The sequence below is a fragment of the Pseudomonas paraglycinae genome (assembly GCF_021601625.1).
GTDB classification, from domain to species: Bacteria; Pseudomonadota; Gammaproteobacteria; order Pseudomonadales; family Pseudomonadaceae; genus Aquipseudomonas; species Aquipseudomonas paraglycinae.
The window spans coordinates 344,308-401,306 of record NZ_BQHR01000004.1 but is presented as its reverse complement, the minus strand read 5'-3'; the positions used below and the strand labels follow the sequence as shown (position 1 = coordinate 401,306).

At 59.4% G+C, this 56,999-nt stretch carries 52 protein-coding genes and 1 tRNA gene (2 of these 53 only partly in view); 32 read left to right on the top strand and 21 right to left on the bottom strand.

Annotation, left to right across the window (positions count from 1 at the left end; genetic code table 11):
- Positions 1-706: the 3' portion of an MFS transporter gene (locus L6D82_RS08535; RefSeq protein WP_236188716.1), read on the top strand. Its footprint begins 503 nt before the window's first position; only the last 706 of its 1,209 coding nucleotides appear in the window; its start codon lies beyond the left edge, outside the window; it ends in the stop codon at positions 704-706.
- A gap of 188 nt (positions 707-894) precedes the next feature.
- Here the strand turns inward: L6D82_RS08535 and L6D82_RS08530 are convergent, their stop codons facing one another.
- The 4 genes from L6D82_RS08530 to L6D82_RS08515 all read right to left on the bottom strand — a co-directional run bounded on the left by L6D82_RS08530 (position 895) and on the right by L6D82_RS08515 (position 4,841).
- Complete coding sequence (locus L6D82_RS08530; protein ID WP_236188752.1) at positions 895-1,893, bottom strand: NADP-dependent oxidoreductase; 999 nt, start codon at positions 1,891-1,893, stop codon at positions 895-897.
- A 67-nt stretch (positions 1,894-1,960) separates the two neighbouring features.
- Positions 1,961-2,830 (bottom strand): alpha/beta fold hydrolase, encoded by an 870-nt coding sequence (locus L6D82_RS08525; protein ID WP_236188715.1) that lies wholly within the window; start codon positions 2,828-2,830, stop codon positions 1,961-1,963.
- An 82-nt stretch (positions 2,831-2,912) separates the two neighbouring features.
- Positions 2,913-3,701 carry an SDR family NAD(P)-dependent oxidoreductase gene (locus L6D82_RS08520; RefSeq protein ID WP_236188714.1) on the bottom strand — a complete coding sequence of 263 codons (789 nt, stop codon included), beginning with the start codon at positions 3,699-3,701 and terminating at the stop codon, positions 2,913-2,915.
- A 39-nt stretch (positions 3,702-3,740) separates the two neighbouring features.
- Complete coding sequence (locus L6D82_RS08515) at positions 3,741-4,841, bottom strand: alkene reductase (protein ID WP_236188713.1); 1,101 nt, start codon at positions 4,839-4,841, stop codon at positions 3,741-3,743.
- Between the two features lie 149 nt (positions 4,842-4,990).
- Here L6D82_RS08515 and L6D82_RS08510 point away from each other — a divergent pair, with 149 nt between their 5' ends.
- Both L6D82_RS08510 and L6D82_RS08505 read left to right on the top strand, forming a co-directional pair.
- Positions 4,991-5,587: a TetR/AcrR family transcriptional regulator gene (locus L6D82_RS08510; RefSeq protein ID WP_173940207.1), complete on the top strand. Its 597-nt coding sequence runs from the start codon at positions 4,991-4,993 to the stop codon at positions 5,585-5,587.
- Between the two features lie 123 nt (positions 5,588-5,710).
- Positions 5,711-6,331: a TetR/AcrR family transcriptional regulator gene (locus tag L6D82_RS08505; RefSeq protein ID WP_134023354.1), complete on the top strand. Its 621-nt coding sequence runs from the start codon at positions 5,711-5,713 to the stop codon at positions 6,329-6,331.
- 25 nt (positions 6,332-6,356) lie between these two features.
- On the opposite strand, the gene L6D82_RS08500 is transcribed toward L6D82_RS08505, so the two are convergent.
- Positions 6,357-7,817 (bottom strand): efflux transporter outer membrane subunit, encoded by a 1,461-nt coding sequence (locus tag L6D82_RS08500; RefSeq protein WP_236188712.1) that lies wholly within the window; start codon positions 7,815-7,817, stop codon positions 6,357-6,359.
- A 190-nt stretch (positions 7,818-8,007) separates the two neighbouring features.
- Between L6D82_RS08500 and L6D82_RS08495 the strand changes: the two genes are divergently transcribed.
- Entirely contained in the window at positions 8,008-9,117 is a 1,110-nt protein-coding gene (locus L6D82_RS08495; RefSeq protein WP_236188710.1) for an efflux RND transporter periplasmic adaptor subunit, read from the top strand.
- Positions 9,114-12,203: an efflux RND transporter permease subunit gene (locus tag L6D82_RS08490; RefSeq protein ID WP_236188708.1), complete on the top strand. Its 3,090-nt coding sequence runs from the start codon at positions 9,114-9,116 to the stop codon at positions 12,201-12,203. Before L6D82_RS08495 ends, L6D82_RS08490 begins: the two co-directional genes overlap by 4 nt.
- A 91-nt stretch (positions 12,204-12,294) precedes the next feature.
- On the opposite strand, the gene L6D82_RS08485 is transcribed toward L6D82_RS08490, so the two are convergent.
- Both L6D82_RS08485 and L6D82_RS08480 read right to left on the bottom strand, forming a co-directional pair.
- Entirely contained in the window at positions 12,295-12,984 is a 690-nt protein-coding gene (locus L6D82_RS08485) for a lipopolysaccharide kinase InaA family protein (RefSeq protein WP_236188703.1), read from the bottom strand.
- Positions 12,985-13,876: 892 nt separating this feature from the next.
- The gene (locus tag L6D82_RS08480) at positions 13,877-15,634 is read right to left on the bottom strand and encodes a sensor domain-containing diguanylate cyclase (protein ID WP_173940206.1); all 1,758 of its coding nucleotides are present in this window, start codon (positions 15,632-15,634) and stop codon (positions 13,877-13,879) included.
- A gap of 798 nt (positions 15,635-16,432) precedes the next feature.
- On the opposite strand from L6D82_RS08480, the gene L6D82_RS08470 reads away from it, so the two are divergent.
- From L6D82_RS08470 to L6D82_RS08455, 4 genes are all read left to right on the top strand, one after another.
- The gene (locus L6D82_RS08470; RefSeq protein ID WP_102687725.1) at positions 16,433-16,975 is read left to right on the top strand and encodes a redoxin domain-containing protein; all 543 of its coding nucleotides are present in this window, start codon (positions 16,433-16,435) and stop codon (positions 16,973-16,975) included.
- Positions 16,976-16,986: 11 nt separating this feature from the next.
- Complete coding sequence (locus L6D82_RS08465) at positions 16,987-17,526, top strand: DsbA family protein (RefSeq protein WP_070086726.1); 540 nt, start codon at positions 16,987-16,989, stop codon at positions 17,524-17,526.
- A 98-nt stretch (positions 17,527-17,624) separates the two neighbouring features.
- Positions 17,625-18,725 (top strand): low temperature requirement protein A, encoded by a 1,101-nt coding sequence (locus tag L6D82_RS08460; protein ID WP_236188702.1) that lies wholly within the window; start codon positions 17,625-17,627, stop codon positions 18,723-18,725.
- 226 nt (positions 18,726-18,951) lie between these two features.
- Positions 18,952-19,251: a putative quinol monooxygenase gene (locus tag L6D82_RS08455; protein WP_102687723.1), complete on the top strand. Its 300-nt coding sequence runs from the start codon at positions 18,952-18,954 to the stop codon at positions 19,249-19,251.
- Between the two features lie 228 nt (positions 19,252-19,479).
- Here the strand turns inward: L6D82_RS08455 and L6D82_RS08450 are convergent, their stop codons facing one another.
- On the bottom strand, positions 19,480-20,463 hold the full coding sequence (locus L6D82_RS08450) for an LLM class oxidoreductase (protein ID WP_236188701.1): 984 nt from the start codon (positions 20,461-20,463) through the stop codon (positions 19,480-19,482).
- Between the two features lie 631 nt (positions 20,464-21,094).
- Between L6D82_RS08450 and L6D82_RS08445 the strand changes: the two genes are divergently transcribed.
- Entirely contained in the window at positions 21,095-22,288 is a 1,194-nt protein-coding gene (locus L6D82_RS08445) for a GAF domain-containing sensor histidine kinase (RefSeq protein ID WP_236188700.1), read from the top strand.
- A gap of 349 nt (positions 22,289-22,637) precedes the next feature.
- Here L6D82_RS08445 and L6D82_RS08440 read toward each other — a convergent pair whose 3' ends face one another.
- The 3 genes from L6D82_RS08440 to L6D82_RS08430 all read right to left on the bottom strand — a co-directional run bounded on the left by L6D82_RS08440 (position 22,638) and on the right by L6D82_RS08430 (position 26,048).
- Complete coding sequence (locus tag L6D82_RS08440) at positions 22,638-23,297, bottom strand: hypothetical protein (protein WP_236188699.1); 660 nt, start codon at positions 23,295-23,297, stop codon at positions 22,638-22,640.
- A gap of 409 nt (positions 23,298-23,706) precedes the next feature.
- Positions 23,707-24,846, bottom strand: a complete 1,140-nt coding sequence (locus tag L6D82_RS08435; protein WP_236188698.1) for a PDDEXK-like family protein — start codon at positions 24,844-24,846, stop codon at positions 23,707-23,709.
- Between the two features lie 299 nt (positions 24,847-25,145).
- Positions 25,146-26,048, bottom strand: coding sequence for a LysR family transcriptional regulator (locus tag L6D82_RS08430; protein ID WP_165369558.1), 903 nt, complete (start codon positions 26,046-26,048; stop codon positions 25,146-25,148).
- 123 nt (positions 26,049-26,171) lie between these two features.
- Between L6D82_RS08430 and L6D82_RS08425 the strand changes: the two genes are divergently transcribed.
- Positions 26,172-27,602, top strand: coding sequence for an aldehyde dehydrogenase family protein (locus L6D82_RS08425; protein WP_102687719.1), 1,431 nt, complete (start codon positions 26,172-26,174; stop codon positions 27,600-27,602).
- 265 nt (positions 27,603-27,867) lie between these two features.
- Here the strand turns inward: L6D82_RS08425 and L6D82_RS08420 are convergent.
- A tRNA-Ser gene (locus tag L6D82_RS08420) sits at positions 27,868-27,955 on the bottom strand.
- Positions 27,956-28,077: 122 nt separating this feature from the next.
- Between L6D82_RS08420 and L6D82_RS08415 the strand changes: the two genes are divergently transcribed.
- Positions 28,078-28,749, top strand: a complete 672-nt coding sequence (locus tag L6D82_RS08415; RefSeq protein WP_236188697.1) for a Bax inhibitor-1/YccA family protein — start codon at positions 28,078-28,080, stop codon at positions 28,747-28,749.
- A 71-nt stretch (positions 28,750-28,820) separates the two neighbouring features.
- Here L6D82_RS08415 and L6D82_RS08410 read toward each other — a convergent pair whose 3' ends face one another.
- Positions 28,821-29,147 (bottom strand): YceK/YidQ family lipoprotein, encoded by a 327-nt coding sequence (locus tag L6D82_RS08410; protein ID WP_102687648.1) that lies wholly within the window; start codon positions 29,145-29,147, stop codon positions 28,821-28,823.
- Positions 29,148-29,187: 40 nt separating this feature from the next.
- Positions 29,188-29,625 carry an Lrp/AsnC family transcriptional regulator gene (locus tag L6D82_RS08405; RefSeq protein WP_007955121.1) on the bottom strand — a complete coding sequence of 146 codons (438 nt, stop codon included), beginning with the start codon at positions 29,623-29,625 and terminating at the stop codon, positions 29,188-29,190.
- A gap of 138 nt (positions 29,626-29,763) precedes the next feature.
- Here L6D82_RS08405 and L6D82_RS08400 point away from each other — a divergent pair, with 138 nt between their 5' ends.
- On the top strand, positions 29,764-30,657 hold the full coding sequence (locus L6D82_RS08400; RefSeq protein ID WP_102718346.1) for a DMT family transporter: 894 nt from the start codon (positions 29,764-29,766) through the stop codon (positions 30,655-30,657).
- Positions 30,658-30,660: 3 nt separating this feature from the next.
- Here the strand turns inward: L6D82_RS08400 and L6D82_RS08395 are convergent, their stop codons facing one another.
- Both L6D82_RS08395 and L6D82_RS08390 read right to left on the bottom strand, forming a co-directional pair.
- Positions 30,661-31,701 carry an FUSC family protein gene (locus L6D82_RS08395; protein ID WP_173892785.1) on the bottom strand — a complete coding sequence of 347 codons (1,041 nt, stop codon included), beginning with the start codon at positions 31,699-31,701 and terminating at the stop codon, positions 30,661-30,663.
- A 46-nt stretch (positions 31,702-31,747) separates the two neighbouring features.
- On the bottom strand, positions 31,748-33,373 hold the full coding sequence (locus L6D82_RS08390; RefSeq protein ID WP_074690886.1) for an NADP-dependent glyceraldehyde-3-phosphate dehydrogenase: 1,626 nt from the start codon (positions 33,371-33,373) through the stop codon (positions 31,748-31,750).
- Between the two features lie 353 nt (positions 33,374-33,726).
- Here L6D82_RS08390 and L6D82_RS08385 point away from each other — a divergent pair, with 353 nt between their 5' ends.
- The 13 genes from L6D82_RS08385 (at position 33,727) to L6D82_RS08325 (ending at position 47,052) form a co-directional block, all read left to right on the top strand.
- Positions 33,727-34,080, top strand: coding sequence for a c-type cytochrome (locus tag L6D82_RS08385; RefSeq protein WP_102687644.1), 354 nt, complete (start codon positions 33,727-33,729; stop codon positions 34,078-34,080).
- Positions 34,081-34,156: 76 nt separating this feature from the next.
- Positions 34,157-35,485, top strand: coding sequence for a D-arabinono-1,4-lactone oxidase (locus L6D82_RS08380; protein ID WP_176240504.1), 1,329 nt, complete (start codon positions 34,157-34,159; stop codon positions 35,483-35,485).
- Positions 35,485-36,768, top strand: a complete 1,284-nt coding sequence (locus L6D82_RS08375; RefSeq protein WP_236188696.1) for a DSD1 family PLP-dependent enzyme — start codon at positions 35,485-35,487, stop codon at positions 36,766-36,768. Before L6D82_RS08380 ends, L6D82_RS08375 begins: the two co-directional genes overlap by 1 nt.
- 206 nt (positions 36,769-36,974) lie before the next feature.
- The gene (locus L6D82_RS08370; protein WP_085747274.1) at positions 36,975-37,601 is read left to right on the top strand and encodes a transposase; all 627 of its coding nucleotides are present in this window, start codon (positions 36,975-36,977) and stop codon (positions 37,599-37,601) included.
- A 55-nt stretch (positions 37,602-37,656) separates the two neighbouring features.
- The gene (locus L6D82_RS08365; RefSeq protein ID WP_102687641.1) at positions 37,657-39,252 is read left to right on the top strand and encodes a ShlB/FhaC/HecB family hemolysin secretion/activation protein; all 1,596 of its coding nucleotides are present in this window, start codon (positions 37,657-37,659) and stop codon (positions 39,250-39,252) included.
- A gap of 14 nt (positions 39,253-39,266) precedes the next feature.
- Positions 39,267-41,066, top strand: a complete 1,800-nt coding sequence (locus tag L6D82_RS08360) for a DUF2341 domain-containing protein (protein WP_102687640.1) — start codon at positions 39,267-39,269, stop codon at positions 41,064-41,066.
- Positions 41,067-41,077: 11 nt separating this feature from the next.
- Entirely contained in the window at positions 41,078-41,503 is a 426-nt protein-coding gene (locus L6D82_RS08355) for an ExbD/TolR family protein (protein ID WP_007955109.1), read from the top strand.
- Between the two features lie 3 nt (positions 41,504-41,506).
- A complete protein-coding gene (locus tag L6D82_RS08350) occupies positions 41,507-42,211 on the top strand; it encodes an energy transducer TonB family protein (protein ID WP_102687639.1) in 705 nt (234 codons plus the stop codon).
- A gap of 39 nt (positions 42,212-42,250) precedes the next feature.
- A complete protein-coding gene (locus tag L6D82_RS08345; RefSeq protein ID WP_102687638.1) occupies positions 42,251-43,948 on the top strand; it encodes a putative porin in 1,698 nt (565 codons plus the stop codon).
- Between the two features lie 16 nt (positions 43,949-43,964).
- Positions 43,965-44,594 (top strand): DNA repair protein, encoded by a 630-nt coding sequence (locus L6D82_RS08340; protein ID WP_236188694.1) that lies wholly within the window; start codon positions 43,965-43,967, stop codon positions 44,592-44,594.
- 29 nt (positions 44,595-44,623) lie between these two features.
- Positions 44,624-45,091 (top strand): YbjN domain-containing protein, encoded by a 468-nt coding sequence (locus L6D82_RS08335; protein WP_102718353.1) that lies wholly within the window; start codon positions 44,624-44,626, stop codon positions 45,089-45,091.
- An 11-nt stretch (positions 45,092-45,102) separates the two neighbouring features.
- Positions 45,103-46,035: a peptidylprolyl isomerase gene (locus L6D82_RS08330; RefSeq protein ID WP_373870900.1), complete on the top strand. Its 933-nt coding sequence runs from the start codon at positions 45,103-45,105 to the stop codon at positions 46,033-46,035.
- A gap of 39 nt (positions 46,036-46,074) precedes the next feature.
- Positions 46,075-47,052: a LysR family transcriptional regulator gene (locus L6D82_RS08325; protein ID WP_236188692.1), complete on the top strand. Its 978-nt coding sequence runs from the start codon at positions 46,075-46,077 to the stop codon at positions 47,050-47,052.
- A gap of 134 nt (positions 47,053-47,186) precedes the next feature.
- On the opposite strand, the gene L6D82_RS08320 is transcribed toward L6D82_RS08325, so the two are convergent.
- Positions 47,187-47,558 (bottom strand): DUF6124 family protein, encoded by a 372-nt coding sequence (locus tag L6D82_RS08320; RefSeq protein ID WP_039772362.1) that lies wholly within the window; start codon positions 47,556-47,558, stop codon positions 47,187-47,189.
- 410 nt (positions 47,559-47,968) lie between these two features.
- Here L6D82_RS08320 and L6D82_RS08315 point away from each other — a divergent pair, with 410 nt between their 5' ends.
- On the top strand, positions 47,969-48,478 hold the full coding sequence (locus L6D82_RS08315) for a GNAT family N-acetyltransferase (protein WP_102718943.1): 510 nt from the start codon (positions 47,969-47,971) through the stop codon (positions 48,476-48,478).
- A gap of 115 nt (positions 48,479-48,593) precedes the next feature.
- Positions 48,594-49,085 (top strand): hypothetical protein, encoded by a 492-nt coding sequence (locus tag L6D82_RS08310; RefSeq protein ID WP_236188690.1) that lies wholly within the window; start codon positions 48,594-48,596, stop codon positions 49,083-49,085.
- Positions 49,086-49,217: 132 nt separating this feature from the next.
- Here L6D82_RS08310 and L6D82_RS08305 read toward each other — a convergent pair whose 3' ends face one another.
- Positions 49,218-49,439: a cbb3-type cytochrome c oxidase subunit 3 gene (locus tag L6D82_RS08305; RefSeq protein ID WP_236188688.1), complete on the bottom strand. Its 222-nt coding sequence runs from the start codon at positions 49,437-49,439 to the stop codon at positions 49,218-49,220.
- 15 nt (positions 49,440-49,454) lie between these two features.
- Positions 49,455-50,882, bottom strand: a complete 1,428-nt coding sequence (ccoN, locus tag L6D82_RS08300; protein ID WP_236188686.1) for a cytochrome-c oxidase, cbb3-type subunit I — start codon at positions 50,880-50,882, stop codon at positions 49,455-49,457.
- A 255-nt stretch (positions 50,883-51,137) separates the two neighbouring features.
- Here ccoN and L6D82_RS08295 point away from each other — a divergent pair, with 255 nt between their 5' ends.
- The 4 genes from L6D82_RS08295 to L6D82_RS08280 all read left to right on the top strand — a co-directional run bounded on the left by L6D82_RS08295 (position 51,138) and on the right by L6D82_RS08280 (position 55,219).
- Positions 51,138-52,811: a nitrite/sulfite reductase gene (locus L6D82_RS08295; RefSeq protein WP_236188684.1), complete on the top strand. Its 1,674-nt coding sequence runs from the start codon at positions 51,138-51,140 to the stop codon at positions 52,809-52,811.
- Positions 52,808-53,287: a DUF934 domain-containing protein gene (locus tag L6D82_RS08290; protein ID WP_085745841.1), complete on the top strand. Its 480-nt coding sequence runs from the start codon at positions 52,808-52,810 to the stop codon at positions 53,285-53,287. The genes L6D82_RS08295 and L6D82_RS08290 overlap by 4 nt, the downstream gene beginning before the upstream one ends.
- Positions 53,288-53,416: 129 nt before the next feature.
- Positions 53,417-54,391, top strand: a complete 975-nt coding sequence (locus L6D82_RS08285) for a hypothetical protein (RefSeq protein ID WP_064381826.1) — start codon at positions 53,417-53,419, stop codon at positions 54,389-54,391.
- 156 nt (positions 54,392-54,547) lie between these two features.
- The gene (locus L6D82_RS08280) at positions 54,548-55,219 is read left to right on the top strand and encodes a DUF3313 domain-containing protein (RefSeq protein ID WP_011333935.1); all 672 of its coding nucleotides are present in this window, start codon (positions 54,548-54,550) and stop codon (positions 55,217-55,219) included.
- Positions 55,220-55,268: 49 nt separating this feature from the next.
- On the opposite strand, the gene L6D82_RS08275 is transcribed toward L6D82_RS08280, so the two are convergent.
- A complete protein-coding gene (locus tag L6D82_RS08275; RefSeq protein WP_236188682.1) occupies positions 55,269-56,264 on the bottom strand; it encodes a DUF3829 domain-containing protein in 996 nt (331 codons plus the stop codon).
- Positions 56,261-56,999, bottom strand: partial view of a J domain-containing protein gene (locus L6D82_RS08270; protein ID WP_236188680.1) — the 3' end only. Its footprint extends 908 nt past the window's final position; only the last 739 of its 1,647 coding nucleotides appear in the window; its start codon lies off the right edge, out of view; its stop codon occupies positions 56,261-56,263. Before L6D82_RS08270 ends, L6D82_RS08275 begins: the two co-directional genes overlap by 4 nt.

Here is a 56,999-nt window from a genome sequence, read left to right as displayed (position 1 = left end):
CTGGCGCGGTGCATTCTTCTGTGTGGTTCCGGTCGCGGTGCTTGCCGCCGTGTGGCTGCTGATCAGCCTGCCGTCCTTCAAGGCCGAACGCCAGGCAGGTAGCGGCAACGTTCTGCGTCTGATGAAGCAATTGCCAGTAGCTTTGGGCATGGTCGCCGTCAGCGTCTTTTTCATGGGCCAGTTCATGCTGTTCACCTACCTGCGACCATTTCTTGAGGGCGTGACGGGCGTCAGTGTCTCAACCTTGTCGTTCATGCTGCTGGGGCTTGGAGTGGCAGGTTTTATCGGCACCTTTCTGATCGAACGGTTTGTGGGGCGCGGCCTCTACCGCACGTTGACCGCCATTCCGCTGATCATGGCGGTGATCGCGCTGGCGTTGGTCAGCTTCGGCAAATCGCCGGTGCTGACCGCCGTGCTGCTCGGACTCTGGGGGCTGGTTGCCACGGCCGCGCCGGTCGGCTGGTGGACGTGGCTGGCGCAGACGCTCCCGGATGATGCGGAAGCCGGAGGCGGCTTGCTGGTAGCCATCGTCCAACTGGCGATCGCCGGCGGCGCAATCATTGGCGGTCTGGCCTTTGATTTGAGCGGTTACAAAGCCACCTTCGAGCTTAGCGCCGCTGTCCTGGTCGCCGCTTCCGTGCTGGCCTGGCTGGCCGGACGCAATGCCACGCAAATTCATCTTGTCGAGTCGAGCGCGACAGCCTGACGAGATCACCTGCAACCTTCCTTATGGCTCAAGCATCAAACTGCGCCAAACGATAACGGGCGGTTGAACCTGCACATCATCCGGTTGAAGCGCTTGCTGCTCCTCTGGCGAAATCACTTCGGCTGAGGGCCGCTCCAGCAGTAAAGGGTGTGCAGTGTCTACGTTCGATTCAGGAACAGGCGGCGTGGTCATTTGAGCGCAACAACGACCTTGCCCTTGGCGCGTCCCCGCTCAACGTACTTCAATGCCTCGGCCGTTGATTCAAAGGGGAAGGAGCGATCAACCACAGGTTTGATGATTCCGTCCTCAACGAGCGCGGTGATGTGTTGCAGTTGAGCGCCATTGGCCCGCATGAACACGAACGCGTAGCTGACATCCTGCTTGCGCGCTTTGCGACGAATGCCAAGGCTCAGCAGGTGCATGACTTGCTGCAATGGCCAGGACAATCCTTGCTCCCTCGCGAACTGCACAGTGGGTGGGCCTGAGATGGAAATGAGTTGACCACCGGGTTTCAGGACCGCGAGTGATTTCTCCAGCACGTCGGCGCCAAGGCTGTTCAGCACCACGTCGTAGTCACGCAGCACATTTTCGAAGTTCTGCTGTTTATAGTCGATGACTAGATCGGCCCCCAGCGCCTTGACCCATTCGACATTGGCGGTACTGGTGGTTGTGGCGACAAACGCACCGAGGTGTTTGGCAAGCTGAATGGCAATGCTGCCGACGCCGCCGGAGCCCGCGTGAATCAGCACTTTCTGGCCCTTTTGCAGCCGGGCGGTTTCAACCAGTACTTGCCAGGCGGTCAGTGCAACCAAGGGCAGGGATGCGGCTTGCGCCATGTCGGTATTGGCGGGTTTCAGGGCAACCGCGTTTTCGTTCACGGCGATCAATTGGGCGAACGTCCCGATCCGCGCTTCGGGCGGGCGAGCGTATACCTCGTCTCCCGGTTTGAAGCGTGTCACCTGCGGGCCGACTTCAACCACGACACCCGCCAGGTCATTGCCCAATATCAACGGAAAGGCGTAGGGCAGGATCAGCTTGAACTCGCCTTTGCTGATCTTCGAATCCAGCACGTTGACACTGCTCGCATGGACCTCGATCAAGATGTCGTGGGCACCGACTGCAGGGGCGGGTGCTTCGCCAATGCGTCCGGGGTTCTTGCCATAGCCATCAATCAGAAATGCTTTCATCGTGGTGCGGCTCTTGCTGGTTGTACGGAGGGGAGTCGGTGGGTTGCGGTGTTGCTGCGTGACGTGATCAAGCATCGAGAAACGCCTGCGCCTTGGCCACAAAGTCGGCGTGATGCTGGAAAATCCCGCCGTGCCCGGCATCCTCATAAATCACCAACTGTGCGTCGGGGATAAGCCTGGCCAGTTCAAACGAGTTAACGCTGGGCACCATGATGTCGTTGTCGCCGTTGACGACCAGCGTCGGTGTGTGCAAGCGCCCAAGCGCTTGCCGCGGTTGTTTGCCCCACGCCGTGATGGCTTTCAATTGCCGCAGGAAGGCGCGGGGTGTCGGGCCCTTGTCGCGATTGTTCTTGCGTGCCTTGAGGCGTCGTAAATACTGCGAGGCAGACCGTCGCCCATTGGCCGACGAGGTGAAGAAAAGGTAGAACTTGGGATCGCGCAGGGTCAGCAAGCCTTTGAGGATCAATGGCCATGACACTGTGCCGACCTCGTCGATGCCGGTGCCGCCCGCCGGTCCAGTACCGGTCAGAATCAACCGGCGTACCAAGTCAGGCGCCTTGAGGGCAATGTCCTGAGCGACGAAACCCCCGAGGGAAAATCCGAGCACATCCACGGTTTTCAGCCCCAGCGCCCTGATCAGCTGGATGGCATCGTCGGCCATTTCACCCACCGTCAGTGGCGCGGTTCCACCCGAGTTGCCGATGCCGCGATAGTCGGTGGTGATGACGCGTCTGGTTTGCGCCAAGCCATCGATGATCGCGGGGTCGAAGTTGTCCAGCACCGCGCCCCAATGATTGAACAGCACGAGGGGCACGCCGGTTGCGGGCCCGGTGTCGCGGTAGGCGAAGGGAATGCCGTTGACCGTGATCGACTGGTTCGCCGCGTCGATGAATGACGTCGGCGAACCCGAGCGGGAATTTGTCTGCATTGAACTCATTGTCACTCCGGCAAGCCGGCAGGATGCGATGCAATGCCATGTGCCTGCATCGAACCCGGCGCGAATGCTCGCTAGCAAAAAATCACTGTGGCGTCTGGTAGCGTTGGGCAACCGCAGACTGGCGGATTTGCCCCAGCAGGCCCTGGCGTGCGCCCTGCAGGTCATCCCAGCGCTCGGCTTCGTGCAGCGGCGGGATGGTCACAGGTTCGCGACGATCGAAACCGACCAGTGCGGCATCCACCAGATCACCCACTTCCATGATTTCGCTCAGGGTATTGATGTCGACGCCGGAGCGGTCCCAGATTTCCGTGCGGGTGGCGGCGGGCAACACGGCCTGCACGTAGACGCCCTGAGGCGAGAGTTCCAGGCTCAGGCCCTGAGACAGGAACAGCACGAAGGCCTTGGTCGCACCGTAGACGCTCATGCCGAACTCCGGCGCCAGGCCCACCACCGAACCGATGTTGATGATTGCGCCGTCGCCGGCCTTGGCCAGGCGTGGGGCGATGGCGCTGGCGAGCCGCACCAGCGCCGTGGTGTTGAGGGCCACCAGTTGCGCGACGCTGTCGGTGCTTTGGTCGACGAAGTGGCCGGACAGCGCGGCGCCGGCGTTATTGACGAGAATGCCGATGCGGGCGTCGTCGCGCAGGCGGCTTTCAACGGTGGTCAGATCGGCGAGTTGGGTCAGGTCCGCCGGGATAACATCGACGGCGACGTCGTGCCCGCTGCGCAAGCGCGCTGCCAGTGCGTCCAGGCGATCCTGATCGCGGGCGACCAGTACCAGATCGTGACCACGTTTGGCGAAGCGTTCGGCATAGACGGCGCCAATGCCGGTGGAGGCGCCAGTGATGAGAACAGTAGGGCGAGTGCTCATGGGGTATCTCTCTTTCAGGAGGTGAGAAACGGAACGCGCTCAGCTTGCGCTGACGCTCGATTCAGCCAGCGTCGGGTAGTCGATGTAGCCCGCCGCGCCGCCGCCGTAGAGGGTGGCGGGATTGAACGCGGACAGCGGCGCGCCCTGCTTGAGGCGCTCCACCAGATCCGGGTTGCCAATGAACGGGCGACCGAAGGCGATCAGGTCGGCCTGGTCTTCGGCGAGCCGCGCGTTCGCCAGGTCGAGGTCATAGCCGTTGTTGGCGATATAGGTGTTTTTGAAGCGCTGGCGCAGGGCGCCGAAATCGAAGGGGGCTACGTCACGCGGGCCGCCGGTCGCGCCTTCGACCACGTGCAGGTAAACCACGCCGAGGGCGTCGAGTTGCTCGACGACGTAATTGAATTGCGCCTGCGGATCGCTGCTGGCCACGCCGTTGGCCGGCGACACGGGAGACAGACGCACACCGGTGCGATCCGCGCCGATCTCGTTGATGACAGCCGCCGTCACTTCGAGCAGCAGACGCGCACGATTTTCTATCGAGCCGCCGTAAGCGTCGGTTCGCCGATTGGCGTTGTCCTTGAGGAATTGATCCAGCAAATAGCCGTTTGCACCGTGAATTTCCACGCCATCGAACCCGGCGGCGACTGCGTTGGCCGCAGCCTGGCGGAAATCGGAGACGATCCCCGGCAGTTCGCTGGTTTCCAGGGCGCGGGGTTCGGAGACGTCTTCAAAGCGGTTGTTGACGAACACTTTGGTCGCGGCACGCAGCGCAGAAGGGGCCACCGGTGCGGCGCCGTTTTCTTGCAGGTCAACGTGTGAGACGCGGCCGACATGCCACAGCTGCAGGAAGATTTTTCCGCCCTTGGCGTGGACGGCATCAGTGACTGTGCGCCAACCGTCAATCTGTGCCTGGGTGTAGATCCCGGGGGTGTCCTGATAACCCTGGCCCTGTCGGGAAATCTGCGTCGCTTCGCTGATCAGCAAACCGGCGCTGGCGCGTTGGCTGTAATAGGCGGCCGCGAATTCGCTGGGGACAAAGCCCTGGCCTGCGCGGTTGCGTGTCAGCGGTGCGAGAACAACGCGGTTCGACAACGTGAGACTGCCTAGCGTGTAAGGGGTGAACAGAGTCTGTTTGGTCATCTGATGAATCTTCCGTGCCCGTTGATGGAGATCGGTGGGGTGTGAAATTAGGATGATGATCGAAATCTAAACTGTCAACGGTTTTGATTATGGCCGACATCTATGTATCATCGGACGCAGGAATTACCGCTAAACGCGAGGTATTGCACGTGAGAGTGACCAAGGCCCAGGCGCAGGCCAATCGAGAACACATCGTTGAGACGGCCTCAGAGCTGTTCCGTGAGCGTGGCTTTGACGGCGTCGGTGTGGCGGATCTCATGGCGGCTGCCGGTTTCACCCATGGAGGCTTCTACAAGCACTTCGGCTCGAAGGCTGACCTGATGGCCGAAGCCTCGGCCTGCAGTCTTGGCAAATCGTTGACCGGCGCCCAGGCGCTCGACGTGCCCGGTTTCATCAACGTCTACGTGAATCGAGAACATCGCGACGGACGCGGCAGCGGTTGCACGATGGCCGCACTGTGTGGCGACGCGGCGCGTCAGTCGGACGATGTGAAAGCCACGTTTGCCGAAGGCATTGAACGCACCCTGCAAACTCTGGGGGAAAAATATCCGACAGGGCCGGATGCCGCGGAGGGTGAGGGAAGAAGGAAAATGATCGACTTGCTGTCGCGTGCGGTCGGCGCAATTGTCTTGTCACGCGCCTGTCCGGATGATTCCGCCTTGGCGGATGAAATCCTTGAGGTATGCCGCGCCGAAATGTTTGCTTCATTGCCGGTGTTGCCGGTCGATGAAGTGGAAACGCCGTAGAAGGGCCGATCCACCCTGTTCGATGACTTGAACGTCAGCCCGTTTCAGACAGCCGTTTTTCGTGAATATGTAGTCTATTGGTCACGATTTGTAAGACCTCGACAGGGTGAGTAAGCTACGCCCATGAATCAGCCATCCATATCTTCGCCCGGCCCACGTGGCCCAGTCGATCACGAGATTCGTGATCAGATTGTCGCGGCAGCCAATGAACACTTCAGCCAAAACGGCTATGGCAAAACCACGGTGTCCGATCTGGCCAGGGCCATCGGTTTTTCCAAGGCGTACATCTATAAGTTCTTTGATTCCAAGCAGGCGATCGGCGAAGCGATCTGCTCGAATTGTCTGGGGCAAATGGTTGCAGCGGTCGAACAGGCTGTTAACGCAGAGGGGATTTCGCCGACCGAGCGTTTCCGCCGGCTGGTGAAGACCGTGATTGCCACGGGTGTGGACCTGTTCTTCAATGATCGCAAGCTCTACGACATCGCGGCATTCTCGGCAGCGGAGCGTTGGCCATGTGCTCAGGTGTATGAGGAGCAGATCAAGCGCTTTATCTTCGACATCGTGCGTGAAGGGCGAGAGCTCGGAGAGTTCGAGCGCAAGACCCCGCTGGACGAGACCGTCGAAGCGATTCATCTGGCCCTGCGTCCCTTCGTCAATCCGTTGTTGCTGCAGCACAATCTGGATTTTATCGAGGTAGCGCCCACGCTGACCTCCAACCTCATTCTGCGCAGCCTGATGCCCTGACCTGAAAGCGATCTGGTGGTGCTGCTCAGCGTGCCGCTACAGGTTGTGATTCAGTGGGTTGCCAGCCCCCGCCCAGCGACTTGAACACCGCTACCGCCGCACGGGCCGATTCGGTCCGCGCTTGCGCTCTGGCGTCGGAGGCCTGCAACAGTGTTTCGTCGGCGTGCAGGACATCGATCAGGCTGGCGGTGCCTTTTTCATAGGCGGTGAACGAGGACTGGCGAGCTTGAGTCAGCGCGGCTTCGCCGCCGGTAAGGGTGGTGGTCTGAGTTTGCCGATTCACCAGTGAAGACAGCGCGTTCTCTACATCTTCGGTGGCGCGCAGTACCGACTGGCGATAGGCGGCCAATGCTTCAGATTCCTGGCCTTTGGCCTGATCGATCCGGGCGTTGATGCGTCCGAAGTCGAATAGCCTCCAGCGCAGACCCAGGACAGCGCTCGATTGGCTCGCGCCGCTGGTGAAAAGATTGCCGCCGGAGACGGCAGTCGCGCTGCCGAGCAAGGCGCTGAGGGAAAATTTCGGGTAGTACTCGGCAATCGCTTCACCGATACGCGCGTTGGAGGCCGCGAGACGGCGTTCGGCGACGATCAGGTCCGGTCTGCGCCGCAGCAGATCTGCAGGTGTGCCCAGCGCAGTCAGCGACGGTACATCGGGAATCTCGCCCTCACGTGCCAGTTGCGTGCGGTGAGTGCCGGGAGGCGTGCCGAGCAGCACGTCCATCGCATTCATGGCTGCCTCCAGACCGCTTTGCAGTACCGGAACGGTCGCCTGGACTTGCGACAACTCACCCTCGGCCTGGCGCACCTGATACTCCGCGGCCAGCCCTTTGCCGTAAAGCAACTGAACCTTCTCCAGCAATGCGCGCCGGGTGTCGACTTGCCGGGTGGCGATGTCCAGCCGCGCCTGTAATCCGCGCAGGGTGATGTAGATATCGGCTGTTTGCGCAGCGATTGCCAGCCTCGTCGCCGTGAAACCGGCTGCTGAGGCCTGATACTCAGCCAGTGCCGCCTCACGCCCGCGGCGCAGTCCGCCAAAGACATCGACTTCCCAGCCCGCCTCGAGATTGGCCTCGTAGGCATTGCCGTAACGGTCGTAGCCGGGTGTTGAATTCAAGACTTGGCCCAGTGGTGTCTCGACGGACTGATAAGCGCGTGCCGCCTGTGCGCTGATATTCGCCGAGGGCAGCAGTGCTGCATTTGCGGCGCCCAGTCCGGCCTTGGCCTGGGTGACGCGCGCTGATGCCTGTGCCAGGTCCAGATTCTGCTGCAAGGCCTGGTCGATGAGGTTGCTCAGTAGCGGATCGTTAAAGCTTTCCCACCAGGCGGCAAGGCTGTCCGGTGTCGATCCTGATCGCGGTTCGACAGCAGACTTCCCGAGGTAATGATCTGAAAGCGGGGCATCTGGACGATGGTAATCCGGACCCACCGCACAACCTGCCATGAGGCTGGCGGTAACCAAAAGAGCAATTGGGCGCAGGGGAGGCATCGGCGTTCCTTAACGAGATTTTCGTGACCATATTACGCAATGGTCACAACGTGTCAATTAAGGCTTGAAAAGGCAATCACGGTATAAATGATAAAACTGGAGCGTCGAATACCTCATTTAATGTGACTGTTGACGATATTGGTCACAAAGATGAGAATATGATGATCATCCTATTTCAGTAAGTGAACCTATGCGCCGGCTTCGAATTTCCCCTATTGCCGCATGCCTGTTGCCACTCGCCCTGGCGGCGTGCGGTGATTCCTCATCCGCTGCAGACCCGCGCACACAGGCGCCTCTGGTCAGGTTCACCGCCGTTCAGGCTGCGGCTGACGGTTCTCGCACCTTCACGGGAGTGGTGACGGCGCGCATTCAGGGCGATCTGGGGTTTCGCGTTTCGGGCAAGGTGCTCGAGCGTCTGGTTGACACGGGGCAGAGCGTCAAACGCGGTCAGCCGCTGATGCGGCTCGACCCCATCGACCTGGGGTTGCAGGCACGCGCGCAGCAGGAGTCGGTCATCGCCGCACGGGCCCGGGCCAGGCAGACAGCCGATGACGAAGCCCGCTATCGCACTCTGGTCAGCGCCGGCGCCATTTCCGCATCGGCCTACGATCAGATCAAAGCCGCCGCAGATACCGCCAAGGCGCAACTCAGCGCCGCTGAAGCGCAGGCGGACGTTGCCCGCAACGCTTCCGGTTATGCGGTGCTGGTCGCCGATGCCGACGGCGTTGTGGTGGAAACACTCGCCGAACCCGGACAAGTCATCAGCCCTGGACAACCGGTGGTTCGGCTGGCGCGGGCAGGGCAGCGCGAGGCCATCGTGCACTTGCCCGAGACGTTGCGCCCCGCAGCAGGATCCACCGCGCAAGCCACGCTCTATGGCGACGCCTCGGGTGCTGTTACCGCGAAACTGAGGTTGCTTTCGGATTCGGCGGACCGCACGACGCGTACGTTCGAGGCGCGCTATGTACTGGAAGGCGCGTTGGCCAATGCGCCGATAGGTTCGACAGTCACCCTCAGAATCGCCGAGGGTTCGACACCCGCCGCATCGTTGCAAGTGCCCATCGTTGCGCTTTACGACGCGGGTCAAGGTCCTGGCGTGTGGGGCATCGCCGGGACACCGCCAACCGTGACCTGGCGACCGGTTCAGGTGCTGGGGTTGAGCGACGATTCGGCCCGAGTCGCTGGCGATCTCCGGGTTGGCGAACAGATTGTGGCGCTGGGCGCTCACCTGTTGCGCGAAGGTGAAGCAGTAAGAATGCCCGTGCCTGATGCGGCGACCGTTGCCGGGAGTCGTCCATGAGCGAAGGACGATTCAACCTTTCTGCCATCGCCGTTCGCGAGCGTTCGATCACGGTCTTTCTGATTTTCCTGATCGCCGTTGCCGGCACCCTGGCATTCTTCCAGCTGGGGCGTGCCGAAGATCCTCCGTTTACGGTCAAGCAGTTGACCGTCATCACGGCGTGGCCGGGGGCGACCGCACAGGAGATGCAGGATCAGGTCGCGGAGCCACTGGAAAAACGCCTGCAAGAACTCAAATGGTACGACCGCTCGGAAACCTATACGCGGCCAGGGCTCGCTTTCACGATGGTCTCGTTGCTCGATAGCACGCCGCCCTCGCAAGTGCAGGAAGAGTTCTATCAGGCGCGTAAAAAACTCGACGATGAAGCGATCAAGTTGCCAGCGGGCGTCATCGGGCCGATGGTCAACGACGAGTATTCGGACGTGACCTTTGCGCTGTTCGCCCTGAAAGCCAAGGGCGAGCCGCAGCGTCTGCTGGTCCGCGATGCGGAGTCCATGCGCCAGCGCCTGTTGCATGTGCCGGGGGTGAAGAAGGTCAACATCATCGGCGAACAAGCCGAACGGATATTTGTTTCTTTCTCGCATGACCGGTTGGCGACCTTGGGCTTGTCACCGCAGGATATCTTCGCCGCGCTGAACAGTCAGAACGCACTGACCCCGGCCGGATCAATCGACACCAGCGGGCCACAGGTTTTTCTGCGCCTCGATGGTGCGTTCGACAAGCTGCAGAAAATCCGTGACACCCCTGTGGTGGTGCAGGGGCGGACACTCAAGCTGTCTGATGTGGCGACGGTCGAACGCGGTTACGAAGACCCGGCTACCTTTCTGGTGCGTAATAACGGCGAAGAGGCGCTGTTGCTCGGTGTGGTGATGCGCGAGGGCTGGAACGGCCTTGATCTGGGCAAGGCGCTGGATGCCGAGACCGTCAGGATCAACGAGGAAATGCCCTTGGGTATGACCCTCTCGAAAGTCACCGACCAGGCAGTGAATATCGACTCCGCCGTCGGCGAGTTCATGGTCAAGTTCTTTGTCGCGCTGCTGGTGGTCATGCTCGTCTGCTTTCTGAGCATGGGCTGGCGCGTTGGCGTGGTGGTCGCCGCTGCGGTGCCGTTGACCCTGGCGATCGTGTTTGTGGTGATGGCGGCCACCGGCAAAAACTTTGACCGTATTACCCTGGGGTCGTTGATTCTGGCGCTCGGGCTGCTGGTCGATGACGCGATCATTGCCATTGAAATGATGGTGGTGAAAATGGAGGAGGGCTACGATCGCATCAAGGCCTCTGCCTATGCCTGGAGCCACACGGCGGCGCCGATGCTGTCCGGAACCCTGGTGACGGCGATCGGTTTTTTGCCGAACGGTTTCGCTCAGTCCACGGCCGGCGAATACACCAGCAACATGTTCTGGATCGTGGGCATCGCTCTCATCGCTTCGTGGGTCGTGGCAGTGGCGTTCACCCCTTATCTGGGCGTGAAACTGTTGCCGGATATCAAGGCGGTGGAGGGTGGACATGCGGCGATCTACAACACGCCGCGATACAACCGCTTTCGCCGGGTTCTGACCCGGGTCATTGCCCGCAAATGGCTGGTCGCGGGCATGGTCATTGTGCTGTTCTTTGTGGCCGCTGCGGGTATGGGCCTGGTGAAGAAACAGTTCTTCCCGACCTCTGACCGTCCTGAAGTCATGATCGAAGTGCAAATGCCCTACGGCACCTCCATCGAGCAGACCAGCGCCACGGCCGCCAAGGTCGAAGCCTGGCTGCGCCAGCAAGATGAGGCAAAAATCGTCACGGCCTATATCGGCCAGGGTGCACCGCGTTTCTTCCTGGCGATGGCACCGGAACTGCCCGATCCGTCGTTCGCCAAGATCGTTGTACTGACCGACAGTCAGGAAGCACGGGAAACCCTCAAATTGCGTTTTCGTGACGCGGTGGCTCAAGGGCTCGCCCCGGAAGCGCGCCTCAGGGCATCGCAAATCGTATTTGGTCCTTATTCACCGTTTCCGGTGGCCTACCGGGTGATGGGGCCTGATCCGGCCAAGTTGCGCGTGATCGCCGAGCAGGTGCGGGGTGTGATGCAGGACAGCCCGATGATGAGAACCGTGAACACCGATTGGGGGCCGCTGACTCCGTCGTTGCATTTCAACCTGGATCAAGATCGTCTGCAGGCAGTGGGGCTGACATCGACTGCGGTTGCACAGCAATTGCAGTTCCTGCTCAGCGGAGTACCGATTACGGCGGTGCGTGAGGATATTCGTTCAGTACAGGTCATGGGGCGGGCAGCGGGCGATGTCCGGCTCGATCCACAGCAAATCGAAGGCTTCACCTTGGTCGGTGCGTCGGGGCAGCGGGTCCCGTTGTCGCAGATCGGCGAGGTTGATGTGCGCATGGAGGATCCGATCCTGCGCCGGCGTGATCGCACCCCGACCATCACTGTGCGCGGCGACATTGCCGAAGACTTGCAGCCACCGGATGTTTCCAGTGCGCTGCTGAAGCAACTGCAGCCGATCATCGAGAAACTGCCTTCCGGTTACCGGATCGAGCAGGCGGGCGCGATTGAAGAGTCCGGCAAGGCCGGCAAGGCGATCCTGCCGTTGTTGCCGATCATGATCGCCATGACCCTGGTCATCCTCATTGTGCAGGTCCGTTCGATCTCGGCGATGATCATGGTGTTCCTGACCTCGCCGTTAGGCTTGATTGGCGTGGTGCCGACTCTGCTCATCTTCAATCAGCCGTTTGGCATCAATGCGCTGGTCGGGTTGATTGCACTGTCGGGGATCCTGATGCGCAATACGCTGATTTTGATCGGCCAGATTCATCACAACGCGCAAGAAGGGCTGGATCCGTTTCACGCGGTCGTCGAAGCCACGGTGCAACGTGCGCGACCGGTCCTGTTGACGGCCCTGGCGGCGATCCTGGCGTTTATTCCCCTGACACACTCGGTGTTCTGGGGGACGCTGGCCTATACCCTGATTGGCGGCACGCTCGTCGGCACCATCATGACGCTGGTGTTCCTGCCCGCGATGTACTCGATCTGGTTCAAAATCGGTCCTGACGCCAGGCCGCCGGCTGCAACAGTCAAACCGGAGTAGCCATCAGTGCTGAAAATCGAGGCCTGGGTTCACCTGGCAGATCGATGCAGACATTCATGTGATGTGAGCGCCTACCGCCTTCGTTGGGCTTTCAAGAACGGCCCTGAGTGATTACTGGTCGACCCAGGTGCTTTTCATAATGACGAAGAAAGTGTTGCCACTCCGGTTCGCTCCAATAGGAATGCCGTCTGAGTTGCAAAATGTCGTGCCGAGCTGCCCGCAATGAGCTGATTCGCCCATGGGACTTCTCGAGATCGAGCAGCGCAAGCTCGAACTCGGGATTGCTCGACGAATTGCGAACTTTGATAAAAATGTGCTTTGAGCGCATGCAGCCATGTTGCCAGCGGCCGAGATGCATTCGTGCCATCAATGACGCGAGTATTTCGAGCACATTGTCCAGTTGCTTGGGCGTGTATTGGTTTTTTGCACCTTCGTTGTACCAGGATTCCAAATCCTGGAAACCGTTCAAGTCCTTGGTGACCAAGATGCCGTGCCAGACCCCTTTGATTTTTTGCGCACCGTAGTAAACCGGTTGAGGGGCGTTGACCCCAAGGTGGAGTAACTTTGTGAGCGCGCGGCCTTCGCGCAAGGTAGTGGGGCGCCCCAGAGGATATCTCAGGCTGCGAAACAAATGACCCGTCTGACGCTTAACGTACACAGTCGCACCGTTATGCAAAACTCGCTGCACTCCGCTCGTGCCACTCCTGCGTACGTTGGGTTCTTCTACCCAAGGGCCTGATGTATTCCACCAATAGGAAAAAATTTGGTCGGTTTGGCTCATCGCGCACTCCATTCTTGTGTTGTTATCAGCTGCGCCATCGGCCTTTTTGCTGGCTGGCATCATGCCGTTATTCAAACAGACGTTTCAATATTGGGCTAGTTCCTTTGATGACGCGCTTATCCATTATTGAGCGGGAGCTACGGTCCAAAGGCAGTCGTGAGAGATAAAACGGTTTCGGCCAGGACAGTCGTCCGCAGGAGGCAGCATTCGGCTGATAGCTATCAGTGAGGTGCCATCATCACGGCCAGGGTCATCTTGATTAATTCCCGTATTACATGAAGAGTGTTTTATGTTCGGCAGAACGCTGAAGAAGGGAGTGAAAGTTGCGGTTTGTGGAAAACATCCTGATGTCATCAGAATTTCTGGAACGCCAGAAATGACAAAGCCCTGAATAATCAGGGCTTTGTCGTATCAAATATGGCGGAGGCGATGGGATTCGAACTCATGGACCTGTTACAGTCGACGGTTTTCAAGTCCGAAGATTAATCCATATATTTCAATGCCTTAACTTGTATTCGTTTCCGCTAGGCAGTATTGATTAATGCTCTGGAAGCCTCTGAAATCAAGGGGTGGATACTTATTTGCGGAAACGAAGTTGTCCGGTTATCTGGCGTTCTGGGTAGGCTCATGATCGCCCTGAATTTCATAGCTGCAATCGAGTGGTTGCGCTTGATGGAAAAGCGACTTTCATCTGAATTGGGATTTTCGCAGCCAACCTGGTCAGTCGTGACAGGCAGGACACGTCCAAAAGCAGACGATCGCTGGAACGCTACAGACTAGATGCTTTTCCAATCATGCTGAAATTATGATCATCGTCGCTGTTCAGGCGGCGTTGGAGGCTCATTGCGTCTTGGCATGTCGCTGCTTTGAGGTCTGAATCCCTCCCGACCTTTCAATAACATTCGATGCGGTTGCGCCCGGCACGCTTTGCGCAATAGAGCGCCTTGTCGCTGCGCGACAGGCTGGCCTCAGCGCTGACATCGGCTGAATGGAGGGCGGCGATACCTACGCTGACCGCCAGTGTCAGACGTTCGTCTCCGTGGTCTAGTGGCGCACTGGCCAGCTCATCCTGGACTCGTTGGGCGAAGATTTTGGCCTCGTCGACGGAAGCATTGCTCAACACCACTGCGAACTCTTCGCCGCCCATGCGACCGGCAGCATCGGTTCTGCGCAGCTGTGTGCAGAGAATGGCCGAGAAGTGCTGAAGCGCGAGATCACCTACCGAATGTCCCCAGCGATCATTAATGGCTTTGAAGTGGTCAAGGTCGAACATCAGGATTACCGCGGGATAGCCGGCAGAGCGCTGCACACGCGCCAACTCGCTTTCGAGGTGCTGCATGAAGTGGCGACGATTGGACAGTTGCGTCAAGGAATCCGTGCTGGCGAGCACCTGCAGTTCTGCTTCGATTAGCTTGCGCTCGGTGACATCGGTGATGATGCCGTGCCAGAGCACACTCCCGTCCGCCAGTGCCCTGGGACGCGCAGCACCATGACGCCAAGCGGCGCCCCCACCGGGCAGCAGTACCCGGTATTCTAGGTTCCAGGGATTGAGATCCGTCGCAGACGCTTCCAGGGAGCCGAGGTAGGCAGTCAGATCGTCCGGATGGATGATCATGTGCAGCATGTCGGCATCCTGCATCAGTTGCTCCGGCGTCACTCCATAAATGTCGCGGGCCCCGATGCTGACGAAAGAAAAGCTGTACTGTCCATGCAACTGCCGCAGACTCTGGAAAACCATGCCGGGGATTTCGTTGGTCAGGTCGGTCAGCAGAGCGGCGTTCAGCTGTATCTGTTCCGACAGGGCGTACATTGCAGTGACGTCAGTGGTGGTTCCGACCATGCGCGAGGGTTTGCCGGCACCGTCAAATTCGACCACCTTGCCGCGACTGCAGACCCACTTGTAACTGCCGTCCCGGCAACGTAATCGGTGCTCGACTTCGAAAACCTCGGTGCGCCCGTCGATGGCCTCCTGGTAGACGGCCAGCACGTATGCGAAGTCGGCAGGATGGATGCGGGTGTAGGCCTCGGCAGGGTCGCTGCCGATCTCGTTGTTGGTGTAGCCCAGCAAGGCCTTCCAACTATCGGAATAGTTGACTTTGCCGGTGAGCATGTTTCGGTCCCAAACACCGGTGCCGCTAGTGGCGATGGCCAGCGCCTTACGTCGATCGTTTTCGCTCGGAAGCTCAAACTCCGCTCGATCCGAATCCTTCAGCAGCAGCGCCCCAACTGCCAATTGAGCGAACTCCTGCAACCCTTTTTGTTGCTCGGCATCGAGCTCGCGCGGTTGGTCGTGAAGCAGACAGAGAAGGCCGAGCTGCCCTCCACCTGGCGCCTGCAGTGGGCAGGCGGCGAGAAAGCGCAGCGAGGGAAACGTTTTTGTCAGTGGGTGATTGCGCAGATGCTCGTCGCGGCTGATATCGGGTACAAGCAGAAGTGTATGGGCATTGGCATCGGAGGGAAGCGGCATGCGGAGGTCTGGCAGTGTGTCGCGCACAATCGGGCCGGCGCCAGCGCAAAAGCGCTGTAGATCCTGTGCGCCGGTTGTCAGCAGGACGGCCACGACACCGAACTGCCGCCTGACCATATGGAGCAGGCCGTCGAAGCGCTCGTCTCGGGAATCTTCTGACGACTTGGATCTGCTGGACAACATTCGGACTTCTCCACTCCGGGGTACGAGTTGTGCCTCCCGGCGATTATCGGCTTGGGGTTGGAAAACTTAACAATAATAGCTTTCTGCCGTCATCATTTCGTTAAACCGTGACGAATTGGCTGGCAGCCCCTGCCGTTGTCTCAGTGGAACCGAAAAGGGACGGACTCGAGTCCCTATATTCGCTGGCGATGGCCAACCCTCATCCGGTGAATAAATAGCTCTGGTTTACCTACTCCGTCAGCCCGACTCGGGTCATGACGAGCCAGCTGCTGGTTACAGACTTATGTTTACGATTTGACTGGCTGCTGGAGGTAAGGGGCCGAGTCGTCTGCCTCTGGTCGGTTTCTGCTTGTCGTAACGGGCAGCCGTTGTCGTCCAGAAAGCAGATGTAGATTTGTCTGAAGTGGCGAAATAGCTGCCAAAATCATCGTGTTAAAGCGCCGCCTGAAATGGCAGCAAGATAAGCGCGTAAGTGTTGTTGGCACTTGAGGGTACCGAAAATTCGTTCAGCGACTACGGCAAGCGTCATCAACGACTATAGTCATTGGTGAGCCAGAGCGAATCTGACCATTCCCCTGCCAACCTGGCCTAATCCAATTCCGCGATTACACGGCGGATCTTCTTGTGTTCCTTGATGCGGAACGTGAATGTTTCGCTGCCGAAATCACTCAGGCTCAGGCTGAGATCGAGGCAGCGTTGTCTTTTTTTGAACCCCTTGATGGTGGATGGAGTTATCCCGTCGGGCACGTCGCATCCCACTGAGCACGTCCCAACCACCCATCTATCAAGGTTCAAGCAATGAATACTTTAGAGTTCGATGATGCACAAAAAACCAATGGCGACCTGGTTCAGGGTCCGCTGCCGGCCGGCACTGTCGCGCCCGACTTCACTCTTCACGCAACCCCTGATCAACAGTTGTCGCTGCGTGAGCTAAAGGGAAATCCCGTGATACTGGCGTTTTATCCCGCTGACTGGACTTCGGTGTGTGGTGACCAACTGACCTTGTACAACCAGTTGTTACCCACCTTCAGAGAATACGGTGCGGTGCTATTGGGTATCTCGGTTGACAGCGCCTGGTGTCATCAGGCCTTTGCCAAAGATCGAAATTTCCACTTCAGCCTGCTGGCCGATTTCGAGCCCAAAGGGGCGGTGGCACGACAGTATGGAGCGTACGAGTCCCAGCTCGGAGTTTGTAAGAGGGCACTGTTCGTGATTGACAAGGAGGGGGTGGTTGCCTGGAGCTACGTCTCACCAATGGCAATCAACCCTGGGGCGGACGGCATTCTGGATGCGCTGGATGCTCTGGTGAATTCGCCACAAAGCACGCCAACCAAAAATTAACAGGTGATTACATGGCCACTCTCAAAGTCCCGGTAAGTGCCAACGACCATCGCCAGGGAAGTGCGCATGCCAAGGTCACCTTGGTGGAATTTGGCGACTATGAATGTCCCTATTGCGGTGAAGCTTATTGGATGGTCAAGAATCTGCAGCAGCATTTTCGCGATGATTTGCTGTTCGTGTTCCGTAACTTTCCTCTGACCACTGCTCACCCGCATGCGCTGGGTGCAGCGGTCACCGCGGAGTATGCCGGGAGTCGAGGGTTCTTCTGGGAGGCTCACGACGAATTGTATGAAAATCAGGATCGATTGGGTCTGCCGCTGTATCGCGCCATTGTTCTCAAACACGGCCTTTCCAGGGAGGAATTCGATCTTGCAATGCAAGAGGATACTTACATTCCCAAAATACAAGCCGATTTCAATGGCGGTGTACGCAGCGGCGTGAATGGCACCCCAGCGTTTTACATTGACGGGCTTCGCTATGACGGAGTTCCAGAGTTCATCGGGATGAGTCAGATGATTGAGCTTTTGTTAGTGCGTGGACGAAATCGCTAGAGAGCCAAATCGGCTTGGCATCACCCACATCGGAGCCGAGGAAAAACCAACGTTAGCTTCCTTTTACATTAAAGAGGTGGACACGGAGCCGGCAACTAATGAAATCTTTGAAGTATTATGAAGAAAATCGACACGCCACATGGTTGGAGTTGTTTTTTGACCTGACTTTCGTTGTTACGATAGGCCAGGTTACGCACACTCTCGGACATGTTCATGACGGGCACTTTGAACATAAGCAATTATGGACATTCTTACTGCTTTTTGTACCGTTGTGGTGGATCTGGTCCAGTCACACGATTTACTCCAACAGGTTCGATACAGACAGCAATCTTCACCGTTTGGCAACATTATTCATAATGCTCCTGCTCATTGTGCTGTCGGCACGGATCGGGGAAGACCTGGAAGTGAACTACCCGCTTATTATTGCCTGCTATTTTGGTATACGTGCGATCATCAGTGTCATGTATATTTCCTCCATTAGTAAACTCGATTCTCGCGGCGAACTTTCCTCAAGGCTCGGCTTCGCCCTATTAGTTAGCGCAGTTATTAGCCTTTCATCCGTTATTTTTGACCCGCCCTTGCGTTACCTTGTTGCTTATATTGGGATTGTTCTTGATATTCTGTTTCCTGTATTTTTCTGGACTAAATTAAAACCGTTGCCAGCACACACAGAGCACTTGGTTGAGCGCATAGGCCTACTCACCCTAATCTTATTGGGGGAGTCAATTATTAGCCTTTCCGGAGGCTTATCTAACATTCAATGGGGTTATTACAATGTGATGGCGGCCATCACCGGATTCATCATGATTTGCAGTATCTGGTGGATCTACTTTGATAGTTTTTACTTATTGAACAAACATCAAAGCAGTATGAGTGGGCACGCCTTAATCTACTCGCACCTTTTTCTTTTTATGGGGCTGGCACTTCTGGCAAATTTGATCAGGCATGCGATCCTGAACGACATTGCGATGCGCGATTTCCAGATTATGTCGATCACCGGCATGGTCTTGTTTTTCCTGGGGAAGCAATATGGCTATTTCATAGCTGTGAGTCGAATAAGGAAATACATACTGCAAAACACCTTGATCGTGTTTTTTTTAGGTGGGTTAGTTATATTTCTACCGCGTGTCGAGTACATATTGGTCGGCTTGACAGTCACCATGATTTGTTATGTTCTCCTGAATTTCAGATATCGTTGAGTCTTGATTATCAGGCCACAGCTCGGGAAAAGTGATCAAGCGGCTGGTCTGCGGTTTGCGCGCTGCCTACTACGTCATTCTCAGTGTCCAAGCGACATGCGACGCTACCCTTGGTCTCTTTGGGTTTGTAATCCTGGTGTCGTCGACCATAGTTAATTGCCGGATGCCCCTTTTAGCTATTGCGACCAGATAGCACCAGCCGCATCGTAACAACAGGAGCCACGTCATGGTCAAAGTAGCGTTGTTCGTTCGTCTGGAAGCAAAACCTGGGAAAGAGAAAGAGGTGGAGCGCTTTCTCTTGAGCGGCCTTCCTTTAGTGGAGGAGGAGCCAGCCACTACAGCCTGGTTTGGAATCCGCTTGGGGCCGTCTACCTTTGGCATCTTTGACGCATTCCCGGATGAAGCGGGCCGGCAGGCTCATCTTTCGGGCAAGGTCGCGGCGGCGCTTATGGCAAACGCTGCCGAGCTGTTTGCCGAACCGCCATCAATCGAGAAGGTTGACGTCCTTGCGGCCAAGCTACCCTGAAAGGATACGCGCGCAAATCGTGTCCATGGACGGCGTGGAAGCCGCACAGAATCTGCAAGGCAACGTGCTCATCACGGGTTTAGGCTGGGTAGGGTAGATTGTTTGCCGGGCACCGGTCGCTCATGGCGCGAAGATCTCCATCATTGATATAGAACCGGAGGTCATCCGCGCCGTGACACTTTATGGTTTCGTCAAGTGAGCATTCGTCGGCGTAGCAGTGACCGATGTTCAATGCGCTGCCTGACGCGGCTGCACTCCGAACTGCGCAACGATGTGCGTACCCAATTCCTCGATAACCTCCGCCGCAGGGCGCTTGCCATATTTGAGATTGAGAATGACGTGGTCCACGCCGATTTCCTCAAGCGACTCCAGCAAAAATCGTAGATGGTAACGTCCAAGTCTGAACCCCAAATGGATACGTGTGGGTGGCGTTGACGGATTTTCATCGAGATCGATGTACAGCGACTGAGTAAAGGGCTTGTACACAGAGCCACATTGTTTCGTGACCTCCAGTCGCCAATCTTCCACGACCAGCCGCTGCATGTTCGGAATGCGTGGATAGTTGATCCATCCGTTGCTCTCACGCGCGATCCAATCCAGTGGCTGGCGACTGTTGCCGGTCACGAGCATTGGAATGAATTGGGTGGTAGGTTTCGGAATCAGGTCTGCGCCTTGCATTTCACCAGTGCTCCAGTGGATGGGCTCAAAACTGGTGCTGTGGGCGCGGCGAATCACTTCGTAGTGTTCTCGAAAGATCTCTCCACGCCTTTCGGGATCGACGCCAAACGCCGAAAACTCCACTGGCCGATCTCCCGAAGCAACCCCCAGAATCAAGCGACCAGTGCTCAACTGATCGACGCTGGCTGACGCCTTGGCCGTGTGCAGGGGATGGTGCAGCGGGATGGCGATGGAGGCGGTGCCAAGTGCAATCTCCGAGGTATGGGCGGCCATATAACCCAGGTAAACCCAGGGGTCGAAGACTTGGCCGACATCGCCGAAGCCAGGGTCGCGAAGCGGCACGTCGCGAAACCAGAGCGCGCAGAAGCCCAGCGCCTCGGCTTTTTTAGCCAGTGTGACCTGGTTGAGCATGCTCGGAGTGTCCCCGTCGAACGCCTCCATGGGAAAGAACAATCCAAGGCTCAAATGCCCCTGAGTGAAGGTTCGGCTGAACCCTCGATGCTGCTGGTAAGGAATCGTGCTCGGCCGATACATACGGATTGACCTCATGACAGAACGTGAACAGCGCCCCCGTTTCCAGAGGTGCTGCGGCATCGGTCGCTTTTGAACGGCAGGTTGGGTCTGGCTTTTACCCGTTGCGCCGTACTGCTGGTCGTGTGGACCGGACTCAGGGGGCAGTTGCTGGCCATAGGCGCGGGTTGGTCCGGGTGGGGGTTAAGCGGACGGTCAAAGGAAGTCAGATCTCTCGGCTCTATACCACCAGATGGGCAAGGCGTTCGAGGAATCATTCTATAAGCGTAGGCGGTTTTGCAGCTCTCCGCCATATTCTTGCAATCGAGCCACTGACGGGCGAAAGTCGCATATCGAAGGCAGTTATCGGTCGTTTCCTGCCATTCCAGAACGGCCGCTATTCGACGATTGCTGCCTGTCGCGGAGGGCAGCATTCGGCCAAAAGCTGCCACGGTAACGGGTAGAAAGCGGCAAAAAATAGTCATTGGAGGAATGTCAACACGAAGTCGATGTCCATTTCATCGACCGCCGGAGGCGGCCGTTATGACACTCGCTGGTTTTGGCCCTAGTGACGTGAAGCTTGATGAAATAGCTTATTGGAAACGTTAGATAATTAGGAATATTCTCTGAACGCACTCATTTGAACCGCAGATCTATGACCAGCCAAGAGTTCTCTCAAGACATTAATGCTATCCACCGCATCAAAGCTGTGCCGGTGATATTGAGCATGGTCAAGCACGTCACTGGAATGCGGTTCGCCGCTGTCGCCAGGGTCACTGAAAAAAACTGGGTGGCGTGCGCAGTAGATGACTCCATTGAGTTCGGCTTGAAACCTGGCGACGAGCTGGTGCTTGAGTCAACGATCTGCCATGAAATTCGGCAGCACAGAAAACCGGTCATTTTTGGCCACGCCAGTGAACATCCCGTTTTTTCCCTGCATCACACGCCCAGAACCTATGGATTGGAAAGCTATATTTCTATTCCGATCATAAAGGCAAACGGCGAGTTTTTTGGGACACTGTGTGCCATCGACTCTGTGCCTGCTCATCTCGATGACCCGGCCATTGCCAACACACTTACGCTTTTCGCCCAATTGATAGCGTTGAGCCTCGATGCCCAGAATAATCTCGAGATTGCCCAAGCGGAGTTAGTTAATGCCCAGGAGCACGGAAGGTTGCGCGAGCAATTCGTCGCCGTACTCGGGCATGATCTGCGCACGCCATTGAGCGCCATTCGTATGAGCGCCGATCTGCTGGAAACCAAAACAACGGACAAAAGATCGCTTAGCTTAATTTCAGCCATTCGTACTAGCTCCACACGCATGGGAAACCTGATCGAAAACGTGCTGGATTTTGCCCGGGGTCGAATGGGGAGCGGAATTCCAATCAAACGCCAACTTGTCGATGATCTGGGCAACACACTACGTTTGACTCTGAATGAGGTTCAAATCTCGCACCCTCGAGCTACATTTATTGAGTTGGTAGACATACCGGCCGGTGTCTATTGTGACCCTCTGCGTATCAGCCAGTTGCTTTCCAACTTGTTGGGAAACGCAGTCACCCACGGCTCATTAGCGTCGCCTATCACTGTTAAGGCCGACACTGAAGTGGACGAAATTGTTATATCTGTGACCAACCAAGGCCCCCCGATACCGCCGCACTTGTCGCCCTTGCTGTTTGAACCTTTCACCCGATCAGAGGCTGGACAACGTGGTGAAGGCTTGGGCTTGGGACTCTATATCGCCTCCCAAATTACCACTGCGCACGGAGGCAACCTGAGCGTGGTGTCCACACTCGAATCGGGAACTTGTTTCGTAGCAAGATTTCCCGCTCGTCTCAAATGTGCCTAAACAACGATCTTCATCCTTCAGATCATTGTTGATCGCCTTTAGACAGTGCCATGTCCCTTCGCCTGGATTTTTACTGATAATAAGTACATGAGCCTATCGGCTTTTTAAGACAAAGTCCTTCTTTTAGTCCGAAGGCTTCCTTTAGACGATGTCCGCTTCTGGCCGTTTTCTGCCCGTCGCGAGAGGCAGAAAACGACCCAATGCAGCCCTTCTTTTTCATTGTGTCTGTAACTGTCGGCAGCCGACTGTCGGCTCTCGACAGGCCCGGCGCATCGGGCTTGCATTGAACTACTTGCGCTTCAATTGCTGCTGGGACTGTTTCACTCGAAAGGTCAGGACAGGTCAGGACTTAGGATGCGGCTGAGCGATTCTTTCCCTGCGTACACGGATTAAAAATCTGGCGAATACTCTCGCTGGTTCCTACATAGGTTTTGGTACCTGGTACCGCCACAGCCGAGTAATTCTTGCGATCGGTGACCTGAATAAAATTTCCTTGCGCAGCCGTGAAGCTCTCAGTGTTTGGCGGCACTAGCACGCTCAGGAACTGGGCTTTCTTGTCGAGGGCCAAAGCACCTCCCACGGTAATTGGCGCCAGCATGGCGGCCCAACGTTCACTGAATAGGTAGAAGGTATCGGCTGCGGCTCTGCCACTTTGCAGGTGGGCACACTGCACATCGCTGGCGTTGATGACTTCAGCTTGCTGGTAGATGCCGCCCTTATAGAAGGCCAGCACTAGCTTGTTCTTGGTCAGCACACCCAGGCCTTGCTTGGGTCTGCACACTTGCAAATCACCATAGGAAGATAAGCACCAGTTGGTTTCGGTGATAGTGACGATTTCGTCTGCGCTGAGCTTCAGATCGCGTTCAATATTGGCGCGGGCTTCCGGGGTTTCGTAAGGGATTGCGCATGCGCTCAATAGAGCTGCGAGGGTAAGGGCGAGTAGCGGGGTTCTCATCAAGCGTCCTTTGCTGCTGGAAGGTCCATGTAAATGACGAATATTTTTTTGCAAATCTCTTCCTTCAACACTCTACGAGTCAAGCAATCGCGAGAGCAGGAGAAAATAGCCGTCGTTGAGATTGGGTTCTGAGATAAGAACATCAAAGCGGACGATGTGATCGACAAACTCTGGCCGTTGATGACGGCTGAGCAGATCCTCCACCGGTCTACGCACCGGGAAAATTATACAGATCGCGCTGAGTTTAAAGAGCTGTTGGAAAATCTGCTAAAACTCGTCGTTTGAATTTCTCGACAGCTAGCGCGCGACTGAGATCCATTTTGGGTCAGACGCCGCGTCGTGCGCTGGCGTCCAAAAAGCAGCTATCGTGAGAGTCCGCTTTTGGCCGATTTCTGCCTTCCACGACCGGTTGAAACCGACCCATAGCTGCCTCTGATCAGTGGCAGAAATCGGCCAAATGCGGTCAGGCGAACTGCTGGTAAGCGCGCTGCCACAGTTCGTGAGCGTCATCTATCAGGCTGACGGCAATCGACTCCCTCGTCTCCGGATCTCGGAGGAGGGCCAGGTCCTCATTGGAAGGGGCATGTAGGTTCACATTGAACTTAGAGAACTTCCAGAACAGGTTGCCCGAATTGCGAGTGTTGGGTGCGATCTCTCGACTCAGCGCCAAAAGGCGCTCCCGGTCTTCCGGGAACTGCTCACCGTCACAGTAGTAGCCAACGTAGAGGCGGTGGTTGAGTTCGATGTACACGCCACCATTCATAAACGGGAAGGGGAAAGTGAGGCCAATGTATTTACTGTTTTTGGCCTTCTTGTAATAGGCGGAAACCGCCTCCTTCGTGGCCGAAATTTCGGGCTTGCCAAGTTGCGGATATTGGCTCGCTTGGCAAGCCGTCATGCGCTCCCAAATATCGAACTGTAGATCGGCCAGTACGGACTTGAATGCATGGTTGATGTCGGCGATCACGAAGAGATTCTCGCCCAGCAGGATCTGTTCTTTTAGCTTGCTCATGTAGATTTCACCCTGGTCACTGGATGTCAGCTTTTGGAGTAGTTCGATGTACTGAAAAACGCTTTCCCGCACGCCGGGCTCGCGGGCAACCAGTGGAATACAGTCCTTCAACCAAGCGATGATCTCAGCTTCGTAGCTAAGAAGAACTACAGGCAGAGACTTGCGACTCTGTTCACTGGGTTCGGAACCATCCAGGGTGAGATACGTGGTCCAAATCTCGCCGTAGCCTTCTGCCCGCATTCGCTGGTGGTAGCGCCAGAGCTGTTCGTCCTGATCGCCGGCGTAGATCTTGTTCTCGATGATCACTGCCTGCTTGGATTGGTTGCGGACCAAGATGTCGATGTTCTGGTACTCGACCTCGACAATCGCATTCTCTGAATCGAAGTCCTGGATGCCCAGTCGCTTCAACAGGAGATTCAGTAGAGCTGTTCCCTGATTGTGGGTTGCCTTTGGGTCGAGCAAGAAGGCGAGGAAACGCGAGTGAAGCCGAACCTCGTCACTCGCGCTGCGGAGTACGGAGAAGAGGTTGAAGTCTGCCGGGCGTTGATACCTCGCGCGCAGCAGAGCCACGGTTTGCAAAAAATCGTCCATGAGAGTGGGTCCCTGAATAAGGCTGAGTTGCGGCGCGCAGTATCAGGCAAATCACGCTCTTATGTAATGGCTATTTGATGCTGCTAGCATCATGCAAGTCTTGGTTTAGAGCTGTGTCGATCGTTCGACCTTGCCAATGAAGCGTTTTGCGAAGTCGCATCACACTGGGTAAACCGGAATCGCTGTAAACAGCCCCTGCTTTTGTAGACCCGCGATCACCGCTTTTGGTCGAAAGCGGTCCTTTCTGATGGGTGTTTTTTTGGCCGAAGGGGGGACGATAAAAAGGCGGCGGAATATTATCAAACCACCGTGGGCCGCAACTCTTGCGCCAGTTCAATCAGTGCGCGCAATCGCGCCGGCACAAAGCGATGCCCCGAGTAGTAGAGCCTCAACCCGCCAAACGACGGGCACCATGGCATCAACACCGGCACCAGGACGCCGCTCGCCAGTTCTTCTTGGATGAACCACTCGGAAATGAAACCAATGCCAAGGCCCAACACCACGGCCTGTTTGATGGCCAGCAACTCGTTGGAGGCGAAGCGCACCGGCAGATCCATCTGCAGCTTTTGGCCATCGCGCTCCAATTCCCACTGGTAGAGGCCACCGTGGGCCATGCGCATGCAGATGCTCTGGTGGGTAAGCAGATCTCGCGGATGCTCGGGCACGCCGTGGCGTTCGAGGTACTCGGGCGTTGCTACCACGAGCATCCGGATGTCACCTGACAGTGGCACGGCAATCATGTCTTGCGGCACAGACTCCGCCAGGCGGATCCCGGCGTCGAAGCCACCGGCGATGATGTCGACCATGCTTGATTCGCTGACGATGTCGATGCGCACTTCGGGATAGCGCTGAGCGTACTGCTTCAATAGCGGATCCAACAGCAGGTAGGCCGCGCCATGCGGTGCATTGATGCGCAATGTGCCGCTGGGTTCATCGGGGCCGAGGCTGGCTTCTTCGCCGGCACTTTTGATCTGCGCCAACGCAGGGGCGATACGTGCCACATAGCGTTGCCCAATGTCGGTGAGGGCCACGCTGCGCGTGGAGCGATTGAACAGGCGCACTTTCAGGCGTGCTTCCAGGCCGGCCACCGCGCTGCTCACGGCGGTGGTGGACATGCCCAATTCCTGTGCTGCGCCGCGAAAACTGCTGCGGCGCGCCACGGCCAGAACCACTTCCAGCTCGGTCATTCCTGTTCTGTGCATGGATTGTCCTGAATATGCGGATGCTTCATAAGCCAAAGGGTGGCTTATCGGAATAATGAACCCTTCTTAGACTTCATCACAGAGGCTCGATTCAGGCGAGTCGTTTTTGAGCGAGGAGTCGCCATGCAACTCATTGAACATATCTACATCGACGGCGAGTTCGTCATTCCGCACGGTCAGGAATGGTTCGACCTTCATAACCCGAGCACCGAGGAAGTCATCGGTCAGGTTCGGCTGGGCGATGCATTGGACGCACAGCGTGCGATCGCAGCCGCCAAGGTTGCGTTCCCGGCGTGGGCTCGTACTAGCCGGGGGGAGCGCATTGCGGCACTGCAACGCATGCACCGGGCCATGGCGGCAAGGGAGGAGGAACTGTTGGAAGCCATCCTCGTGGAATACGGCGCGCCTGCGGTTCGCGGGCGCTGGATGGCGACTTATCCGGCCGATGTGATTGCGCAAGCAATCGATGCACTGGAGGCGTTCGATTTCGAGGAACAGGTCGGCGTGGCCAGGGTCATTCTGACGCCCGTGGGCGTGACCGGTCTGATCACGCCCTGGAACAGCAATGCGGGCTTCATCTGCAACAAGCTGGCCACTGCGCTGGCGACAGGCTGCACCGCTGTCATCAAGCCCAGCGAGATGAGCGCGTTGCAGACGCAGGTCGTGGTCAGAGCGTTGCACGATGCGGGGCTGCCACCGGGTGTATTCAATGTCGTCAACGGACGGGGCGATGTGGTTGGCGAGGAGATCGCCCGTCATCCCGACGTTGCCAAGATCTCGTTCACGGGTTCGTCCGCTGTCGGTCAGCATCTGGTAAGAACCGGTGCCGACACCATGAAGCGCGTGACGCTCGAATTGGGCGGCAAGTCCCCCACCGTAGTGCTTGACGATGCTGATTTCCAAGCGGTCATGCCGTTGGTGCTGCAAGCCGGATTTCTCAACAGCGGCCAGGCTTGCATCGCGGGCACTCGCATCCTCGTGCCGCACAGCCGGCTGGCAGAGTTCGAGCGGATTGCGAAGGAGGGTGTCTCACAGATTCAATCGGGCGATCCACGCAGCGCCGACACCGACATCGGTCCGATGGTGAGCCAGAAACAATGGGAGCGGGTGCAGCGCTACATCCGTACCGGCCACGAAGAAGGCGCGAGGTTGCTGGCGGGTGGCGAAGGTCGCCCGGAAGGCTTGCATGCCGGATGGTTCGTGAAGCCCACGATCTTCACTGATGCCACCAACCGGATGCGCATCGCGCGTGAGGAAATTTTCGGCCCCGTGCTGACGATCATCCCCTACGAGGATGATGCCGATGCGATCAGCATTGCCAACGATACGGACTATGGTCTGAGCGCCCTGGTGCTGGGAAAAAGCTCCGAACGTTGTATGAACGTCGCCCGTCAGATCGATTCGGGACGCGTGCTCATCAACACCCTGGCCCACGAACCGCGTGCCCCCTTCGGTGGATTCAAGCATTCAGGCCTTGGGCGCGAAATGGGCAGGTGGGGGATGAGCGCGTATTTGGAGCCAAAGACGTTGATCAGCTATGACCCATTGAAATGACTGGGTCAGGTTCCTGTCTGGGAGCACTGGATGAGGAATGGCAGTTAGCGTCCGCTTCTGGCCGAAAGCAGCCTACTGCTCCACTCAAAATTCGTCTGTCGCATTAAATTTGGCAATTGAAATTGACGGGAGGAGGGCGGTCTGAAAAGTAGGGTTGCGGAAATGGCCGAAAAGATGCGGAAACGATCTATAAAGAGAGGAGCAAAATTCCTGAATGCCAGAAACGACAAAGCCCTGAATAATCAGGGCTTTGTCGTTTCAAATATGGCGGAGGCGATGGGATTCGAACTCATGGACCTGTTACAGTCGACGGTTTTCAAGACCGTTGCCTTAAACCACTCGGCCACACCTCCGTTGCGTTGCGGGCGCCATAATACCTGAATGAAACACACTGTCAAACTCTGTGCATGGCTTGTTACAGAGCGTCTGTTATGATCTTTGCGACTGAACGTTTCAAACCAACAGGAGTGTCGCCATGCGCGAACAGGATTACGCAGTTCACAACAGCGTGCAGGCTGAGCAGCTAGAGGTTAGCCGCGTCCTGCGCAACACTTACGGTCTACTGGCGCTCACCCTCGCATTCAGCGGTGTGATGGCGTTCGTGGCCCAGCAGATGCGGGTCGGCTACCCGAATATTTTCGTGGTGCTGATCGGTTTCTACGGGCTGTTCTTCCTCACCAACAAGCTTCGTGATTCCGCCTGGGGCCTGGTGTCGGCGTTTGCCCTGACCGGTTTCATGGGTTTCCTGCTCGGCCCGATCCTCAACCGTTACCTGGGCATGCAGGGCGGCGCTGAAGTGGTCAGCTCCGCGTTCGCGATGACCGCACTGGTGTTCGGTGGTCTGTCGGCTTACGTGCTGATCACCCGCAAGGACATGAGCTTCCTCGGTGGCTTCATCACCGCCGGTTTCTTCGTCCTGCTGGGCGCGACGCTGGCGAGCATGTTCTTCCAGGTCAGCGGCCTGCAACTGGCTATCAGCGCAGGTTTCGTGCTGTTCTCCTCGGTTTGCATCCTGTTCCAGACCAGCGCCATCATCCACGGCGGCGAGCGCAACTACATCATGGCGACCATCAGCCTGTATGTATCGATCTACAACCTGTTCGTCAGCCTGTTGCAGATCTTCGGCATCATGAGCCGCGACGACTGATCGCTGCACTGCAATAAACAGAAAACCCGCGAAAGCGGGTTTTTTGTTGCCTGCGAAAAAGAGAGCAGCGATCAATTGATCACGATGCTGCCATCGGCCTGTTGCTTGTAGATCGTGTAGGGCAGCAGCAACGTATCGAGCACTCCCGACACGGCCGCGTCCACCAGAAGACCCGGCGTCGCGTTCTTGTAGTTGAACGCATCGACGTCATCCGGCTTTTCGGCGTGCAGCATGCAGAAGTCGTACGTCACGCCGCTGTAGATGCGCGGTACAGCGCCGCAGTAGGATTTGTTCGCTTTCAACTGCTCCGTGGAATGCTTGTCACTGAACGCTACGGTCTGCACCGTCCCGCACCCAGCCAGCATCAACGCTGCCAGCATCGTTGCCTGAATTTTCATGCCGCCAATCCTTCGCCGGAAAAAACTCAATCTACGCCGCTCACGCCATCGGCGGCAATCGACGTTTTACCGGGGTCTTCTTGACGATCGCTGTATTGGTTTCTGCCAACGTATTCAACCGGTCGAGCAAGGTGTCCAGCTGTTCCATCGAGCGCACATGCAGGCGGGCGATAAAGCAGTCTTCGCCGGTGACCTTGTCGCACTCGGTGAACTCGGGAATCGACATGATCTGCCGCTCGACTTCCTGCAATTGCCCCGGCAATGGCCGCACCCGGACAATCGCCTGCAACTGATAACCGAAGCACTTCGGGTCAATCTCCACGGTGTAGCCCTTGAGCACACCGCGTTCTTCCAGGCGGCGCAAACGCTCGGCCACGCTCGGCGAAGACAACCCGCTGATCTGCGCCAGCGCCTTGAGCGAGCGCCGTGAATCCTCCATCAAGGCCCCGATCAGGATCTGGTCGATATCGTCGGTCATACAAAAACTCCCGCATTAGGCGAATGATGCAAACCACCCTCGATAAAAAAGGTAGAAATCGAGTTTAGCCTGCTTTTTGCGCTGGAGAAGCCCCGGGCACGCTTGGCATACTTTTGCCACACATTAAGGAGATTGATGATGGACAAAACAATCCGTCGCGGCTCATTTGAAATGACCGCCGCCATGCTGATATCCGGGACGATTGGCTGGTTCGTGCTGGTGTCCGGGCAACCGGTGCTGGACGTGGTGTTCTGGCGCTGCGTGTTCGGCGCCGGGACTTTGCTGCTGATCTGCGCCGCCTTCGGCTTTCTGCGCCCCGGCATTCTGACCCGCACCACCTTCCTGCTGGCGGTGCTCAGCGGGGTGGCAATCGTCGGCAACTGGGTGCTGCTGTTCGCCTCCTATTCACGGGCTTCGATCGCCATCGGCACGGCGGTGTACAACGTGCAGCCGTTCATGTTGGTGGGGTTGGCAGCGCTATTTCTAGGCGAGAAGATCACCCTGCAGAAGCTGTTCTGGCTGGCGATTTCTTTCATGGGGATGCTGGCCATCGTCAGTGCCCACGGCGGGCAGGGCGAGGGCGGCAGTGACTACTTGATGGGGATCGCGCTGGCGCTGGGGGCGGCGTTTCTGTACGCCATAGCTGCGTTGATCATCAAGCGCCTGACCGGCACGCCGCCGCATCTGATTGCGCTGATCCAGGTCTGCACCGGCGTGCTGTTGCTCGCGCCATTCGCGCATTTTTCAGCAATGCCCGAGGCGCCAAGTGCCTGGGCCAGTCTGGTGACGCTGGGCATCGTCCACACCGGTCTGATGTACGTGCTGCTTTACGGTGCGATCCAGAAACTGCCGACTGCATTGACCGGCGCTCTGTCGTTTATCTACCCGATTGCGGCGATTTTCGTCGACTGGTTTGCCTTCGGTCATCAACTGCAAACCCTGCAATGGATCGGCGTGGCAGCGATCCTGTTGGCCGCTGCCGGCATGCAACAGGGTTGGGGATTGAAGGCGCGGCGCCTGGCCGCGCAGTAAATCTCAGATGTTCCAGCGCGGCGCAGTCTTCGCCAGGCGCTGGCGCATTTCGCCGATGTTGGCCGCCAGTTGCCGGGTCAGCAAACGGTAGCCGTCCAGCGGGCTGTAGACCGGCGTGTCGAGGCTGGCGTCCGGCAATTCCACCGGGCGTCCCAATCGACCGGACGCACCGGTTTTCAACGCTCGGGCCATGCCGATCAATTGCACGCGAATGTGCCGGTGTTCGGCCTTGAGCGCCGCTTGCAGGTGCGTCATGGCGTCGGGGTCGTTGGCGTCCGGGCGGATGTTGCCGAGGATTTCCAGGGTGCTGATGCACATGCGCAGGTTGCGCTGGATGGCGTCCAGTTCGGTCATCGAGACTTTGACTTCCTTGGACACCGACGGCATCAGCGAGCGCAGTTGCACCATCACCGCGTTCAGCCGGTTCATCAACTTCAAGTGTTCGTCGGCGGTCACCGGTTGGCCGCCGATAATCCGTCCGTACACCGTCGCGCAATCGCGCAGCGCGTCGGCCAGGTTGTAGCGCCACGAGTACACCGCGTACAGCGGCAGTGCGAAGGAAAAGGCCAGGGCCAGGGCGATGCCGATCAGGATATCGACCCCGCGCCATAGCCCGTCGGTGATCGGGTTGTCGCCATGCCCGGCGACGATGAACACGGTGATGGCCGAGAGCAGGGCGGTGTAGCCGCCCTTGCCGATGGCATGATACGAGAAGAATCCGCACACCACCGCCATCGCAAAATAGGTCAGCCACGGCATGCCCAGCCACGCCTGTTGCGCCACGATCAACAAACCGACGCCGGCGCCGATCAAGGTGCCGGTGGCGCGTTCGGCGGCTTTCTTGCCGATGTTGCCGTGATGCTGCAAACCGCCGATCACCACCAGCATGGTCACCGACGCCCACTCGCCGTGGGGCAGGTTGATGCCGGTGGTCAGCAGGATCGTCGCCAGCAATCCCAGCGCGACCCGCACCGCGTGAATCGTTCGAGCATGGCGATAACGTCGATACGGGTCTAGCAACGGCCGCAGGATCCGCCGTAACAGCGGCGGCCAGCGGTGGGGGCTGAAAGTGCTCAGCGCTGATTCCTCCTCAGAAGATGTAGTCGGTGGCGATGAAGTTCGAATCGCGCCCGCGAATGATTTCGCTGATCAGATCCTTGTTGGGTTCCTGGAACTTGGTCGCTACCAGCGTGCGGATCGAAAACACCCGCAGCGCATCGTGTACCGACAACGTGCCCTCGGCGGAGTTCTTGCGCCCGTTGAACGGGTAAGTGTCCGGGCCGCGCTGGCACTGGGCGTTGAGGTTGATCCGCCCGACCTGGTTGGCGAAGGTGTCGACCAGTCGGCCGACTGCCACCGGATTGGTGCCGAAGATGCTCAGTTGCTGGCCGAAGTCCGATTCCAGCACGTAATCGATCACGGTATCGAGGTGACGGTACGGCACGATCGGCACCACCGGCCCGAACTGCTCTTCCTGATAAACGCGCATCTGCGGCGTCACCGGGTACAGCACCGCCGGATAGAAGAACGATTCCCGCGACTCGCCACCATTCGGGTTGACCACCTGGGCGCCTTTGCTCTGCGCGTCAGCCACCAGCCCATGCAGATAATCGACCTTGCCCGACTCCGGCAGCGGCGTCAGCGAAACCCCGCTGTCCCACGGCATGCCCGGTTTGAGGCTGGCCAGTTTGGCGTTGAATTTCTCGATGAAGCTGTCCACCACATCTTCATGCACGAACAGAATCTTCAACGCAGTGCAGCGCTGGCCGTTGAACGACAGGGAGCCGGTGACCGCTTCGCTGACCGCGTTATCCAGATCGACTTCCGGCAGGACGATGCCGGGGTTCTTCGCATCCAGCCCCAGCGCGGCGCGCAAGCGGTGTGGTTTCGGGTGCAGCTTCTTCAGGTCGCTGGCGGCCTTGTTGGTGCCGATGAAGGCGAAAATGTCGATCTTGCCGCTGGCCATCAGCGCGCTGACGGTCTCGCGGCCGCTGCCGTAGATCACGTTGATCACGCCGGTCGGGAAGCTGTCGCGGAAGGCTTCAAGCAATGGGCGAATCAGCAGCACACCGAGCTTGGCCGGTTTGAACACCACGGTGTTGCCCATGATCAGCGCCGGAATCAGCGTGGTGAACGTCTCGTTCAGCGGATAGTTGTAAGGGCCCATGCACAGCGCCACGCCGAGCGGGACGCGGCGGATCTGGCCGAGGGTGTCCTGTTCCAGCTCGAAACGGCTGGAGCGGCGGTCGAGTTCTTTCAGCGCATTGATGGTGTCGACGATGTAGTCGCAGGTGCGGTCGAACTCTTTTTCCGAGTCCTTGAGGTTCTTGCCGATTTCCCACATCAGTAGCTTCACCACGGCGTCGCGCTGCTGGCGCATGCGCCCGAGGAAGGCCTCGACGTGCTGGATGCGTTCGGCCACGCGCATGGTCGGCCACAGGCCCTGGCCCCGGTCATAGGCGCGCACGGCGGCGTCGAGGGCGGTGAGGGCGGTGTCGGCGTCCAGCAGCGGTGTGCTGCCGAGGATCACTTGTTCGTCGCCATTATCGCCGTGCAGATAGACCGGGCTGCGTACGGTGGCGAGCGGGCCGTCCCAGCGGCGCAACTCGCCATCGACCAGGTATTCGCGTTGCTCGACCTGACCGTCGAGGCGGTATTTTTCCGGGATGTCGCTGACAGAAGGGAACAGGTTGCCAAGGATGTTTGCTGTGGTCATGTCGCTACCCCGTGTTGATGTCCGCATGCAGATCAAAAAGTCTCAACAGGTTATACGCCTGAATGCGCGGAAATTTAAACCCGCAAATGTCACGCGAATGTCACGCGAAACCGCACAGCAGAGCGGGCATCCACACATGATCGTTCCCACGCTCTGCGTGGAAATGCCTCAAGGGACGCTCCGCGTTCCAAGCGGACGCAGAGCGTCCAGGGCTGCATTCCCACGCGGAGCGTGGGAACGATCGTCTTCAGGTAATGGGCTGGCCCCGTTTGCCCCCCTCAATGTCCCGCAATGCCCTCAACCCGCCGACCCGCCTGCCTTAAGGTGTGACCACAACAATAAGCGAGGCCGTTATGCGGGCAATCCGACTCACATTATTACTGGCGTTGGCCATGACGCTGCCTGGCTGCGGCGAAGACCCCAAACCCCCGGCCAGCACCAACAACACCATTCCCAAAGACCCGGCGCTGGCGCAGATCTACGCCAACAGCTGCCAGCTCTGCCACGCCAACCCCGCCGCGAATGCGCCGCTGACCGGTGACCGCAAGGCCTGGGAACCGCGCATCCAGCAGGGCGCCGACACGCTGCTCGACCACGCAATCAATGGGTATAACGGCATGCCGCCGATGGGTCAGTGCGTCGAGTGCTCGGAAGAACAATTTCTTCAGTTGATCGGCTTCATGGCCGATCAGCCGCTCCCTCAATAAGGATCCTGGCATGCCGATAGATCTGACACGCCGGCAGTTGTTGCAACGGGCAAGCATCGTCGGCGCGTTCAGCGCGCTGGCCTGCAATCCGGCGCTGGGCCAGTTGATGCGCGCGCCGCGACTGATTCCCTGGCGCAACTGGTCGGGCGGGCAGAGTTGCCTTCCGGCGGCGCGGGTGGCGCCGAAGAATCTGGACGAATTGACGGCGGTGATTCAGCAGGCACCGGGCAAGATTCGCCCGGTCGGCTCGGCGCATTCCTTCAGCGCGCTGGTGCCCACCGACGGCACGTTACTGTCGCTGAGCTACTTCAACGGCCTGCTCGACCACGACCCGAAAACCCTGCAAGCCGAATTCGCCGCCGGCACGCCGATGTCGCGCATGGGCACGCCGCTCAAGGACATCGGCCAGGCCCTGCAAAACATGGCCGACATCGATTACCAGACCCTCGCCGGGGCCATTTCCACCTCGACCCACGGCACCGGCAAAACCTTCCAGTCCTATTCCGCACACGTCTGCGGGATGCAACTGGTGACTGCCAGTGGCGAGGTGCTGGACTGCGACAGCCAGCGTCATCCCGAAGTGTTCAACGCCGCCCGGGTGTCCCTCGGCGCGCTGGGTGTGGCCACCAAAATCCGCCTGCAAAACCGCCCGGCCTATCGCCTGCGGGAAACCCAGTGGATCGCCAAAACCGAAGAACTGCTCGAAGACCTGGATAAGAACACGAGCGAAAACCAGCACTGGGAAATGCTCGTCGTCACCCATTCCGACTACGCCTTGTCGATTGCCCTTAACGAAACCACCGACCCGCCCACGCCACCGATTCCGCCTGAAGAGGAGGGTGGCAACGAGTTCGTGACCCTGATCGAGAAGATCGACAAGTACGGCAGCGATTTCCCGAACTTGCGCAGTTCGCTGCTCAACAGTCTGCGGCATCTGGCGAGTTTCGATGACCGGGTTGGCGACTCGTTCGACATCTACGCCAACGTGCGCACCGTGCGTTTCAACGAGATGGAATATTCGGTGCCCGCCGAACACGGCCCCGCCTGCCTGCGCGAGATTCTCAAGCTGATCCGCGACAAGGACCTGCGCACCTGGTTTCCCATCGAGTACCGTTACGTGAAGGCCGACGACATTCCGCTGAGCATGTTCGAAGGTCGCGACAGCTGTTCGATCTCGGTCCACCAGCATTACCAGATGGACCACCACAACTTCTTCGCCGCCGTCGAGCCGATCTTCTGGAAGTACAACGGCCGCCCGCACTGGGGCAAGTTGCACACGCTCAATGCCCGCACGTTGCAAACGCTCTATCCGCGCTGGCAGGAATTCATTCAGGTACGCGAGGCGCTGGACCCGAGCGGCAAGTTTCTCAACGGGCATCTGTCGTCGATTCTGGGGGTGAGCTGATGGCGGTCAATCGACGTAATTTCGTGCTCGGGACTTTGGGTGTTGGCGCTTTGCTGGTGGGCGTGGGTGCGTTGTTAAGGCCGGGGGATCGCGGCGGGCCTTACAGTGACTATTTCCGGGCGCTGAACAATGAGCTCAAGACCAAAGGCCCGATGCGCCCGGTGTTGCTGATCGATCTGGATCGACTCGACCACAACATCGACGTAGTGATGCGCTCGGTCAAACGCGCGGGCAAGCAGTTGCGGCTGGTGGAGAAGTCATTGCCATCGCCGGGCCTGCTCAGCTACATCGGCCAAAGGGCAGGGACGCAGCGGCTGATGTCGTTTCATCAGCCGTTCCTCAATCACGATGCGGTGAAGTTTCCGCAGTCCGACATTCTGCTAGGCAAGCCGTTGCCGGTGCGCTCGGCAGAGCTGTTCTATCAAACCCACAAAGGCCCGTTCGACCCGACGAAGCAACTGCAATGGCTGATCGACAACCCCGAACGCTTGCAGCAATACCTCGCGCTGGCCCAGGGCTTGGGCACGCGGATGCGGATCAACATCGAGCTGGACGTCGGCCTGCACCGAGGCGGCGTCAGTGACGTGAACGTGCTCGGGCCGATGCTCGCGCTGATCGCCGCCAACCCACAGCACCTGGAGTTTGCCGGGTTCATGGGCTACGACCCGTTCGTGGGCATGGGCGTGCCGGGGATTCTCGGTTCGCCCGAGGAACTGTTCGCCAAGGTGATGGCGATTTATCAGCGCTGCGTCGACTTCACCCGGCAGCAATATCCGGCGCTGTGGCATGACGGCTTGTGCCTGAATACGGCCGGCAGCCCGAGTTATCGCATGCATGAAAACGAAAGCCTGAGCAGTGAAGTGTCGGTGGGGACGGCGATGCTCAAGCCGACGCATTACGACCTGCCGTCGCTGGTCGAGCACGAACCTGCCGCGTACATCGCCACGCCGGTGTTGAAAAGCACCGGTGCGGTGAACATCCCGGCGCTGGATGACAAATCGAAGCTGTTTTCGTGGTGGGACACCAACCAGCGGCAGACCTTTTTCATCTACGGCGGTAACTGGATGGCCGAGTTCGAATCACCGCCCGGATTGCAGAGCAATAGTGTTTACGGGCGCAGTTCGAATCAGGAAATGGTCAATGGTTCGAATGCCGTAGGTTTGACGGTAGAGGATCAAGTGTTCCTGCGCCCGACCCAGACCGAGGCGGTGTTGCTGCAGTTTGGTAATTTGCTGGCGGTGCGTGGCGGCAAGATCGTTGATACCTGGCCGGTTTATTCCTGACCAAAAATAAACCCCATTCCCTGTGGGAGCAAGCTCGCTCCCACAGGGTTTTGTGCTGTCTGCAATTCCCCGATCAATTTCTGTAATGAAGCTTTTATGACAAAAGTTCGGTAGCACATCGCCAGTCCGGTCATGCCTATGTAACGCGCTTGAGGGGCCCTTTGGGCGCTTTTCACAAGCCGAGGCGGGACGCCGGGAGTGAGGCAATGGGGACTATGGAACGCTACTCGAAAGTGGGCATGCAGGAACTCGATCAACGCCTGTCGAAGATCGTCGAAGCCGCGCGCAAGAAGCCGGTTTCGGTGTATCGCTACGGCGCGCCGTGGGTCTGGATCGTGTCGCAGGATGACTGGCAGGGCGCCTTGAAAGAGGTCTCCAGCTACATTCCGCCGGGGCATTCGCTGGTGCTGCTGCGCCCGCAGATCGATGACTTGCTCGATGCCCACCGCGATCTCCTGCACGACCTCAATGCCCGGCCCGGCATGCTGATCGCCCCGCAGACGGTCATGCACATCCTGCTGCTGCAACTGCTGTATTCGGTGCCCAGCGAGCAGCAGCTCTACGAACAGCTCAATTACAACCTGCTGTTTCGCTGGTTCGTCGGCCTTGGCCTGAACCAGAAAGTCTGGAGCTTCAACGTCCTCAGTCGCGACATCGCCACGCTGCTCAACGAGCCGCGTGCGGTGCAGCTCATCCAGAAAATCATCGGTGAAGTGTTCTGCGGCGCGCTGCTGCAAATGCCCGAGTTCTCCTTGAACTTCGCGCTGCTGCACACCTGGCTGGGCAAGCACACCGGGGCCAGCACTTCAGCAATCAAGAACGCCAGTAACTGACGCACACGCAAGGCGCATGAGCGCCAACAGGTCATCGCGAATTTCAGGGGGTAGTGTGGATCAGATTTTCACGTCACGGCTGGCGCTGTGGGGCTGGCTGCTGGTGACGGCCGGCGCGCAGCCGGCGTTCGCCGATGAGGCCGAGAACGCAGCGGCGCAGCGTCTGGTGGACGTCAACGAATACTTCGTGCGCGGCAACACCGTGCTCGATGCGCGGGCAATCGAAGAAGCGGTGTACCCGTTCCTCGGCCCGCAAAAAGCCTTGAGCGACATCGAAGGCGCGCGGGATGCCCTGCAGAAGGCCTATCAGGAACGCGGCTATCAATCGGTGTTCGTCGAACTGCCGGAGCAAGCCGTGGCCGACGGCATCGTCTACCTGCAAGTCAGCGAAACCAAGGTCGGCCGGGTCCGCGTGGTCGGCGCCAAACACTATTCGCCGCTGGATATCCGCGACAACGTCCCGGCGCTGAAAGAAGGCGAGGTGCCGGACTTCGCCAAGGTCCAGGGCGAACTGGCGCAACTCAACAAGACCCCGGGCCGGCAGGTGATGCCGCTCGTGCGCGAAGGCCAGCGCCCCGGCACCATGGACGTGGACCTGCAGGTCGAAGACCAGAACCCGTGGACCGCCAGCGTGGGGCTGAACAACGACTACAGCGCCGACACCGAAAAGCTGCGAACCGTCACCAGCCTCGGCTACAACAACCTCTGGCAGTTGGGGCACAGCGTCAACCTGACGTTCTTCACCGCCCCCCAGGAAACCGACAACGCCAAGGTCTGGTCGGGCTCCTACACCGCGCCGCTGACCGAGCGCTGGAGTGTGCAGTTCTCCGGTTACCAGTCCGACAGTAACGTCGCCACCATCGGCGGCAGCAACGTGCTCGGCAAGGGCCATTCCTACGGCGTAGCGGCGATCTACACGATCCCGTCGAGCGGCAACTGGTCGAACTCGCTGTCGGCCGGCATTGATTTCAAGGACTTCGACGAACGCCTGACCCTGTCCGGCGAGAGCGACAAGGTGCCGCTGAAATACGCGCCGTTCACCTTTGCCTACAACGGCTACCGCTACAGCGAAAAGAGCCAGCTCGGCCTCGGCCTGAGCCTGGTCGCGGCCACTCGCAGCATCTTCGGCTACGGCAGTTCCGACGAAGACTTCGACTACAAGCGCTACCGCGCCAACCCGAGTTTCGCCGTGCTCAAGGGCGATACCAACTTCACCTGGACCTTCGACAGCGACTGGCAGAGCGCGAGTAAAGCCGCGTTCCAGCTGGCGTCGGGGCCGCTGGTTTCCAACGAACAATTCTCCGCCGGTGGCGCCACTTCGGTACGCGGTTATCTGGCTGCCGAACGCACCGCCGATGACGGCTTCCTGTTGAGCGAAGAGCTGCGCACACCGTCGCTGGCCAAATACGTCGGCGGCTGGATGCAGGACTGGCGCTTCTATGCCTTCGCCGAAGGCGCGCAACTCTACCTGCGCGACGAACTGCCGGACCAGGACGCCAATTACGCCCTGGCCAGTGTCGGCCTCGGCACCCGCGCCAGCCTGAGCAAATGGCTGTCCGGCAGCCTCGACTGGGGCTATCCGCTACTCGAAGGGCCGAACACCTCGAAACAGGAATCGCGCCTGCACTTCAACCTTCAGGCCACTTTCTAACAAGGAGCACTTCCATGCAGCGCCTTTTCCTTTCGTTGTTGATCTGCCTGGGCTTCGTGCTCCCGGCCACGGCTCAGGCCTGGTGGCAGGACGACTGGCATTACCGCAAACAGATCGCCGTCGACACCACGCCGCAAGGCGCCGCGATCAATCAGGCCCTCGGTCGTACCGCGCTGCTGGTGCGCCTGCACACCGGCAACTTCACGTTTGATGGCGTAAAAGAGGACGGCTCGGACCTGCGCTTCGTCGCCGCCGATGACAAGACCGTGCTCAACCACCAGATCGAAAGCTTCGACGCGCTGATGGGCATGGCGCTGATCTGGGTTGATGTGCCGAATGTCGAGGGCGGTCAGCGTCAGGACATCTGGATGTACTACGGCAACCAGAAGGCGCCGGCCACCGGCAATGGCCAACTGACGTTCGATCCGAATTACACCGCGCTCTATCACTTCGACGGCGCTACTGGCACCCCGGCGAAAGACACCACCGCTTACGGCAACACCGCGCAGAGCGCGACCGGCGCCGCCATCGACGGCGTAGTAGGGCGTGCCTTGCAGTTCAGCGGCCAGCCGCTGCTGTTGCCGGCCAGTCCGTCGCTGCAGCACAACGCTGGCAGCGCTTTCACCTTCAGTGCCTGGCTGCGTCTGGATCAGGCCAATGGCGAGCAACTGATCCTGGCCCGCCGCGAAGGCTCCAACAGCCTGCTGGTTGGTGTGAATCAGGGCGTGCCATTTGTGGAAATCGATGGCCAGCGCGCCGTCGCTACGCAGCCACTGAATCCGGGCCAATGGCAGCACGTCGCAGTGACCGCTGAAGGCGCGAAAGTGACGCTGTACATCAACGGTCGCGAAGGCGCGGCACTGGCTCAGGCGATGCCGGCCTTCAATTCGGTCATGGCCATCGGCGCCGATCTTCATGAAGGTCCTTTCCAGCCGTTCGTAGGCGCCATTGACGAGTTGCGGCTGTCGAAAGTCGCCCGCCCGGCGCCGCTGCTTTTGGCCGACGCCACTTCCCAGGGTGCCGAGTCGAAACTGGTCGCCTTTGGCGTCGATGAAGAACAGTCCGGCTTCGGTTTCGGCAGCCTCGGCTTCCTGCTCAACGCGGTACCGGTGGACGCCTGGGTGATCATCGCGGTGCTGGTGCTGATGATGTTCCAGTCGTGGATCATCATGCTGCGCAAGAACCGCACCCTCAGTCGCGTCACCGCCGCCAACGAAGATTTTCGCGTGCAGTTCGCCAAGGTCGGCACCCGTCTGGAAATGTTCGCCGACGACACCCAACTCGCCCAGCGTTTGCAGCACTCGCCGCTGTGGCGCCTGTATCAAGTGGCGGTGAAAGAAATCCGCACCCGCCGCGAGCAGGGCGCCGATACCTCGTCCGTTTCCGCCGCAACCATCGAAGCCATCCGCTGTTCGATGGACGGCGTGCGCACCCGTGAAAACCAGCAGCTCAGCTCGAAACTTTCGACCCTGTCCAACGCCATCGCCGGCGGCCCGTACATCGGCCTGCTCGGCACGGTGCTGGGGATCATGGTGGTGTTCCTCGGTACGGCCATGGCCGGCGACGTCAACATCAACGCCATCGCGCCGGGTATGGCGGCAGCCCTGCTGGCCACGGCCATGGGCCTGTTCGTCGCGATCCCGGCGCTGTTTGGCTACAACCGCCTGATCACCCGCAACAAGGAAGTCAGCGCCGACATGCGCGTGTTCGTCGACGAGTTCATCACTCGTCTGGCGGAGATGCATGGCGAAGGCCAGTCCAGTGAAGCGGCGCATCAGCGTGGTCATCACGCCAACCACTCCGTACCGGCCTGAGGAGCACTGACATGGCGTCCGTAAATGCCTCCCACGACGATGACGAAGATGCCGCAGTGGACAGCATCAACATCACGCCACTGGTGGACGTGCTGATGGTGGTGCTGGTGATGTTCATCCTCACCGCCACCGCGCAGGTCTCCGGGATCCAGATCAACCTGCCCAAGGCCAGCGCCGCCGTGTCGCTGTCGGAGGCCAAGACCAAGGCGATTTCGGTCAACGACGGCGGCCAGGTGTTCCTTGACGCCTACCCGGTGACCTTGCCGGAGCTGGAAGAACGCCTGCGCATCGAGAAAGCGCAGAACCCGGACTTCCCGGTGATTGTGCGCGGCGACGCCACGGTGCAGTACCAGAAGGTCATCGAAGTGCTGGATCTGCTGCGCCGGCTCGAACTGTCCCAGGTCGGTCTCGTTACCGGCAAACCGACGCAGGGCTGAGTGATGACTGCACAACTGCCAATCGAGCCTTTGCCGGTGAAGAAGTCGCCACTGCGTTACGTGAAGTGGGGCGCCGGGCTGCTGTTGGGCGCCGTCGCGGCATTCCTGTTGTGGCAGTGGGCCAACGACATGAGCGGCATCCGCCGGGAAGCGCCGAAGGTGCCGACGATCATCCCGTTGCCGCCACCGCCACCTCCGCCGCCGGAAAAACCGCCGGAGCCGGAAACCCCGGTCGAGGAAAAAATCGTCGAGCCCGAGCCAACGCCCGAGCCGCAAGAGGTCAAGCCTGAGGAAGAAGCACCGCCATCGCTGGCGGACGACCTGGCCAACCCGATGCAGATTGACGGTGACGCCCAGAGCGGCAGCGACGCCTTCAACATCGGCGCGGGCAAGGGCGGCGGCATGGCCGGTTCCGGCGGTGGGCGCCTTGGCAACGGCACCTACAGCCAGTTCCTCGCGTTCACCTTCCAGAAGCTGCTGCGCGAGAACCCCGACCTGCGCAACCTGGCGTTTTCGCTGCAGGCCGATGTGTGGCTGAGCAGCGTCGGGGAGATCACCCGGGTCGAGCTGATCAAGTCCAGCGGCAACCCCGAGATCGACAGTCAGGTGTTGGCCGCATTGCGTAACGCGCCGCATCTGAGCGAGCGGCCACCGGCCTCCATCACCTTGCCTGTGCGCATGTCCCTGCAAGGGCGGCGTCCGGGTTAACCGAATTCATAAAGCTGTATGAAAAGGAGTTGTGTGCAGATGATTTCCAACGTGAATCGATTGTCCCTGGCGGTCGGCATGGTCATCGCGACCCTGGTCGGTCAGGCCGCGGCAGCGCCTGCGCCCTCGGAGAACGCCACGATCAATCTGATCCGCTTGCTGGTCGAGCAGGGCATTCTGAAACAGGACAAGGCCGACGCACTGATCGCCCAGGCCCAGAACGAAGCGGCCCAGGCCAAACAGGCTGCGGCGTCTACCGCTGTGGCCGCCGGGCCGGTCGCCGCGCCGGGCGATGTGCGGGTGCAATACGTGCCAGCCGCGGTGCGCGACCAGATCCGCGATCAGGTCAAGGCCGAGGTCATGGCCACCGCCAAGCAGGAAAACTGGGCGGCGCCCAGTACATTCCCGGACTGGGCGTCGCGCATCAGCTTCGACGGCGACATTCGCCTGCGTGACGAATCGCGCTACTACTCGGGCAGCAACAGCAACGAAATCGTCGACTTCGCCAAGCTCAACAACAATGGCCCGTACGACGTGAACCCCAACAGCAGCACCGCGTTGCCGCCGTTGCTCAACACCCGCGAAGACCGCGAAAACCTGTTCCGCCTGCGCGCCCGGCTGGGCATGAAAGCGGTGATCTCGCCGGAATGGACCGCCGGCATCCGCATCGGCACCGGCTCGGACAACAACCCGGTGTCGACCACCCAGAACCTCGGCGGCGGCTTCTCGAAAAAGGACATCTGGCTCGATCAGGGTTACCTGACCTGGAAGCCGTCGGATGAACTGACCCTGACCGGTGGCCGCTTCGCCAATCCGTTCATGTCCACCGACATGCTGTATTCCAACGACCTGAACTTCGACGGCGTGGCGGCGATTTTCGACCACAAGCTCAGCCGCGACTGGGGCGTGTTCGGCACCGTCGGCGCGTTCCCGGTGGATTACACCAACGACACCACCACCAGCAACGGCTTCGACAAGGAAGAAAGCGACAACAAATGGCTGTACGGTGCGCAGATCGGCGCCAAATGGGCGATCAACAGCAACAATCGCTTGAAAGGTGCGCTGGCCTACTACCGCTTCGACGACATCGAAGGCCAGCGCTCGAGCCCTTGCGAACCGTGGGCTGGCGCACCCGGCTGCGACAGTGACGGCACCCGCGCAGCGTTCATGCAGAAGGGCAACAGCGTGTTCCTGCTGCGTGACATCACGCCGAACCCGCTCAACCCGACCACCACGCCGCAACCGCAATTCGTTGGCCTGGCGTCCGAGTTCAACCTGCTGGACCTCAACGTGGTGTGGGACGCCGACCTGCCGGAAGACTTCAAACTGCGCAGCCAGGGCAACTACATCCACAACCTCGGCTACGACGAAGGCGACATGCGCAAGCGTTCGGCCGGGCAACTGGTCAACAACCTCGACAGCAACGGCAACATCGAAAGCGGCGCCAATGCGTGGATGGTCCAGTTCACTCTCGGCAATGCGCTGGAGCTGAAGAAGCAGGGCGACTGGAACCTGTTCGCCGGCTACAAGTACATCCAGCCGGACGCCTTGCCGGACGGCTTCAACGACTCGTCGTTCCACCTCGGCGGCACCAACGCCAAGGGTTACTTTCTGGGGGGCAATTACGGTCTGGCGAAGAACGTCTACGCCACCGGCCGCTGGTTGAGCTCGGAAGCGGTGTATGGCGCGCCGTTCGATATCGACGTCATGCAGCTTGAGATCAACACGCGCTTCTAAGCGCCGGGAGAGGGTAATGAAAATCCGCTTTTTATGGCTTGCGCTCTGGATGTTGATTGCCACCGGGGCGAGCGCCGAAGGCATGGAAGAACGCCTGCGCACCCAGTTGCGCAGCACCACCCAGCAGCTGCAAACCCTGCAAAGCCAGCAGGCCCAGACCAGCGCCGCGCAACTGGCGGCGCAGAACGAAGCCAAGGCTGCGCAGGCGCAAATCAAGCAATTGACCACCGAACTGGCCAAGGCCAAAGGCCTCGCCGAGCAACTGGCCGGGCAGCAGCAAAGCCTGCACAGCCAGGCCCAGGCGCAAGTCGCGGCCAGCAACGAGCAGACCGGCAAATTCAAGAAAGCCTATGACGAGTTGTTGGTCATGGCCCGTGCCAAAGAGGCAGAACGGTCTAAGCTTCAAGCGCAATTGGCTGAACGTGACACACAAGTGCAGCAATGTTCGGTCAAGAATCAGCAGATGTACGGCGTGGCCAAGCAGATTCTCACCGCCTACGAAAACATCGATGTGGCCGAGGTGATGAAGATCCGCCAGCCCTTCGCCGGCAGCGCCCGGGTCAAGTTCGATGAACTGGCTCAGGGCTTTGGCGACGAACTGTACAAGACTCAATTCGATGCGCCGCAAGCCGCGATCGCGCACTGATTAAAAGACTCATGGACAAGGAAGAAGTAATGACTCAATTGATCTCCCACGTATCCCCGCAATCTCTGACCGACGTACTGCAAGCCGCCGGTTACCGCGTCAACCAGACCGAACAGAACGGCATCGTCCAGTTGCTCAGCGCCAGCCAGGGCATCGGTTATGCCGTGCGTTTCGGCAACCCGGCGGTGGCGGAGCAGGGCAGCTACGTCGACTTCACCTTCAGCTGCGCCTTGCGCGTGCAGGGTGAATTGCCGGCCGGTGTGGCCGAGCAGTGGAACGCGACCCGCCGGTTTGCCCGGTTGTCGTTGCAGGGCGAGTTTCTGGTGATGGAAATGGACGTGGTGGTAGCGGCTGGCGTCAGCAGCGATTACCTGCGCGGCAACCTGGAATTGTGGGATCGCCTGCTTCAGGAGTTCATCGTTTACCTGCGTGATTTCACCCAAAGCGCTGCCGTTGCCCAGGCACCAAAAGTTGAGCAAGAGGAAGTCGCGCTGTGACAAAACCTGCCATGGTAATCAGCGCCGCTGCGGTGGCGCTGTTGGTGGTCGCCGTGGCGCTGGTGGTGCGGCCGGGTAATGACCCGGTCGCCGCCCAGCAACCGGCGCCGGTGATTGCGGCGAACAATGAACCGGCAGTAGCCAGATTAGGCAATCAGCAGGTTTCGCCGGAGGAATTGCAGGCGTTGCTGGCGGCTGTTCCACCGCAAACCCGCGAGCAACTGCGCGGTAATCGTGAGGCGCTCGAGCGCTGGATTCGTTCACGTCTGGCCGAAAAAGCCGTGCTGGAACAGGCCGATGCCCAAGGCTGGGCGCAGCGCCCGGACGTGGTGCGGCAGACCCGCGCCGCCACCGAACAGATCGTGTTTCGCGACTATTTGCAGTCGGTGAGCCAGGTGCCGGCGGATTACCCGAGCGCTGCCGAGTTGCAGCAGGCGTATGACGCGGGCAAGGCCAATTGGCAGACGCCCGCGCTGTATCGGGTCAGCCAGATTTTCCTTGGGGTGAATGAGCCACAGAATCTTGAGGTGGTGCGCAAACAGGCGACGGAGTTGAGCAAGAAAGCCCAGTCGAGCCCGGCGGACTTTGCAGCGCTGGCCAAGGAGTTTTCTCAGGATCGCCTCACGGCCGAACGCGGGGGCGACACCGGCCTGCAACCGTTGCAGCAACTGGTGCCGGAAGTGCGTGGTGCGGTGGCGCGACTCAAGGTTGGTGCGGTTTCTGATCCCGTTCAGAGCAGCGCCGGTTTCCACGTGATCAAACTCACCGAACAACAACCGGCCCGCACCGCAACACTTGAGGAGCTGCGCGATCAACTGACCCAGGCCTTGCGGGCACAGCGTCAGGAACAGATCGCCCAGGCTTATCTGGACGGCATGCTCAACACCGCAACGCTGAGTATCGACGGGGCCGAGCTCAATAAGGTGCTGGAGAGCAAACCTTAAGCGCTGCACACCAAAACAAAGATCGACAGGGAGTCATCGATGTCATTCACCGAACCCGCAGCACGACAGAGCAGCGCCGATTTCCGCTGGCCCCGGGACAAGGACGAACCCTGGCTGGCGCAAGCCGCGACCCTCGACGGCGACGTCGCGCAGTACTTTCTGGTCAGCGCCCGTTGCGGCTGCTTCATGCAGGCGGCTCGCAGCCTCAACGTGCGCTCGACCCTGCTGCGCAAACAACTGGCGCAACTCGAACAGCAACTGCAATGCGCGTTGTTCAGCTTTCAAGGCAGCGCGCTCACCCTGACCCGCGAAGGCCAGCAATTGCAGGCGCAACTGATCGCGCTGGCCCACGAACGCAAACTCCCGGTAATCGAGCAACCCTTGATCAGGCTGGCCGTCGCCGAATCGATCCTGCACGACATCCTCGGCCGCGACCTCATCGCACTGCTGCGCCGCAACGCCAGCGTGCGCCTCGAGATCATCGCCCTCGACAGCGAACTGGCCCTGCGCGCCGTCAGCGCCGACATCGTGCTGTGGCTGGCCCACGGCGACACCCCGCACCCCGGCCCGACCTTCGCCACCAGCGAACCGCAACGCCTTGCACAACTGGAATATCAGCCGCACATCGCCAAACGCTACTCCCGCGTGACTGCGCGGCCAGAAAGTCCGGATGACCTCGCCGATTTCATGCTGGTGCAATGGCAGCACGATCGGCAGATCGACAGCTTTCGGCCGTGGAATGAGCTGGTCGAACAGCGGTTGGCCGGGGTGGTGCAGATGCAGTCGTATGAGCTGATGCTGGAGATGATCCGGTGCAGCGCGTGCATTGGTTTGCTGCCGATGTACATGAGCCGGTTTGATCGCGGGTTGGTGGCGTTGCCGGGGTTGTTTGAAGAGGCGATGCGGTTGCAGGCTTGGTTGGCGGTTAATTCCTCATCGTGGGATGTGGCTGAAGTGCAGACGTTGGTTGAGTTGATTCAGCGAACGTTCAATGAGCGGCAGGAGTGGTTCGAGTAATTTTTCTTAGATCGTTCCCACGTCGAACCGTCCGCGTGGGAATGCCTCAAGGGATGCTCCGCGTTCCAGCTCCGGAAGGGACGCGGAGCGTCCCGGGCTGCATTCCCACGCAGAGCGTGGGAACGATCATCGAACTAAAGCGGCGCCTCGGCCTTCAACTCCAGATTATCCAGCGCCCGATTCACCGCCAGTTCCCCCAGCATGATCAGCTGCGCAATGCCCAAAAGCACATGCCGATGCGAACCGTCCACCAGCCCGGCGAAGTCGGTGGCCATGGTTTTGGCCGAGGTCAGGGTTTCGCAGGCGTCGGCCAGCAGTTCTTCGCTGTCGATGCCGGGGGCGATGAGGTAGCGGGTGTTGGGTTTGAGCAGCGGTTTTCTGGGGAGGAGGGGATTGAAGTAGTGGTCGAGGGCGCGTTCGGCGGCTTCGTGGAATGTCTTGGAATCGAGGGATTCGTAGGGCGAGGTAGTATCGGTTTCGGGTGGATTTGGCGTTGGTTTGATCATGGTAGTACTCCCTGATTGATGGAGCTGCCACGGTTCGCTGCGAAACGAATGGAGGTGGCAGCTGTACGCGGGTTCGCAGACCGGGAATCAAGGAACCCGGCATACCCGAAGGTATCCCGCGCACAACCGCCATTACGCGACCAGCAAAGAATGCTGAACGGAAACGACGCTCTGGGCGCCTTGATTGATCCGGGCTGCGAAACCCGATCGCTGATTCATCAGCGACCCGGAAACGATAGAGCCGGCCCTCAAGGCGCACAAGCCGGCGGATTCTGGCGGATGCGTAGGCAATGGCGCAAGGCGTTGTGGCTTGCCGGACGTTTCGGTCAACGGCTTTAAACAGTCATGGCGAATCCGTGAAGAAGCGGTTTACAGTGACCGGCCACGCACTGATCCAGGAGGGATCTTTCATGCCTGAGCACAACCCCGCCATTCACCTCGAACGCTTCAGCGAATCCCACGTCGAAGGCGTCACCGCGCTTTACAACGACCCGGCTGTGACCCGGCAGGTTCTGCAGATGCCGTTTCAGTCTGCCGAGATCTGGCGTCAACGACTGATGCCGGAAAACGAACGGATGGTGAAACTGGTGGCGTTGCATCAAGGTGCGGTGATCGGGCATCTCGGGCTGGAGGCTTTTTCGCGAATTCGCCGCAGTCACGCGGGCAGTGTCGGCATGGCCGTTGCGGTAGCGTGGCAGGGCAAGGGTGTCGGTTCGAAGCTGTTGGCAGCGGCGCTGGACATTGCCGACAACTGGATGAACCTGCACCGGGTCGAGCTTTCGGTGTACGCCGACAACGAGGCGGCCATCGGCCTCTATCGCAAGTTCGGCTTCGAAAACGAGGGCCTGTTCCGCGATTACGCTGTGCGTGACGGGCAATGGGTCGACACCTTGAGCATGGCGCGGCTGCGCAAACGCTGACCTTCTGTCCGTCAATGGTCGACGAGGCGACCGTGCAGGCAAATGACTTGCACGGTCGTCATCGGCATCTGCCATGCTCGATGTCCGCAGCACCGCTCCTTGAAGGAACACCGCAATGGACGACGTACAGCAACTGGGCGAAATGCTTCGCCACTATGCCGACAGCGAAGCGCACAAGAAGCAATTGTTCGAGACGCAATCGGCGACCTGGGCCACACGGATTATCGAGTTGTTCGGGCAGATTCAGCAATGGCTGGAGCCGGTGCAGGCGCCGGGTTTGCTGGAGGTGGGTCGGGAGGCTTATGTGGCGTTCGGGCCGAGCACGCCGGTTGAGACCTCAACCTTCAAGACTGAAAAACTGAGCATCGTGATTGCCGGCAAACCGGTGGAGTTTGTGCCGGATGTGATGGGCAGTGGCGGGCAGATTTCGCTGGCGGTGGTGGGGTTGACGGCGGCGCGGTACGGGAGTGTTTCGTTGGTGGGGTTGCCCAATGGTGATTGGCAGTGGCGTAAGACTAATGGGTTGAAGGATCCGGATACGTTTGCCTTCGATGCGAATTTTCTCGCGCAGCAACTGCAGAGCCTCATCCCTCGCGATCGAGGTTGACACACTTGATCGTTCCCACGCTCTGCGTGGGAATGCAGCCCGGGACGCTCCGCGTCCCTTCCGGAGCTGGAACGCGGAGCGTCCCTTGAGGCATTCCCACGCAGAGCGTGGGAACGATCAGCTAGGGGTGGCTCACATTTCGAGGTTGATCCAGCCCGGTTTGGCTATCTCCGGCGCCACTGCCTTCACGGTTTTACCCGTAGCCAACTCAACCCGCCGCGCCACCTCCGGATCATCCGCAAACGGCGTCAGACTCGCCTCATCCAGGCTCTCGGCCGTCTCGTGCCGCAAGCAGTACTCCACCGCCAGCCACAAAAACAACACGCCCAACACATTCAAGAAAACATCGAACATGACCGGCTCCCTTTATCAGGCGATCTGCGCTTCACGATGGGCGAGTGCAACGTCGGCAACGCGCACCGTGCGCCACACGTTATAGGCCATCAGCAACATGCCGCTGAGGAAGAACACCCCACCGGCAAACCGCACGACAAACCCCGGATGACTGGCCTGCAGCGCTTCAACGAACGAGTAGGTCAGCGTGCCGTCCTCGTTGATCGCCCGCCACATCAGGCCCTGAGTAATCCCGTTGACCCACATCGAAGCGATGTACAACACCGTGCCAATGGTCGCCAGCCAGAAGTGCAGGTTGATCAGCGGCGTGCTGTGCATGCGTTCGCGGCCGAAGACCTTGGGCACCATGTGATAGGTCGCGCCGAAGGTGATCATCGCCACCCAACCCAGCGCACCGGCGTGTACGTGGCCGATGGTCCAGTCGGTGTAGTGGGAGAGGGCGTTGACGGTCTTGATCGCCATCATCGGGCCTTCGAAGGTCGACATGCCGTAGAACGCCAGCGACAGGACGAGGAAGCGCAGGATCGGGTCGGTGCGCAACTGATGCCAGGCGCCGGACAGGGTCATCATCCCGTTGATCATCCCGCCCCAGCTCGGCGCCAGCAGGATCAAAGACATCGCCATGCCCAGCGACTGCGCCCAGTCCGGCAGCGCGGTGTAATGCAAATGGTGCGGGCCGGCCCAGATGTACAGGGTGATCAGCGCCCAGAAATGCACGATCGACAACCGGTACGAATACACCGGCCGATTCACTTGCTTGGGCACGAAGTAATACATCATCCCGAGGAACCCGGTGGTCAGGAAGAAGCCCACCGCGTTGTGCCCGTACCACCACTGCACCATGGCGTCGGTGGCGCCGGAATACACCGGATAGGACTTGAACCAGTCCACCGGAATCGACAGGTGATTGACCACGTGCAGCATGGCGATCACCAGAATGAACGCGCCGAAGAACCAGTTGCCGACGTAGATGTGTTTGGTCTTGCGCTGTACCACGGTGGTGAAGAAAACCACGGCGTAGGCGACCCAGACCACCGCCATCCACACCGCGCCGGAGAATTCGATCTCGGCGTATTCCTTGGTGGTGGTGTAGCCCATCGGCAGGGTGACCAGCATGATCACGATCACCGATTGCCAGCCCCAGAAAGTGAACGCTGCGAGTTTGTCCGAGTACAGCCGCACCTGGCAGGTACGCTGCACCGCGTAGTAACTGGCGGCGAATTGCGCGCTGCCGGCGAAGCCGAAAATCACCAGGCTGGTGTGCAACGGTCGCAAGCGGCCGAAGGTGGTCCACGGCAGGTCCAGATTCATGTCCGGCCATACCAGTTGCGAGGCGATCCATACCCCCATCGCCATGCCCACGACACCCCAGAAAACAGTCGCGATGACGAATTGGCGGACGACCTTGTAGTTATAAGCCTGTCCGATTGTTGCTGTGCTCATGGTCAGTTCATCCACGGTTGCAAAGTCTTGCCAGGCCACCCGGTCTGGCACGAGCTGCACTGTAGAAACCCCACCGGAAACAAAACAGGCTCAGGAATTGTTCATTTATGCGGATCAGATCAAAGCGCTGCCTGCGGCCATCTGCCGCGCCCTGATACGGTTTTTATGCGTTCAGGTGAATCTGTTGTGCACTGCGCCGTTCGTCCATAGTCAGGGAAAATCTGCGGAATCTGTGCATTCCTGATGAGGTAGCCGATGTATCAATACGATGATTACGACCGGGCGCTGGTGTTCGAGCGCGTTGCGCAGTTTCGCGATCAGGTCGAGCGCTTCATGGCCGGGGAGTTGAGCGAAGAAGAGTTCCTGCCGCTGCGCCTGCAAAACGGCCTGTACATGCAAAAGCACGCCTACATGCTGCGGGTGGCCATTCCTTACGGCACGCTGAGTGCCGAACAGATGCGCACCCTGGCGAGCATCGCCAGGGATTACGACCGTGGCTACGGCCACTTCACCACCCGGCAGAACATGCAGTTCAACTGGATCGAGCTGCACGAGGTGCCGGACATTCTCGAACGTCTGGCGCAGGTCAACATGCATGCGATCCAGACCTCGGGCAATTGCGTGCGCAACATCACCACCGAAGCCTTCGCCGCGGTCGCGGCGGACGAGCTGATCGACCCGCGCCCGCTGGCCGAGATCCTGCGGCAATGGTCGACGATCAACCCGGAATTCCTGTTCCTTCCGCGCAAGTTCAAGATCGCCATCTGCTCGGCGAAGCAGGATCGCGCGGCGATCATGATGCATGACATCGGCCTCTATCTTTACCCCGGTCGTAACGGCCAGATGCTGCTGCGAGTGATCGTCGGCGGCGGTCTGGGACGCACGCCAATTCTCGGTCTGCAGATTCGCGACGATCTACCGTGGCAGCACTTGCTGTCCTACGTCGAGGCGGTGCTGCGGGTCTACAACCGCCACGGTCGGCGCGACAACAAGTACAAGGCGCGGATCAAGATTCTGGTCAAGGCGCTGGGCATGGAGGCGTTCGCCAAGGAAGTCGAGGAGGAATGGCAACACCTCAAGGACGGACCGGCGCAATTGACCGAGGATGAATACCAGCGCGTCGCCAGTGCCTTCGTGCCGCCGAGCTACCGCACGCTGGCGGGCACCGATCTGGATTTCGGCACGCACCTGGCCGACAACCCGGCGTTCGCCCGTTGGGTCGCGCGCAACGTGCAACCGCACAAAGTGCCGGGCTATACCAGCGTGGTGCTGTCGACCAAACCGGGCCTGGCCTCGCCGCCGGGGGACGTCACCGATGCGCAGATGTTGGCCGTGGCTGACTGGTCCGAGCGTTTCGGTTTCGGCGAAATCCGCATCGCCCACGAGCAGAACATCGTCCTGCCGGATGTGCCCAAGTCGCAGCTGTATGCGCTGTGGGAGCAGGCGAAAGAGCAGGGGCTGGGCGCCGCCAACGTCGGCCTGCTGACCGATATCATTGCCTGCCCCGGGGGCGATTTCTGTGCGCTGGCCAATGCCAAATCGATCCCGATTGCCCAAGCGATTCAGGCGCGTTTCGACAACCTCGATTACCTGCATGATCTGGGCGACATCAGCCTCAACATCTCCGGCTGCATGAACGCCTGCGGCCATCACCACATCGGCAACATCGGGATTCTCGGCGTCGATAAAAACGGCAGCGAGTGGTATCAGATCACCCTTGGCGGCGCCCAAGGCAAGAACAGCGCACTGGGCAAGGTCATCGGCCCCTCGTTCAGCGCCGCCGAAGTGCCGCAGGTGATCGAGCGGATCATCGGCACCTTCGTCCGTTATCGCGAGGCTGAGGAACTGTTCGTCGATACCGTGGCGCGCATCGGACTGGAGCCGTTCAAGGAGCGGGTTTATCCGAAAGCGCAGGAGGTGTCGGCATGAACAATTTGTTGCGCATGGAGGAGAGCGGGGCGCGCATCGTGCTGGATGATCCGTGGACGCTGATCCGCTCGCCTGAAACGTCTGACAGCACTGAAATGCTGATTCTGCCGCTGGCCCACTGGCTCGAATCGCCCTCGACCCATGCGGTCTGGCTCGGCCCCGACGACGGCGTCGAAAGCCTGTTGCCATGGTTGACCTCGCTGCCGCTGATCGCCCTCGACTTCCCGAGCTTTCGCGACGGCCGCGCCTACAGCCAGGCCTATCTGCTGCGCAGACGTTTCGGCTGGAAAGGCGAGTTGCGCGCCATCGGCGATGTGCTGCGCGATCAACTGAGCCACATGCGCCAGTGCGGTTTCGACAGCTTCGCGGTGCGCGAGGACAAATCCGCCGAGGATGCGCTCAAGGGCCTGGCCGGGATGAGCGTGTTGTACGGGCGCTCGGTGATCGAGCCGCGACCGTTGTTCCGGCGCAGGTGATGCAGGGGAAACCCTTAGAACCCTGATGAATCGGGGATTTTTCCTTGGGTCGATGGTGGCCTTTTGGTAGAGTCCCCGTCGCCAGCGGGTTTTCGGCTGGACGACGGAACGAAGAAGGGAGTCTGATCAGTGAGTCCGGGCAAAAAAATTCTGGGCATCACCGCGTTGCTGCTGATGGTGACGCTGTGGGCCGGTTACATCTATGTGTTCAACGAAAACCGTGGCGGTCAGCTCGGCGGCGTCGGCGAAAGCACCGCCTGGTGCGGCACGCCGCCGAACACCGAAGCGGCGCTGCTGGGCAAGGATCAACTGACCCTGCGCATCACCAACAACCTGCGCGGCGAGTTCATGCTCAGCGGCGCGGTGGTGGTCTCCGAACGTACCTTCAACCGCTATGACCTGGGCCGCAACGAGCTGCGTCTGCGCCTGGAACCGTTGCAGTGGTCGTTTGGCGTCACGCCGATCTTCCTCGAACAGGTGAAAGTCCTGCCCCTGAGCCGCAACCTCGCCTCGACCGACAAGAGCGCCTTCGCCGAACTCGAATCGCGCCCGATCAGCGTTCAGGGCCGGGTCACCGAATTTCCCTTCGACACCTATCGCTACGGCTACAAACCGGTGCTGTATTACCTCAAGGGCAGCGAGCGCATCGACCTGCGCTTCAAGAACATCACCACGCTGATGGAGATGTCCAACACCTTCACGCCGATCCAGAAATACAACCGCGCCGACTACATCAACGAGAAAAACTCGATGATCCGCGACGAGGACTACAAGGCCTACGGCCCCCACGAATGCGCGTTCAGCGTCGAGCGCAAAGGCTCGTTCAAGGTTGTGGTGCTGTTGATGCTGCTGGTGCTGTGCCTGCCGTTGCTGCTGGTGTTCTACCGCGATGAGCCGGGAATCGACTTCCTTGCCACGCTGGTGGGGATTGGCGTGGTGCGCACGGTGCTGGTGGGGCCGGTGCAGGATTTCCAGCTGTACAACATTGATTTTCTGTTTGGCGCGGCGATTTTGCTGGTGGGCACGGTGTCGCTGATCAAGGCGATGCGGGCGAACAGTCGGCGGGAGATGGCGTTGAGAAGTGGTGAGACTTCGAGCTGGTAGAAGAAAGCCTTGAGCACCTGTGATGGTCCGGACCTTTCAAAGGTCCGGACCCGACGTTGTGCAATGTTGGGGTTTCTGATCGCAAACGGCGCGAATTTAGCTATACCTGTAACTCCCCCGACGCAATAAATTCGGCCTTCCGACAGGAGTTACAGCATGAAGCTAGCCGTAATGATGAGCACCCTGTGCATTGCCACGCTGGGCGTGGTGGGCTGCTCCAGCAAAACCGTCGCACCCGACGAGTACTCAGGCTTCCTCAAGGACTACAGCCAGCTGAGGGAGGCCAAATCCCCGTCGGGGGCCGAAGTGATGCGCTGGATCGACCCGAAAGTCGACATCGGCAAATTCACCAGCTTCTACGTCGAACCGACCCAGCTCTATCCCAAACCGCAACCCACCGTGAAGATTCCGCAGCAGACCCTCAACGGCATCACCAGCTACTACGATCAGGCGCTCAAGCGTGAACTGGGCAAATCCCTGCCGCTGGCCTCGGGCCCCGGGCCGGGCGTGATTGTGGTGCGCGCGGCCATTACCGCCGTCAGCAGCAAGACCGAAGGCCTGCATGCCTATGAAGTGATTCCGGTGGCGTTGGTGGCGGCAGCGGTCAGCACCGCCAGCGGTATTCGCGATCAGGAAACCACGCTGGCGACCGAAGCGGTGTTCCTCGATGGCGGCACCAACAAGGTGGCGGCGCAGGTGGTGCGCAAGGGCACTGGCAAACCGCTGGAAAACGATTCGCAGGTGATGAAGGCCGATGACGTGAAAAGCGTGATCGATGGCTGGGCGTCGGACCTGCATCAGTCCTACCTCAAGCTCAAGGCCAAGTAAGACCGGCACGCCGGGTCGTCCCTGAGGGCGATCCGGCGTGCGCACGGCGTCAGAAACTGGCGCGCGCCAGTCGGTTGTAATGGCTGAGCAAACCGTCGTAACGGCGGGTCACGGCGTAGTAGTCCTCGCTCAAACGTTCGGGCTTAGCGTGGTTGTGCCAGTCTGCTTGCAGGGTGTTCAACGCCTCGAGATAGCTTTGCCCCGGCTCGCCGATGCGCAGCCACAGATCCCGTGCGGCATCGGTCTTGTTCTGGAATCCACCCGTGCGCGGTGCGAGCCAGGGTTCGCGACGGTTCCACGCCTGTTGCAACTTCGCGGTGGTGTCGGCCAGCAATTTTGGGGTCAGAGTGCGGTTTTTCATCGCTTCGTCGAGCACGTCGACAGTCTCCCGCGCCTGAATCATGTACGCCAGCAAGTCCCAATGAATGTCCCTGCCCAGACGCGCCTCGATCAGCTTGAGCTGTTCAGGACGTTGCGCGGCGTCGAGCGGCAGCAGGCTTTGCCGCAGAGCCGTCGAGGCGCCGATGTATTCCTGTGAAACGCGCTCGATCGCCGCCAGTTCTCCAGGGGAGGGCTGTTGCGACCCCGAAGTGAAGCTCGCTTCTCGGTAAAACCGCGTGGGTGCAATGGTGGTCGTGACGTGATTCAGCGCCCGGACGTACTCGTTCGCCTGTCGCGCCAGTTCAGGCTGCCACGCCAGAAGATCGAGTTTTTCCGTGAGGCCCTGACCGCAGACATCGCGCTGAATGTCGCGCACATTGAACGCGTCACTCTCGTCGAAATCCTTGAGGCTCTTCAGCCAGCGTTGGTCGCGAGGCAAGGGCGGTTGAGGGTTTTTGTAGCGGTCATAGGCCACTCGCCATTGCACATCGATCCGGTTGACGCAGGCGATCACCGGGCTCAGGGCATTGGCTTGGGCGGTGATCGGTGCATCGCGCCTGTCCAGCCAGAGATCGAGTTGCAGGAAAGGGCGGGTCGCACTCGTCAGCGCCATCACCACCAGCGCGAAGAAGATACCGACGCAAAACATCACTCTGGTGCTCATGGGCGCGCCTCCTTGCCGTACCACTGTTCAACGGTGGCCGGTGCGCTGCATTCGGCGGTGGTGGCCGGCAAGCGGCTGCACAGGCGTTCGGTCCAGGGTTGCAGCCCCTGATTGCGATTGACCGTGCCTTGGCTGGCGACCACTTTGAATGCGCCGAGCACGAGGGACAGCACCACAATCCCGAGGATCGTCACGCCGACTTTCACGGCTGTTCGGCTCTCTTCCCAGGATACCCGTGGCCTGGACTGCCAGCGGCGAACCAGTCCGAAGGTCGTCAGGGTCGCGGCGTACACCCCGCCGGCAATCGGGCCGAAAAACCAGCCGAGCCCGGCCACCATCAACGCGCCGGGCACCAGGTCACGCAGCACGCCGAACGGCGGCGAGTCTTTGAAAACTCCGGGGCAAAGAGCAGCGCTGAGCCGGTCATCCAGCCGCCATACGCGATGGGCGAGGTTGTGCACCAGCCAATTGAGCCCGGCCACGATCACGCCGAACACCACAGTCGAAATCATGACGATGTTGATCAACCCGCTGAGCCGCACGCCCAGCGGAATGTAATGGGTGAACGCGCCGATCAGGCAGGCCAATACCACGCCCACGTAGGTCGGCCAGTCATTGAAGCTCAGTTCCCAGTCACGCCAGAAAAACGCCGTGCCGCCGGGCATCTGTGCGCAGACCTTGGGGTGATTGGCGTACAGCTCGGAACTCAACTTGCGACACTGCGCCCAGTCGTCT

Bases quoted from the DNA above. Each gene is read 5' to 3' on its own strand.
- L6D82_RS08530 (WP_236188752.1), bottom strand. From the start codon at position 1,893: ATGAAAGCATTTCTGATTGATGGCTATGGCAAGAACCCCGGACGCATT.
- L6D82_RS08525 (WP_236188715.1), bottom strand. From the start codon at position 2,830: ATGAGTTCAATGCAGACAAATTCCCGCTCGGGTTCGCCGACGTCATTC.
- L6D82_RS08520 (WP_236188714.1), bottom strand. From the start codon at position 3,701: ATGAGCACTCGCCCTACTGTTCTCATCACTGGCGCCTCCACCGGCATT.
- L6D82_RS08515 (WP_236188713.1), bottom strand. From the start codon at position 4,841: ATGACCAAACAGACTCTGTTCACCCCTTACACGCTAGGCAGTCTCACG.
- L6D82_RS08505 (WP_134023354.1), top strand. From the start codon at position 5,711: ATGAATCAGCCATCCATATCTTCGCCCGGCCCACGTGGCCCAGTCGAT.
- L6D82_RS08500 (WP_236188712.1), bottom strand. From the start codon at position 7,817: ATGCCTCCCCTGCGCCCAATTGCTCTTTTGGTTACCGCCAGCCTCATG.
- L6D82_RS08495 (WP_236188710.1), top strand. From the start codon at position 8,008: ATGCGCCGGCTTCGAATTTCCCCTATTGCCGCATGCCTGTTGCCACTC.
- L6D82_RS08490 (WP_236188708.1), top strand. From the start codon at position 9,114: ATGAGCGAAGGACGATTCAACCTTTCTGCCATCGCCGTTCGCGAGCGT.
- L6D82_RS08485 (WP_236188703.1), bottom strand. From the start codon at position 12,984: ATGAGCCAAACCGACCAAATTTTTTCCTATTGGTGGAATACATCAGGC.
- L6D82_RS08480 (WP_173940206.1), bottom strand. From the start codon at position 15,634: ATGTTGTCCAGCAGATCCAAGTCGTCAGAAGATTCCCGAGACGAGCGC.
- L6D82_RS08470 (WP_102687725.1), top strand. From the start codon at position 16,433: ATGAATACTTTAGAGTTCGATGATGCACAAAAAACCAATGGCGACCTG.
- L6D82_RS08465 (WP_070086726.1), top strand. From the start codon at position 16,987: ATGGCCACTCTCAAAGTCCCGGTAAGTGCCAACGACCATCGCCAGGGA.
- L6D82_RS08460 (WP_236188702.1), top strand. From the start codon at position 17,625: ATGAAATCTTTGAAGTATTATGAAGAAAATCGACACGCCACATGGTTG.
- L6D82_RS08455 (WP_102687723.1), top strand. From the start codon at position 18,952: ATGGTCAAAGTAGCGTTGTTCGTTCGTCTGGAAGCAAAACCTGGGAAA.
- L6D82_RS08450 (WP_236188701.1), bottom strand. From the start codon at position 20,463: ATGTATCGGCCGAGCACGATTCCTTACCAGCAGCATCGAGGGTTCAGC.
- L6D82_RS08445 (WP_236188700.1), top strand. From the start codon at position 21,095: ATGACCAGCCAAGAGTTCTCTCAAGACATTAATGCTATCCACCGCATC.
- L6D82_RS08435 (WP_236188698.1), bottom strand. From the start codon at position 24,846: ATGGACGATTTTTTGCAAACCGTGGCTCTGCTGCGCGCGAGGTATCAA.
- L6D82_RS08430 (WP_165369558.1), bottom strand. From the start codon at position 26,048: ATGCACAGAACAGGAATGACCGAGCTGGAAGTGGTTCTGGCCGTGGCG.
- L6D82_RS08425 (WP_102687719.1), top strand. From the start codon at position 26,172: ATGCAACTCATTGAACATATCTACATCGACGGCGAGTTCGTCATTCCG.
- L6D82_RS08415 (WP_236188697.1), top strand. From the start codon at position 28,078: ATGCGCGAACAGGATTACGCAGTTCACAACAGCGTGCAGGCTGAGCAG.
- L6D82_RS08410 (WP_102687648.1), bottom strand. From the start codon at position 29,147: ATGAAAATTCAGGCAACGATGCTGGCAGCGTTGATGCTGGCTGGGTGC.
- L6D82_RS08405 (WP_007955121.1), bottom strand. From the start codon at position 29,625: ATGACCGACGATATCGACCAGATCCTGATCGGGGCCTTGATGGAGGAT.
- L6D82_RS08400 (WP_102718346.1), top strand. From the start codon at position 29,764: ATGGACAAAACAATCCGTCGCGGCTCATTTGAAATGACCGCCGCCATG.
- L6D82_RS08390 (WP_074690886.1), bottom strand. From the start codon at position 33,373: ATGACCACAGCAAACATCCTTGGCAACCTGTTCCCTTCTGTCAGCGAC.
- L6D82_RS08385 (WP_102687644.1), top strand. From the start codon at position 33,727: ATGCGGGCAATCCGACTCACATTATTACTGGCGTTGGCCATGACGCTG.
- L6D82_RS08375 (WP_236188696.1), top strand. From the start codon at position 35,485: ATGGCGGTCAATCGACGTAATTTCGTGCTCGGGACTTTGGGTGTTGGC.
- L6D82_RS08370 (WP_085747274.1), top strand. From the start codon at position 36,975: ATGGGGACTATGGAACGCTACTCGAAAGTGGGCATGCAGGAACTCGAT.
- L6D82_RS08360 (WP_102687640.1), top strand. From the start codon at position 39,267: ATGCAGCGCCTTTTCCTTTCGTTGTTGATCTGCCTGGGCTTCGTGCTC.
- L6D82_RS08355 (WP_007955109.1), top strand. From the start codon at position 41,078: ATGGCGTCCGTAAATGCCTCCCACGACGATGACGAAGATGCCGCAGTG.
- L6D82_RS08350 (WP_102687639.1), top strand. From the start codon at position 41,507: ATGACTGCACAACTGCCAATCGAGCCTTTGCCGGTGAAGAAGTCGCCA.
- L6D82_RS08345 (WP_102687638.1), top strand. From the start codon at position 42,251: ATGATTTCCAACGTGAATCGATTGTCCCTGGCGGTCGGCATGGTCATC.
- L6D82_RS08340 (WP_236188694.1), top strand. From the start codon at position 43,965: ATGAAAATCCGCTTTTTATGGCTTGCGCTCTGGATGTTGATTGCCACC.
- L6D82_RS08335 (WP_102718353.1), top strand. From the start codon at position 44,624: ATGACTCAATTGATCTCCCACGTATCCCCGCAATCTCTGACCGACGTA.
- L6D82_RS08330 (WP_373870900.1), top strand. From the start codon at position 45,103: ATGGTAATCAGCGCCGCTGCGGTGGCGCTGTTGGTGGTCGCCGTGGCG.
- L6D82_RS08325 (WP_236188692.1), top strand. From the start codon at position 46,075: ATGTCATTCACCGAACCCGCAGCACGACAGAGCAGCGCCGATTTCCGC.
- L6D82_RS08320 (WP_039772362.1), bottom strand. From the start codon at position 47,558: ATGATCAAACCAACGCCAAATCCACCCGAAACCGATACTACCTCGCCC.
- L6D82_RS08315 (WP_102718943.1), top strand. From the start codon at position 47,969: ATGCCTGAGCACAACCCCGCCATTCACCTCGAACGCTTCAGCGAATCC.
- L6D82_RS08310 (WP_236188690.1), top strand. From the start codon at position 48,594: ATGGACGACGTACAGCAACTGGGCGAAATGCTTCGCCACTATGCCGAC.
- L6D82_RS08305 (WP_236188688.1), bottom strand. From the start codon at position 49,439: ATGTTCGATGTTTTCTTGAATGTGTTGGGCGTGTTGTTTTTGTGGCTG.
- ccoN (WP_236188686.1), bottom strand. From the start codon at position 50,882: ATGAGCACAGCAACAATCGGACAGGCTTATAACTACAAGGTCGTCCGC.
- L6D82_RS08295 (WP_236188684.1), top strand. From the start codon at position 51,138: ATGTATCAATACGATGATTACGACCGGGCGCTGGTGTTCGAGCGCGTT.
- L6D82_RS08290 (WP_085745841.1), top strand. From the start codon at position 52,808: ATGAACAATTTGTTGCGCATGGAGGAGAGCGGGGCGCGCATCGTGCTG.
- L6D82_RS08280 (WP_011333935.1), top strand. From the start codon at position 54,548: ATGAAGCTAGCCGTAATGATGAGCACCCTGTGCATTGCCACGCTGGGC.
- L6D82_RS08275 (WP_236188682.1), bottom strand. From the start codon at position 56,264: ATGAGCACCAGAGTGATGTTTTGCGTCGGTATCTTCTTCGCGCTGGTG.